Genomic DNA, 57,671 nt, shown 5'->3' on the forward strand with positions numbered 1-57,671 from the left:
TTGTAATCTCTCGGATTAACCGTCTTGGCATTTATTTCTTTTTCCATTTTCTGTATGAATTCTTCTGACGCATCCGTAAGCAATCTTGTGTATTTTACGATGAGTTCGTCAGGAATAGACATCACTTTGCCATACATGTCCTTAGGCTCATCTGTAAAGCCTATGTAATTTCCATAGCTTTTACTCATTTTGAGCTTTCCATCCGTGCCTTCTATTATCGGCATTGTCATGACTATCTGTGGTTTAAAACCATATTCTTCTTGTATTTTTCTTCCAACCATCAAGTTGAATAATTGATCCGTTCCGCCAAGCTCGACATCTGCTTGAATCGCAACCGAATCGTACGCTTGTGCCAGCGGATATAAAAATTCAGCAACGCTGATCGGCGAACCTTCCGCATACCTTTTTGCAAAATCTTCCCTTTCGAGCATGCGAGCGACCGTGTATTTACCGGCAAGCTTGACGACATCAGCAAATGTCATGCTCCCGAGCCATTCGTTGTTGTATCTTATCTCGGTTTTTTCTTTATCCAAAATCATGAAAGCCTGTTCTGCGTAGCTTTTTGCATTCTCTACAACTTCTTCCCTTGAAAGCATAGGACGAGTCGTGTTTCGGCCGGATGGGTCACCAATCATGGCAGTAAAATCACCAATGATTAACACAACTTGGTGACCTAAGTCCTGAAATTCTTTGAGTTTTTTCAAAACAACAGCATGACCAAGATGAAGGTCTGGTCTTGAAGGGTCAACACCAAGCTTAACTCTCAACGGCTTGCCAGATTTGAGCCGTTCAAGAAGTTCTTCTTCCGAGACTAAATCCACGCAATTTCTTTTGAGTATTCTGAGTTGTTCTTCGGTTGGCAGGTTCACTGTAGACAAATGATACACCCCACTTCGAAATTTCTAAGAGTACTCTAAAACCACTAAACGTTAATATGCACTAATTACCTGGAAAGCACCCAAGATGTCAGGAAGCACATCACAAAGAACGCAACCGCCAAAGCGACGGTAATTTTTCCCTGAGTGTCGAGGCCTTTTTTTCTACCAAACATCGTATATGCTGCACCACTTCCGAAAGCTCCTCCGAGCTCTGCAAATTTGCTCATTTCAAGAAGTACCATCCAGATCAGAGCACCTGCAATGATAGTGTGGACAATCAATAGTATGACTGCTAACATCTAATACACCTCCAGTAATGTCCTAATTAGTCTCTTAACTGCATATCCCCATAATCCTATAAATTCAAAGCTTATTATACCACAAGAATTTTATGTTTTGCAATAGTTCTACATTTCTTTATTTTGTTTTTGATGGACTAATATTTACCAAAAGTATCCATCTTGTAATTTTTTCTCTAAGAAAGAATAAAAATACACGCTCTTGATAGTTTTTTCTACCGTTAGTATCAACTTTTTAAACGCACTTTCATCTTTAGAACAGTGTTACTTGGTCAGTCTCCGGAAGTTCTTCCAAAACTCCGAGTCTCTTTAGCATTTCAATTTGTGCTTTTGTCACCTTTCCACGGTTCATTAGGTCTTCCACCGATGTAAACATCTTTATATCCCTTTGCTCAACTATCGATTTTGCAACATTGTCACCTATGCCGTGAATTTTGTTGAACGGGATTATCAAGCTCTTACCTTCGATTATAAATCTTGAGTGGTGGCTCTTCTTTAAATCCGGTTTTTTGAATTCAAATCCCCTCAGTAACATTTCAAGGGCTGCTTGGAGCACTTTTTCTTCGTTTTTCTCTTTTACGTCTTTCTTCATCATATTGTTTAGTTCTCTCAAACGTTCTTTTATGGCTCCCTTCCCTCTAAGTATGAATTCGGCGTCGAACTCATCTCCCTTTGTTGAGAAGAATGCTGCATAAAACGCAAGCGGATAGTGGACTTTAAAGTAGGCAATTCTGAACGCCATGCTCACATAAGCAACCGCATGTGCCTTCGGGAACAGGTACTTAATCTTTTTACAAGACTCAATGAACCAATCAGGTACGTCAAATTCTTTCATCAACTGGACTTCTTCATCTTTTAATCCTTTACCTTTTCTTACATTTTCCATTATCTTGAACGCGTTTGAAGGTGGTAACCCTTTATGAATCAAATAAATCATTATATCATCTCTACAAGATATGACTTCTGAAAGCGTCGCTGTTTTCTTTTCTATCAACGTTTGAGCATTGCCGAGCCAAACGTCAGTACCGTGAGAAAGCCCAGATATTCTCACAAGCTCGGCAAATGTCTTGGGTCTGGTATCTCTCAACATTCCCATGACGAAGTCCGTACCGAACTCAGGTATTCCGATTGTTCCAACGTCCGTTCCAAGCTCTTGAGCGTCTATCTTCAAAGCCTTAAGCGATGAGAATATGCTCATCGTCTGTTTGTCGTCCATTGGAATTTTCATTGGATCTACACCGCTGTATTCGTACAGGAGTCTTATCATCGTCGGATCATCATGTCCGAGTGCATCGAGTTTCACGAGGTCATCATGGATAGATTCGTAGGCGAAGTGCGTCGTGTAAACGCCTGATTTCTTATCGTTCGCTGGATGCTGGTAAGGGGTGAAGTCGTGAATATCATAGTCGCTCGGGACTATCATCAGACCACCGGGATGCTGCCCTGTCGTTCTCTTAACACCGCTAACGTACATGGCCAGTCTTTCCTGTTCGGCTGGGTTTAATGAATTTACTACGTTTCCATTCTTGTCTTCCATGTACGATTTCACGTATCCAATTGCACTTCTGTCTGCTATCGTGCTTATCGTACCGGCGCGGAAGACGTGTGATTTTCCAAAGAGTTGTTCAATGAACTTGTGAGCACGTTCTTGATATTCGCCGGAGAAATTTAAGTCGATATCAGGGACTTTGTCTCCTTCAAATCCCATGAATACTTCAAATGGTATATCTTGACCAGCTTTTTCAAGTTTTGCACCACATTTCGGACATCTTTTGTCCGGCAAATCGTATCCAGAGCCCACTTCTTCGTGCAGCTCGAAATGTTTGCAGTCTGGACATCTGTAATGTGCTGGCAATGGGTTGACTTCCGTGATTCCAACCAAATGCGCAACTAAGGAAGAACCAACTGAACCACGGGACCCAACGACGTATCCGTCTTCGCCCGCCTTCTTAACTATCAAGTGCGCAATCATGTAAAGAACAGCGTAACCATGCCCTATGATGCTGTTCAGTTCTCTTTCTATTCTTTTTTCAACTAATTCTGGCAGTGGATTTCCATACAGCTCATATGCCCGCTCGTATGTCATAGAGCGCAATTTCTCCTCCGCACCTTCGATCTTTGGCGGATGGAGTTTCTTCTCGAGCGGCTTTATCTCTTCAACCATTTGAACTATTTTCTTCGGATATTTAATGACTACTTCTTGAGCGATTGTCTCATCTTCGAATATCTCCATCGCAGCTTGCAACATTTCGTCAGTTGTGCGTAAGAAATAGTTCGCACCTGCGTCTTCCACATTGCTCTGGGGTGCGAGTAATACCTTTCGGGCTTTTATGTCTTCCGGATCTAAGAAATGCGCATTTGAAACCATGACCACTGGAATGTTCAGTTCTTTACCCGCTTCATATAACAATCTGTAAGCTTCTTTCGCCTCTTCCTTCGTGAATTCTTCCGAAGATATAGTATCAAGAGGCATTATTTCGATGTAATCGTAGAATTTGAGAGCTTCTTGAAGCGAGGATTTGTCCTTTGACAGTGCAAGTTCAAAGACTTCCGAATTCGCACATCCGGTACCTATTAGCAAACCCTCTCTGTTCTTTTCAAGATCAGACCTCAAGACCTGAGGTACTGTGAAGAATGTCTCTGTATGTGCTTTAGAGACCAATCTGTAAAGGTTCTTCAGACCCGTCTTGTTCTGGACAAGCACCGTAATATGTCGTGGGTGTTTTGAAAGTGGGTTGATGTGCTCTATCAACTTATTCAGCCTGTCAAATGAATTTACAGATTTTTTCCTAAGCAGTTCTACCAATTTCCAAAAAACTTTAACCGTTACCCTCGCGTCATCAAGTGCTCGGTGGTGTTGGAACTTTCCGAGCTCGAAGTAGTCTACGAGTCTGTCCAAAGAAAACGATTTAAGTTTACTTCTCAAAAGAGCTTGCGAGAGTCTTAGTGTGTCAATGTATGGAGGATTGAACTGTCTTTGAAATTTAGAAAATGTATTTTTGAGAAATCCGACGTCAAAATCTGCGTTGTGCGCCACAATTACTGCACCATTGAGAAATTCAGAAAGTCTATCGATAACTTGAGAAATATCTGGTGCGTTTTCGAGCATTTCTTCCGTTATACCTGTTATTTGTAAACTTTTTTCCTTCAACTTAGAAGGCTTGACAAATGTATGGAATTCATCGATTATCTGGCCATTCGCCGTCTTCACTGCGCCGATTTCCATTATTTCATCAAGCCTTGGGTTCAAGCCTGTTGTTTCAAGGTCAAGCACGACGTACGTTGCCTCGTCGATGTTCCCTTCGATTTCGTTAATCATTATCTTCTTCGGATCGTTTGCTATGTAAACTTCACAACCGAATATAGGTTTTATTCCGTTGCTTTTTGCAAGTTCGTACAGTTCTGGGATGCTTTGAACGTTTCCGTGGTCTGTAACGGCAACAGCCTCCCATCCCCATTTCTTTGCCGTCTTTATGTATTCGCTTATATCCAAGACGCTGTCCAGATCGCTCATCTTTGTGTGTGCGTGTAGTTCCACCCTCTTTTCTAAAGCGTTGTCGATTCTGTCAAGAGATGGAATTTCCGTAACGCTGTCGATTTTGAAGAATGTCGTTCCAAATTTATCTGTTGTGAGCATTCCGCTGAAGATGTACCATTCACCAACCGAAAGCTTGTTTTCAATCTCTTGTGATTTAGAGTTGAACACTTTTCCAAGTAGCGAGTCCTTCTTATCGGTGATATATACATTTAGAACCTCGGGGTTTGGCCTGTCGATTTTGAAGACTTTTCCATAAAGTTTGAATTTCTTCTTATTTGAAGGAGGCATATTGGAGGGTGAGTACAGACCGCCGAGCAGGTTTTTATCAAATTGTTCAATCATGTCTGACTCGTCACTCTGAGTTGGACCAGTCTTAACAGTTGCATGGGTAATCTGTTTTTGAACACTTGAAAATCCATCTGTTTTCACGCCAAGCTGTTGACTATCCGGGTCATAACCGACTTTCATATCGTTAATCGCTTGGTCATTCTGCTGATTTTCATGAGCGGTGACATCGATGACGTAGTTTTCAAATGGAAGAGAAGATTTTACCCTCGTCAATCGTTTTGAAATATGCGCCTTGGCGAATTCTCCAAGCGCGTATATTTTTAAAGTCTTATCTTCGATTTCTATGTGCTCTACGTATTTACCTGAACCATTTAGTTGTTGTAGCACGTAGCTCTTTAAACTCTCAACTTCATTTTGAACATCCTTTTCCTCGTCGACGACTACTTCAACAGCAATTTGTAAGAATTCTTCAAGAGAATCCTTGAAACTTTCTATATCTCCTTGAAAATTAGAAACAAAAAACGAAACTATTTCACGTTTTTTGTCGTAAGCTATTCGCTTTATAACCCCTGAAGCGTTTATTCCTATCTTTTCGGCTATATCTCTTATATTTTTTGAAACATCGAAGGAATAGTACATCTAACCCACCCCGAGTCTAACTCTGCTTGAAAAAAAATATCATTTTTCGATTTTCGGTATATTTTGTGTATTAGTGTGACTAACAGCCGCGCACCATGCTATCGCAAGCGCGTCTGCTGCGTCATCTGGTTTTGGGATTTCTTGAAGCTTTAGCAAAATTTTCATAACCTTCTGAATTTGAGATTTTTCAGCTCTTCCATAGCCGGTCACGGTTTGCTTGACTTGATGAGGAGTAAATTCTATAAAAGGCAAATTCGAATGCCTTATTGCAAGGAGTATAACCCCACGGGCTTCCCCAACGAATATAGCAGTTTTGACGTTCTTGTAAAAATACAAACTTTCGACAGCAACAAGTTCTGGCTTATAATCTGATATTATCCTTCGGACTTCCGAGTATATGTATTCAAGACGTTCTTCAAAATGTTCTTCTTTGCCAGTTGTTATCGCTCCGTGTGACACGTATGTTATTCTATTTCCCGTCTTCTCAACAACTCCGTATCCAACAATTCCGTATCCTGGGTCTATTCCTAAGATTCTAAATGGCTTTGTCTGTTCTTTCAACATGTTATTCCCCACCAGTATTTTTATATTATTATACAGCAGTAGCCTAACAATTTAATGTTAAGATTATAAACATGATTTGTGTTAACTCAAAATATGAACATCGCATCACCAAAAGAGAAAAATCTGTACTTTTCTTCGACTGCTATTTTGTAAGCTTGCATTGTCAGTTCATACCCGGCAAACGCACTGACAAGCATGATTAAAGAAGATTTTGGAAGATGAAAATTGGTAATTAACGCATCGACAATTTTGAATTCAAACGGCGGATAAATGAATATATCTGTTTTTCCTGAATAAGACCCGCTCTTTGGTTGCCTTGCTATTGTTTCAAGTGTCCTAACCGATGTTGTGCCTACCGCAATTACTCTACCGTTAGTGCTTTTAACCTCATCGATTAAGTTTACTGTTTCTTCGGGCACGATGTAGTATTCTTCGTGCATTTTGTGATGGCGAATATCTTCGGCTTTAACAGGTCTGAACGTCCCGATGCCAACGTGTAATATGACTTCTGCAGTACGCACACCTTTGCTTTTTATTTTCTCAAGCAGTTCATTTGTAAAGTGCAAGCCCGCAGTTGGTGCCGCAACGCTACCTTCGTGCTTCGCATATACCGTTTGGTAGCGCTCGAATTCAATGTTTTCATTTTTTATATAATGTGGAAGTGGGATCTTGCCAAGAGAAAAGATTATGTGGTCATCGCTCACTGAGAATTCTATTATCCTTGTACCTTCCTCAGCTCTTCCGACACACTTTCCAATTATGTTTCCATCAGGCTTATGAAAAACAATCTCCGTTCCCTCTTTGACCGCCTTTCCTGGCTTGACAAGACACTTCCACACTCCTAGGCTCATCTTCTCCAATAGGAGCAACTCAACAGTAGCGCCCGTTGTTTTCTTGCCGTAAATCCTTGCGGGGATGACCTTTGAAGTGTTAAAAACAAGGATGTCCTTTGGAGAAAGGTACTCCAATATGTCTTTGAACATCCTGTGTTGGATATTCCCAGTTGTCCTATCCAATACCATTAACCGCGAATGATCTCTTGGTTCTATCGGTTGTTGTGCTATCAATTCTTCAGGCAGGAAGTAATCGTACGCATCGAGTTTGTAAAGTTTGGAATTTTCCATCTTGTCCATATAGAATCTCCCCGTTTCAGCGATTTTGCAAAATTAAAGGGCGGAATTCCGCCCCTCAATGACTGTGTTCCAATTGAGTATCGATATTTTTTTACTTTCTCAAAGAAAGCTTTTCAAGGAGTTCTTTGTAAAGCTCTGGGTCCTTTTTCATGAGGTACTTGAGCATTTTTCTTCTGCGCCCGACCATCTTCATGAGTCCACGTCTTGAGTGGTAATCTTTAGGATGATTCTTGAGGTGTTCCGTTAAGTGTCTGATGCGGGTTGTCAGCAATGCAATCTGAACTGCTGTGCTGCCAGTGTCTGCATCGTGGATCTGAAATTCCTTGATGATGTCCTCTTTGTTCATCTTTCTGCACCTCCATCTAATGTCCTCTTGCCAAGTATGGGAAAGATCCCTATACCGAGCAAGGGCATAGATATGATATAATGAAAGCTGATGCATGTCAAGTATTACGATTTAATTTTAAAATTGTTCCCACAAAGCAGTAAATTCGCATAAATAATGTTAAAACCCACTTATAGGTTAATTTTTGACGTTAAATACTCATTTTTAGAAGCGTTCTTTTGGAAACACTATAAAAAAGGCTTTACAAAATTCTTGTTTTTGGTGCTATAATATAAATCGGATAGCTTTATTAATTAGTTTGTTCATATTGCTCAGTACGCTCACCGCGGAATTCGGCTAAACATACGGTTGTTTCTCGGAATTATTACACTTTACTAAAGGAGGGAGTACTTATGAGAAAACTGGGGATTCTCATTGCGGTTGTCTTTTTCGGGATATTTGTATTCGCCGAAGGTGTAGACATTGAAGCACTTTCAAACAGATTAGACCTTTTGGAAGAATACACAAATATGATCTATGACACTCTCAACACAAAGCTTTCTGCCGAAGATCTTGATTTAGCCCTTGCGGAAATTAACGACAAACTTTTGGAACTTGACGCACTTACGAATAGGATAGATTTGCTCGAAGAGTACACAAACATGATTTATGACACACTTGGTACAAAAGTATCCGCCGAAGAACTTGAAATGATGCTTGCAGAGTTTGATTCAAGACTTTCTGAGCTTGAAACTCAATTGTTGAACGTATCAAGCACGGTTGAAACCGGATTACCAGCACTCAGGGATATGCTTTATGAACTTTCAGCAAATCTTGCAGCTATGGAAGACAGGATTACATCATATGTTGAGGTCTCCCTTGCAAGTATAAAAGAAGAAATGTTCGAAGAATTACAACCAATGTTTGACGATATCAAAGTAACGCTCGATATTCACGACAGTGACATTCTCAAGATTTACGACACACTCGGCATGCTTTCTGAACAAATCGCAGCAATTGAAGAGAAACTTGCAGGTTTGGAAGAAGCAAATATCGAATCACTTGCACTCAGACTCGACATGCATGACCAAGACATAGTTAACATCTATGACAACCTTTCAGCGAAGGCGGATAGAGAACAAGTAGACGCTCTTGAAGAAAAAGTAGCAACTCTTGAAGAAGATCTCGCTGGTTTGAGCGATGTAGTCACGGGGCTTGCAGCTCAGATTGGCGACACGGATTACCTACTTAGAAAATCTATAGAAAATGTTCAAAAAGATTTGCAAGGTCAGATTGATACAACAAATAAAAACGTTGAAGGGCTCAAAGCTAGCATAGAAGAACTCAAAGCTAACAAAGCAGACACAAAAGCTGTTGAAGAAAAGGTTAACATGCTCAACATAATAGCGTGGCTTGGTCTCATAATTGGTGTAGCTGGTTTATTCCTTCCAATCCAATAATAAAAGAACGGGGCGAAAGCCCCGTTTTATTCTTATACTCTTCAATTGCACTCTCCTAAAACTGCATCCTCATAATCTCTCTATAAGCATCAACGATTCTGTTCCTAACTTCAACTGTAAGTCTGAGCGATATCGACGCCTTTTCAGCCTCGACAATCAGCTCGTGAATGTTGCTCACTTTTCCAGTAGCAAAATCATCAGATAATTTTTCAACGTTCTTTTGCTGATCGTTGACCGACTTCAAAGCATCTGAAAGAATTTTTCCAAATTCACTGTTCTCACTTGTTTTTTGATTTCCCACATTAGTAGTTATATTCGGCCTTAACGGATTCAACCCACCAATCTTATCTACCACTTACTTCACCTCCCTATCTGAAGGGCAGATGTTATCATTGCTTTCGTTGTGTTTATAGCTGTTGCGTTCGCTTCGTACGCTCTTTGTGCGTTAATCATGTCTACCATCTCGCGTATGATATTAACGTTCGGCAATCTCACGTACCCGTTTTCGTCTGCGTCTGGATGTGTTGGATCATAAACTATTCGAAATTGAGAAGGGTCTTCGTAAATTTCTTTGACGATAACACCACTATTTTCTTGTCGCCCCTGGATATTTCTCAAAAGTTCCTGAAAAACTGGAACTTTCCTCCTATAGGGCTCTCCGTTCTCAGTTCTTGTAGTCTCTGAGTTTGCAATGTTTGTCGAAATTAACTCTATTCTAAACCTTTGCGCAGATAATCCTGTTGATGAGATGTTCATTATATTGAATTCGCTCTGCATCGTATCACCTCATTGATATTTTACCACACTACTATCTTGTATTCCTAATGACAGTGTTGTACCTGTCGATATTTGCACTCATCAATCTTGATAATACTTGATATCTCAGTGCGTCTTTAACCATTTCTGTGACTTCCATGTCTATGTCCACGTTGTTGCCATCGTTTGTCAGAGATGTACTTTTTTGAGTTATCTGCTTAGCCGTTACTGTTTTTGGAAACGTTGGTCTGTGCTTTTCGTTTGTTGTTGTAAGTTTGAGTTTCATCTTCGATTCTTGGAGGTATTCTTCGAAAGCGATGTACTTTTTCTTGTACCCAGGCGTTTCAGCATTGGCTATGTTTTGGGCGTGTAACTCTTGCCTTTTCATCTGGACATCAAGTGCCGTTTTCAGCGTATCAAAATTCGAATTGAATATTCCCGCCATAAAGATACCTCCGTCAAATCGTAATACCACAGACTCTCCATACATTTATAGTATTCTACCATAACTTCTCAAATTCCTACAAGTTTTATTAAACGAAATCGTATATTGAATAGTCAAAATACGTATAAGGAGTTGTATTATAGAAGAGGGAACAAAAATAAATGGATAACTATATAACACTGGGAGGTGGTTCATGTGAAAAGGCTGTATCTGATTTTTTCGGTCGTGATCGTTGCACTTGTCATTTTCTCATGCGGTATAAAGATTCCAGAAAAGGCCCCTGAAAAGGTTAAATTGCAGTATACCAAACACTTAGAGTTTCCAATAACTACACTTGACTTCAAAATCAAAGACTTAGTAGACGATTTCGAGGGTCAGCTCGGTGCAGATATGACACTTGTAAAAACGGATCCTGTTGAGATTAAGTACGCAACTGAAGTTGTATTCAGCCCGGGCACTTTTTTGAAAGGCATCGAAAATGAGCTTCAGAATAAGCTCAGCGAATTTGGTGGAAGGTTTGATTTGAGTATCGATACAAACTACCTTGCCACGCAATTTCACGGCTCTATAGACCTTCCAGAATTGCAGCCAGTTGAACAAACTATAAGCAACCCAGAGATTGAAATTCCTGACCTTACAATCATTAGTGGTCAAGATCTGCCTGTGAGTTCTGGTCAGAACAATTTCAGCATTCCAACAAGTTTCTTGTCCACGTTGATTTTCGATGAAGCTAATTTAAAGAGTGTCGATGTGTATTTACAAATATCAAATGTCACTGCATCTAATCCTGTACTTATCGTCGATGGTGTTTCGTATTCAATAACCCTTGGAACGAAGACTTTATCAAATATCCTGCTGAAAAAATCTTCAAGCGTCATTCTAAGATTCAACTCAGCAAGCGCAGGAATAGCAAAAATAACCCTGGAATTTAGAAATCAAAAACTCAACTATTTCAAGAACCTTGATGCTTCGCAACTTGATGAAGAAAAGATATCTTTAGATATAAGTCAATCAATCTCTGTTGTTTCGGGAACATGGAAATTGGCACTTGATGGAAACGTAGGTATCCAAATTATAGTAGCAGGTTTCTCTGGAAATATAACTCAGACCTACACGGCAAAGTCTGGTTCATCAACGATAGGCTCCGGATCATCCTATTCCCTTAACGCATCAATTGCTCTTGATGAAACAAAGAAATTCACAGTGGGTGATGGTATACAGATTTCCGGAACGATTGAATTAACAGGAACAGTAAGTGCTGACTTCAGAATCGCTCCTAAAGTCAAATTCACTCCAAATGTTCAGGTTAAGAAAATAGAAGATTACCCAGTATCGTTAACAGTACCTCTACCAGAGAATGTAACTGCCCTGTCGTTTACCTCAGGCAGCGGATACATGCTTCTGAGTTTCGAAGGAATTAATATAACAGGTGTTTCTGGAACATTCGGCTCTAACGCTCTTGAAATGCTCTCCGGTCACATAAAAGTACCATTCGGTGGAATCTCTCTACCTGCTGTCCTTAATGCAAACATAAGCGGCGATGTAGGTTCTGGTGGGATTTTCTATTCATTATCTCTGCCGAATGACCAAAACATAATAATTGCCTCTGCTACAATATCTGGTGTAAGTGCTGATCCTGTGGTTATAAACCAACCTGTTCCGGCAGCTGTAAGTCAACTCGCAGACAGCGCAACAGCAACGATTATTGTTAAGTTGAATTATGATGTATCGAACATAACCGGCTTGAATTTAAATATTACATATTACTTCTAATTTCTTTGATGTTGGTAACGGCACGCATCCTTTATCTGGACCAGGAATAATAGAGCTTAAATCAGAAAACAAGAACTTTGATTTTTCGACTTTTACAAATTTCTCACTTACTTTGACACCTAACATTCCAAGTGCGATTACTGTGAACAACGTAAATATCCGTGACGGCGTAAGGCTCTCGATCGAACCTGTTCTTGAAAAATTTGAAATATCATCTGTTGATATAAAACCGCAGACTTATTCTGAGGATTTCGGAACAGTTGTTGACTTTGGCGATGTTTTCAGTGGAGATTTCGGGTTCTTGAAAGAACTTGATTTTGCATTAAATGCTTTACTTGGATTTGAGATCACTGAGTCAACGATTCCAGCAACGATGACTCTCTATATCTCAGGCGATCCTGTAAACCTAACAAAGGGAGAAACGGCAAATATTGGTGATATGATAAAACAACTTATAAAAGATGGAAGTGCTCTAGAGCTAAGCATAACTTTGCAAACTGGTTCAGGAGAACTTACGAAGGACAGTGAAATCAGAGCGTGGCTTGATTTAACTATCCCATTGCAAGCGAATACACCGAATACAGATGTAGTTATCAATGAAGGAACAATCGATTTGAGCACTCTCAATCAAGTGAAGGATATCGTTGAACTTGCTCAACTTAAATTCGGAACTTATTCGAACACGACAGGACTAAAAGCAAAACTGAAACTCGGAGATGATGTAACGATTACTTTGACAGATACTCAACCAACAATAGAATTAAATAAGGCACAAATAGAAACCTTGGCAGATACTGCCGTGCCATACAAGATAATGCTTCCTGCGAATTCTACAATCGCGTTAAATTACAACGGTCAACTCAACGTTGCGCCTTACTTATCTGTAGATTTGAAAGTCGCAACTGAAGTAAGCCTTAAATAAGGTAGGTGATTGCGATGAGAAAGAATATAAAGAATATCCTATTCTTAATCGTTCTAATTTCATGTGTTTCTATATTCTCAATGACAGTACAACCATTCGGGCTATTCGGTAATGCCGCACTGGTTAGGGAAGATTTTACAGCCTTGTTGAAACTCGTTCCATTTGTAGAGATTGAATTTGGGCAGAACATACTTACTTTAAGCAACATAAATGCCTTACTCAACGAGGAAGATTTTATAATCAATGAACAAACCCTTTCCGCGGCGCTCCAAGATGGTTTTAAGTTCGGCTTACCAGTCAGCCTTGGCGCTTACGTACACTTGAACCTTGGAGGGTTTAGAATCATACCTTACACAAGAATTGACGGAAATATATTCTTGAACATCCCCAAAACAATCCCACAATTACTTGTTGGTGATACAAACATTAATGAAACATATTCCGACAGCTTGAAAGGATTCCTTGTTGGAGATGTAATGACTAATGGCGGAGTTGCTATTGTTCTTGGAAGCATTTACGTTGCGGGAAATGTGTTCGCACCTGTATTCTACACTGATTACGACTTGACAAGGTTGGATGTCAGCTATACATCAACTGCAACGCCCGCTTACGCAGAATTCAATGCAGATGCACATATACGTGCTTACAGCAGGATACCACTCAACGATTTGATCAATCAAAACATCAACAACGTCATAGAACAATTGAGCAATGTTGATGATTACGGAATGTCCTTGGAATTCGGTTTTGGAACTCAAAACTTTGGCATAGCTGTTAGAAACATTGTTATAAGGCCTGCAAAAGCATACTACTCTGTAGACTTTAATGCAAACGCCAATTTTACGTACACAGCTGAAGGTACCGATGTGACTGCGGAGGCGACATACTCTACAACTGAGCCGATTGTTTCGCGGCTATTTGCACCGATCGAAATCAAACCTGAAATTCAAATAACGGGATACTTAAAAAATGATGGATTCATCATGTGGGGTATTATGGGCAGTTATTGGTTAGACGGAAAGTGGGCGGCAAAAGGGTATGCAGGTTTGAATTTAGCAATCGCAAGACTCTATTACATGCTCGGATTTAACCAAGTTTCGTATTCTCACACTATTGGTGTTAACGCGAATTTATTCTTCTTGAATGCTGACTTGAAATTGACTGCAACTTCAAATTCTCTGACACCTTCTGAAAATACGACTCCAGGTATTGGCTTCTCGCTAATGATATCAGCTGGGTTGTAGTCTTATGTAATAGTCAAAATGTCAACAAAGCGAGTACCTGCCAGTTAAGGCAGGTACTCTTTTTATTTGGTGGTATAATATACTTGAAAACTTATAAGTACTATGAAAGGATGTGATGGTTACGCCTATCAAAAAGCTCCCTGATGAAGTTGTATCAAAGATAGCAGCAGGAGAAGTTGTCGTCAATCCTGCATCTGTTGTTAAAGAATTGGTGGAAAACTCCATCGATGCTGGTGCAACACAGCTTGAAATCGTTATTAAGAATGGTGGAAAAACGTACATAAAGGTTTCTGACAATGGCAATGGAATGTCAAAAGACGATTTACTCCTCGCTGTTGAGCGATACACCACAAGCAAGATCTCAGATTTGGAAGATATCTACAACATCACAAGCTACGGTTTCAGAGGAGAGGCGTTAGCTTCAATAGGTGAGGTTTCGAGACTCGTAATTACAACTTCCGATGGGGAGAGTTCTCATAAGTTAGAGATGATAGGCGGGAAGGTTGTTAAGGTTTCAGAGACATTCAGAGAGAGAGGGACAACAGTTGAGGTATTCGACCTATTTTACAATATACCTGCAAGGCGAAAGTTTCTATCCTCTGAGCGTGTTGAGAAGAGAATGGTCACCGAGGTCGTTGAAAGGTTTTTGATAACAAAACCGTCCGTAGCTTTTCTTTTCAAAGATGAGGAAAGTGTCATCTACAACGCACCTTCATCTTCACTGGAAAGCAGATTCTCGCTAATTTTTCCGGAAGTTAAGGATTTCCAGACTATAGAAAATTTTGTACAAAACGACATCGAAATAAATGGTATCATCTCTTCCCCTCAGTTCTTTAGAAAGAACCGAACTGGGCAAGTATTTTTCGTCAACGGACGGTTTGTTCTGGATAACATGCTGCACCTTTCACTTGAGAGAGGCTATGGAGAGGCTTTGATAGAGGGAACTCATCCTTATGCGGTTATATTCATAAACCTTCCGCCAAAAGAAATCGATGTCAACATACATCCGCAAAAATTGCAGATTAAATTCTCAGATCCAAGAATCGTTTACGACACTTTGGCTCGATGTGTAAGAGAAAGGCTGAGAAGTGTCCAAGGATACCAGATATTTATAAGAAACGAAGAAGGTACAGAATGTACAGAGAAAACCTCTGACTTCTCTCAGGGAAATACTAATAATCTGATTTTCGAAAAGCAAACCGAAACATATCCAAAGTACTTTGAGAAAACCTTCGATATTCACGAACCAAATTCAAGAACTGTAAGCCAGAAAGACTTTGAAAGAAATTCAAGCTACAAAGGAAGCGAATTAAATAATCGAAAAGTCCTTGGAGCTGAGAATTACAAGAGTTCAACTCTTGAAAACATATTCCAGCCCGTTGTCAGCTCAAGCTTTGAAAATGTGAGTAGTTTTACTATTGTGCGGAACAGGTATATAATCTTCGAAGATAGAGACGGCATAGTGATCATGGACTTTCACGCTGCACATGAAAGGATAATATACGAAGAACTGAAATCGAAAGACTTTGAACGTGTCCCACTTCTAATACCGGTTGAATTGAAGTTCGGTAAAAGCATGGTCTACACCTTAGATAGCCTTTCCAAAGATCTAAACGACAATGGATTTGAATTTGAAAAAGTAAGTAATGAAGACGGTGCAAAGATGATTGTCAAATCCGTTCCATCGGTAATAAAGCTTTCTCAAATTCAGGACGTGATTATGGAAGTCTTGGAAGAATACAGAGTACCATTTAACAAACCAAAGAGCCTCGCTCACGTGCTCGCTTCTAAAGCCTGTAAGAGTGCAGTGAAGACTGGCGACAATTTGAGTGAAGAAGAAGTCAAGGTCTTGGTAAAAACAGTGCTCGAGAAAAATCTCCTCACCTGCCCGCACGGAAGACCAATAATGATGAAAATCTCGTTCAATCAACTCGATTCTTATTTTGGTAGAAGATAGGTGATTTTTGTTTTTTTGACTTTTAATTTTAAACATGGTATAATTTATATATAGTTCGTATCACGAACTATTATAAATGTTTTTTATTGAAAAGGGGTGAGACTGTGTTGGAACTGTTTGATAAGCTCTTTGTTGAAGAGATTTTGGCAACGGTTATCAGATACGGCGGAGATTTCGCTGAAGTATTCGTAGAAGATAGGTATTCAACAAACATCGATTTGAAAAACGGAAAAGTCGAAAGTGCACAGACCGGTCGTATGTTCGGAGTTGGAATCAGGGGATTTCTTGGTGATAAGGCAATATACGCTTACACAAACGACATATCAAGAGAGAATATTCTGAACGTGGCAAAACGCGTCGGTGAAGCTCTCGGAGAGGTAAAGGTTAAGGATTTTTCTATTGATTTGAGAAAACAGGAACTAAGTAACAAGCATGTCGTTATTTTACAGCCAGAAGAAGTAAAGAAAGAAGCAAAGGTAGGGTATATGAAAAAAGCTTACGAAGCGGCGAAGAAGTATTCACCGATAATTGCACAAGTTGTCGTTCGCTACTGGGATTACAATCAGAACATCTTGGTTGCGAATACGGAAGGCGTTTACGTAACAGACAACAGAGTAAGAACAAGGCTAATGATAAACGCCGTCGCAATGAAAGACGGTCAGATGGAATCTGGTTTCTACGGACCGGGTGCTGGGATGGGACCGGAATTTTTGGAGAGAATAGATGTTGAGCAAGCAGGTGTGAGAGCCGCAAGGATAGCCGTTCGAATGGTCGATGCACAACCCGCACCGGCAGGCAAGATGACAGTTGTCATCTCAAACGAATTCGGTGGGGTTATATTCCACGAAGCAGTTGGACATGCTCTCGAGGCTTCGTCTGTTGCAAGAGGCATGTCGGTCTTTGCCGGAAAACTTGGCCAGCAGGTTGCAGCTGAATGTGTCAGCGCTGTTGACGACGCAACGATTCCTAATGCTTGGGGCAGTGCGAATATTGACGACGAGGGAACGCCGACTCAGAGAACTACACTCATTGAAAACGGCGTACTGAAAAGCTACATGATTGACAAGCTCGGTTCAAGAAGAATGGGTATGCCGTCAACGGGGAGCGGGAGAAGGCAAGATTACACATTTGCACCAACATCGAGAATGAGCAACACATTCATCCTTCCAGGAGATCACCATCCAGAAGAGATCATAGCATCCGTTGAATATGGTCTGTACGCAAAGACGATGGGTGGTGGCTCCGTGAACCCAGCAACGGGCGAATTCAACTTCGCAGTTAACGAAGGATACTTGATAGAGAATGGAAAGATTTCGAAACCAGTTAAAGGCGCAACGCTTATAGGGAAAGGATACGAGATAATTCAAAAGATAGAGATGGTAGGAAACGACGTGGCAAGAGGTCAAGGAATGTGCGGTTCTTACAGCGGCTCCATACCAGCAGACGTTGGGCAACCGACCATAAAGGTTAGGGAAATAATCGTTGGGGGGCGAAACGCATGACGTTCAACGAATTCAAAGATAAGATATTCGCACTTGCAAAGAAGAATAGCGTAGACGTGCAGATTAATTATTCAAAAAATAGAAATTTCCAAGTGAGATATCAAAACGGTACGATGGATCAATACACCGACGCAGGAAAGTTCAAGATTACTGTTCAAGTCTTAAAAGACGGAAAGCTCGGAACTTCGTACACTGAAACATTCGATGCACCGGAAAAGGTTTTCGAAGACGCACTTGAGAACATTTCGATAGTCGACAGTGAAGATACTGAATACTTCTACGATGGCTCCGGAAAGTATCCAGACATAAAACCATACGATGGGGCATTCGAAAACCTTCCTGTCAAACAGAGGCTTTCATACGTTGAAAGAGCACATGAAGAAGTAAGAAAAAGCCCAGAAATACTAAACGACATGGCTGTTTACGGAGATCAGATGAGCGAAGTGAAACTCGTAAACACACTTGGACTCGATTTGTCACATACGTACGGCGGAGGTTTCATGTATGCTATGGCTGTAGCAAAAGATGCATCGCCACGTTCGGCAGTAGAGTTCGCACTGAGTAAAAGACCAGAAGAAATTGATCCAGTACATGTCGGAAGAAAAGCACGAGAAGAGGCACTTGCACTCGTTGGCTCAAAGTCAGTCAAGAGCGGTAAGTACCGCGTTATCCTGAGAAATGATGTATTTTCAGATATTTTGTCGTTACTAATCTCCATGGTCAGCGCAGAAAACGCGCAGAAGAATCTCTCACCACTCAAAGGAAAGCTTAACGAAGTGATAGCAAGTGAAAACTTCACTGTAAAGGATTTACCATACCATCCGCTGAGTATCAATTACACTCCGTTTGATTCCCAAGGAGTGCCGACAAGAGAAAAGGTTGTAATAGATAGAGGAACTTTCAAGACTTTTCTGCACAACTTGAAGACAGCGAAGAAGGATGGCGTTGAGCCAACTGGAAATGCCGTTGGTTCTTCTATCCAGCCTATAAACCTTTGTGTCGAACCCGGAAATCTTGATTTCAACGGCCTGCTGGAAAGACTCTCGGATGGTCTTGTGATAATCGAAGTGGAAGGCATGCACTCAGGTGCAAATCCAATCTCAGGTAATTTCTCGCTCGGTGCAAAGGCGTTCAGAGTTGAGAATGGAAAAATTACCCACGGTGTTGAGCAGATTACAATTTCTGGCAATTTCTTAGAAATGCTTAATAAGATAGAAGCAGTCGGTAATGATCTTAGAGCCTTTATGGGAATAGTAACGCCATCTGTTTTGATAAGCGAACTTGATATAGCCGGAAACGTGTGATTAGTCGATAAATGGATGTAATAAATCAGAAGAGGGCATGAGAACCGCCCTCTTCTATTATTTTATTAATTATTAATAAGAATAAGAACGGCGGTGTTTTAGACACCGCCGTTTCTTATCCGTCAATAGCGTATTACTTCACTTTGAATATCCAAATGTCGCTGCCGCCTAAGTTGGTGCCTACATCGATGTTCTTGGAGAATGTTGTACCAAGAACAATAACTGAACCATCTTCGTCTATGAACACATCATATGCATAATCAGATAGGCTTCCTCCATATGTCTTAGACCATCTCAGATTTCCTTCATTGTCTATGTCGATCAACCAAGCGTCCGCCGCTCCTTTTGTACCATCTAACTTCGACACTGTGTAACCAACTACTATGAATCCTCCATCTTCAAATTCTGCAGCAGAATATGCTATATCTTCGTCCTGACCGCCTAACGTCTTTATCCAGAGAATTTCACCTGCTGGGTTGACTTTTGCAATCAGAACGTCCCAGTATCCTTCGTTTTTCTGCACATCTCCATCAACTGATGTTGTGTAACCTACGAGCAAGAAGTTTCCATCTCTTGTTGGAAGCAACTTAGCGATCTCATCTTGATCAGTTCCTCCATATGCTTTGTTAACTGTAATCTCTTTGAAGTCCTTAGTCACTTTGAATATCCAAATATCTGAACTGCCGTGGTTGTATGGGATGTTACCTTCAAGTGAGTATGTCACATTTGCAATCAGGTAACCATCCTCAAGTTCAACAGCATCAACAGCTTTATCTCTGTCAAGACCTCCAAATGTCTTACTTGCAAGTATGTTACCTTGTCCATCAAGTTTCAGCAACCAGCTGTCCCAAGTACCGATGTTACCTCCAGTGTCACCGTTTACAGAGTTTGTTGTACCTACGACAAGCAAGCCATTATCAGATGTTGGTATAACTTTTGACGCAATATCGTTACCCGTACCGCCGTATAATTTTATCCACTTCGTTTTACCTTCTTTATCAAGCTTTGCAACCAAGTAGTCCCAACCACCCTTGTTGACATTGCCCGCCACTTCTTTCGAGAGTGTATAACCGAGCACTACATAGCCATCAGCTGTCTCTTTGATATCTGCTGCTTCATCCCAACCTTTGCCGCCGAGCAATTTAATCCACTCTACTTTTAAATCTTTTGTAAGCTTTGCAACCAATATGTCAGATTCTCCCATGAATCCTGGTACGCTATCAGATTGAGTGTTTCCAACAACTATATATCCGCCGTCGGAGGTTCTCAAAAGCTTTCTTCCAGTGTCTTGTGCCTTTCCGCCTATGCTGAGCTGTTTTTGCACAGTTGGGAGCTTAGTCCTGAATGTGAAGATATCGCTTTCTATTTGTCCAAACTCGTTACCAGCAACAATCTGCCACCTGTATTCTGTTCCGAAATGCAATTGTGGTAATGCGTATTCGTTGCTTTCAAATCTTCCAACAAGCTCAAGTGTGGTTGTACCAAAGTAGAGGTTGAAATCTTTTGCCCTTTCGCTTTCCCACTTGAGCGTTACGTCAACAGGAACTTCTTGCGCACCGTTTTCTGGATAGATAGCTTTTGGCTTTTCTGGGATCTGACCTGTTGTGAATTTCCAAACTGGTCCTTCGCTTTGACCAAATCGGTTCTTTGCAACGACTTTCCAGTAATACGTGGTTCCGAACAACAGATCAGTTATTTCAACTGCACTTTCTTTGAGGTCAGTTTGGAAGAGTTCCAGCATATCCTCTGTAAATCCAACGTATATGTCGTATGCCTCTGCTTTTGCACTTTCCCACTTCAGAACAAGTTTGTTAAATTGATCAACAGCACCATCTTCTGGGTCAGGATTGAATGGTACTGCTGGGACGTTACCTACCGTGAATTTGACGACCGGGCTTTCAGCTTCACCAAATCTGTTCTTTCCGACAACCTTCCAGTAGTAAGTTGTGCCAAGTTCTAAATCTTTCAACGCAAATACGTTCTCGGTGATATTTTCAGCTACCAATTCCAACGCTTCCGGTGATTTTCCTACATAAACATCATAAACATCTGCACATTCGAATTCCCAAGAAAGCTCCAGATCTTTCCAAACATCCTCTTCGCCATCCGATGGATATAGTATGTTCAAGAATTCCGGTGCTTTTCCTGTTTTAAACATTTCAACGTTGCTTTCACTTGCTCCGAAGTCATTCTTGGCAACAACTTTCCAGAAGTAAGTTGTATCCTGTGGCAATTCATACGGTAATGTGAATTCAGATTCTGTTGTAGTCGCTATAAGTTCAAGATTTTCATAGTCTTCACCAAAATACAGTTCATACTCGTTCGCATCTTCACTGGACCATCTGAACGTTGGTTGTATCCAAACTTTCTCACCAGTTGGTTCAATAAGCTCAGGTTTTGTTGGCACATCACCTGTTGAGAATATCCACACAGGACCTTCCGTTTCTCCATAAGCGTTCTTTGCAACCACTTTCCAATAATAAACAGTCCCGAGTTCGAGCTTTTCGGTATCATACATCGGTTCTTCAACGGTTGCAACAAGCTGTAATTCTTCAGGTGATTTTCCAAAGTACACATCAAACTCTGCTGCCTTTTCCGACTGCCACATGAGTCTTGGCTCGATCCATACTTTTTGAGCACCATCGTATGGGACTGGTTCATCTGGAATCGTTGGAGCATCACCTATTCTGAACTTGAAGACCTTGCTTTCAGTTTCACCGAATGCGTTCTTTGCAACTATCTTCCATTCGTAAGTCGTCGATGGTTTGAGTTTTTCGAGTTCATACTTGTTATCAAAGTAGTTTTTCTCAAGAATCTCTAAATTTCCTTCTTCGCCAAAATAGATATCGTAAAGCTTTGCTCTCTTGCTTTGCCAAGTCAAAGTGATGTTTGGAAGGACATCCACAGCTCCATCTTCTGGTTCAATCTCTCCAATCTCTCCCGGTATGAATTCAGTGTTTTGGAAATCGATAAGGGCATTTACGAGAACACCACCTGTGCCAATTAGTACGTTTAGAGGTATGTTAGCAAGCGATATCCTGTCCCTTACAACCTCAACGGCGTCTTTTCTACCGTATGCAACGATGCGTTCGTCCTTATTGTCAACCATACCAAGTACTTTGACTATAACGTTGTACTTGCCAGCTTTAAGTTTTGCGATAAGGCCTGTTGCTTGACCTGTTTCCCTATCATAGTTCAATTCATACGGTCCTTCAACCACATCCTGGTTGAAAATCTCAACCGTAGCCCGAGTTATCCATATGCCATTTTCAAGTAAGGCTTTATCGAGTTCTGAAAGTCCAAGAGAGTACTCCTCGTATTCACCAGGAGGTAGGATTGGCTCGACTATCGGAGCATACTTTTGCAGTATGTTCTGAAGCGCTTCGTTTAAATCAACGTTTGGATTTTCAAGAAGAGCTTTGAGTTCGTAGTACAACTTTGCAAGCGGTGTAGTTTGGGTGACCTGTGCGATTGAGAGAACTGAAACAAGAACAATAACTACCATGAACAGAAGTTTCCTCATATACTTCCCCCCTTTTGGATATTGAGTTTTTAGGAACTTATAAGCTGAAATGATTATACACCTTCTATATTATAACACCAAATATTTGAATCATTGCAACAATTTTTTATTTTTTCCTGAGTTAGACAATTTTCATAAAAACTCGGAGAAGAACTCAAGTATAAAATTTGAAGAAGATTTTTACAACGATAGCCGAGAACAGGTGTGATAAAATACAAAATTTCAATTTATGAATGTAAATATTTACGCAATAGAATATTGACGTATGCCCTTATGGGCAGATTATCTAAATAGGAGGGGTCGGTATGAAAAGGTTTTTCATAGCGGTTTTGGTGATTGTTGTCTTTGCTACAGCACTTTTTGCGGATGTGGTCTACAAAAGGGATGAAACTCTTTACGCTGGCGGTGGTATGTGGTCACCACCATCAAACTGGAACCCAATCACGCCATGGAATGCAGTAACAGGTACCGTTGGCTTGATCTATGAAACTCTTTTCGGTTATAACCCACTGACTGACGAGCTTATTCCGTGGCTTGCTGAGAGCGGAAAGTGGACATCGAAGAACACATACGAGCTCAAATTGAGAAAAGGAGTCACCTGGACCGATGGTACTCCATTTACCGCAAGAGATGTAAAGTTTACATTTGAGCTTGCAAAGAACATTCCAGAAGTGTCTTACAGCCCACTTTGGACTTGGATTGCAAAGATCGATACTCCAGACGACTACACCGTTGTATTTACATTCTCAACGCCAAGATACCACGAATGGGCATGGCAACTCTATCAGCTCCCGATAATCCCACAACACATTTGGTCAAAAAAGTCTAAGGACGATGTTTTATCAGGAGCGAATGAAAAACCAGTTGGAACAGGTCCGTATATAGCAGAAACCTGGGCAGACGACAGGATGGTGTACTTAAGAAATGAAAATTGGTGGGGGAATAAAGTGTACGGTCAACCAAAGCCGAAAAGAATTGTCTACTTGAGAGTTTTAAGCAACAATGTCGCCCTCGGAATGATAATGAAAGGCGAACTTGACATATCGAACTTCTTCCTACCAGGAGTTCCAACACTGAAGAAAACATATTCCGACATACACACGTGGTTTGAAAAAGAGCCATACATGCTTTCTGACAACACAGCATATCTGTTCATCAACACAACAAAGAAACCTCTCAACGATCCAAACCTCAGGCGAGCACTGGCATTTGCTATCGACCCATCGGTTATAGCAAAGACGGTTTTTGAAGGACAAGTTCTGCCAAGCAACTCCGTTGGTTTCCTTCCAATAAAGGGTTGGATGAAATACTACCCAGAGAACGCAGTGAAACAACTCGGGTTCAAGTACGATCCAAAGACAGCGAGAGATCTGCTTGACAAGGCTGGATATAAAGACGTGAACAAAGATGGATACAGAGAAGCACCGGATGGTAGCAAGTTCAAGATATCGATTATCGTTCCATTCGGCTGGACTGACTGGATGGAATCTATAAAGATCATAGCATCACAACTTAGAGCTGTTGGCATCAACGCAGAAGCACAGTTCCCGGATTACAGCAAGTACTGGGAAGATTTGACGGCTGGAAAGTTCGACATGGCTATCAACAACTTCAGTTCGCAGATGAGCGTTTCACCTTGGACAATGTTCAACTGGCTATTCAACTCGAATATCGATGAATACATGTACAACGGTAACTTCGGAAGGTACAAGAACCAAAAATTGTTTGACTTAATCACTCAACTTAATTCAACACCGATGGAAGATATCGCTGCAAACAAGAAAGTTGTCGAACAGATTGCTGAAATCTTCTTGAAAGAAATGCCTGCAATTCCACTCTGGTACAACGGTATGTGGTTCCAGGCAAGTACACAAGTTTGGAAAAACTGGCCAAGCGAAAAGTCACCGTACGCATATCCAGTCACATGGGGCGGAAGATGGCAGACTGGCGGAGTGCTGATGCTTATTGGAATAACGAATAAATAAGATCGTTGGGCTGAGGTGTGTTTGATGAAAAAATACCTTAGGACAAAAATCTTAGTCTACATACTTACTTTCATATTTGCTGTAACTATAGATTGGTTGATTCCCAGGCTCATGCCTGGGAATCCCATCCTTGTCTTAGTCTCAAGATTCTCAGGGCTTCCGGAGTCCGCAAGAGTCATGTACAGCTATTTAACAAAAGCATTTGGTCTTGACTTGCCAATGTGGAAGCAATACATAAACTTCTGGATAGCATTCTTTAAAGGAGACCTCGGCATAAGTATATACCTTTATCCGAAACCTGTCTTGGATGTTCTAAAGAGCGCTCTTCCATATTCATTGGGCGTGCTCTTGCCAGCGATTATTCTTAGCTGGATCGTTGGAAATTCTCTCGGCGCTATTGCGGCACGCAGAAAGAGATTAGACTCGATTATGCTACCAATTATGTACTTCATCACTGGGGCACCATACTTGTGGTTGGGTATATTGCTTGCCTATTATCTCGGTGTTGTCTTAAGGTGGTTCCCAATTGCTGGTGCTTACAGCTATGCTTTGAGACCTCATTGGTCGTGGCTATTTGTAAGCGATTTTCTGAAGCATTGGATATTACCATTCTTGTCTCTTTTCATCATCCAACTTGGCGGATGGGCAATTGGAATGAGGAATATGGTTATATACGAGCTTGAGCACAACTACGTAAGATATCTTGAAACATTGGGTGTGAAGAGAAAACTAATACGAAAATATGCGTTCAGAAACGCCATATTGCCACAAGTCACCGGATTGGCATTGCAACTGGGTACAATTATAGCTGGCCAGGTGACAACCGAAGTTGTCTTTTCTTATCCAGGAATTGGATACATCCTTACTCAAGCAATCTTGAACCAAGATTACTTCCTGATTCAAGGTTGTTTCTTGTTCATCATTATAGGTGTTCTTGTTGCGAACTTCACGGTTGATTTCGTTTACATCGCACTCGACCCAAGAATTAGGTATTCGTACGGTGGTGAGGTATAATGGGAGAAATAATGTTCTTTGCGTTCAGAAATAGAAAACTTCGAGCAGGACTTTCCATCGTTCTTTTCTTTTTAGTATTAGCACTCATCGGTCCATACATATCAAAATACAAAGATCCCTTAGAATATGTAGGGGCTGGTTATCAGCCACCAAGCAAAGATTACTGGCTCGGAACAACGACTTTTGGTCAGGATGTGTTCACTCAGCTTGTGTTTGGACTCCGTTCGTCTTTCTTTGTTGGATTGTTAGGCGGAGGGCTTGCCACACTGATAGGGCTTATTATCGGTTTCTTCGCCGGATACGAGGGTGGATGGATAGACGAGTTGTTGATGATGCTCACGAACATTTTGTTGGTCGTACCAACGTTGGCTTTGCTCATAATCATAGCGGCTTACTTGCCTTACAGAGGCGTTTTTATACAGAGCATCATAATCGGCTTCACAGCATGGCCTTGGACAGCCAGAGCGGTAAGGGCACAGACGCTTTCTCTAAAAGCGAGAGAATTCGTCAACTTAGCTCGAATAAGTGGCCGGAGCCATTTGAAGATAATCATGTACGAGATCATGCCAAACATGTTGTCTTACGTTTTCATGGTCTTTATCCTTCAATTTGGTGGTGCTATTCTGGCAGCTGTTGGTCTTGATTTCATTGGTCTTGGACCAACAAAAGGAATATCCGTCGGCTTGATGCTCCAGAATGCTGTGCTTTGGAACGCGATTCAGCTCGGAATGTGGTGGTGGGCAATACCACCGGGATTAGTCATAACACTCATCGTTGGTGCACTGTACTTCATGAACGTAGGGCTCGACGAGGTCTTCAATCCAAAACTTAGAGAGATGTAGCTTATGGATAATTGGAAAAAGGAGCCGTGATAATAGATGCTTGAAGTAAAGAATTTGAAAGTTTATTATAGAACCCTTAGAGGTTACGTGAAGGCTGTTGACGATGTTACTTTCCATGTTGCAGATAATGAACTCCTCGGACTTGCAGGTGAATCCGGCTGCGGGAAGTCAACTCTTGGAAATGGATTGATACTTCTTAAACCTCCTATGAATTACTTTGGTGGCGATGTATTGCTCGATGGTGAGAGGCTTCCAATAGAGAATTTCGAAGAGATGAACAAGTATAGGTATCATAAAATATCAATCATACCGCAGTACGCGATGGATGCGTTAAATCCAACAAGAAAGATAGGTGTTTACATTCGAGAAGTTCTACAAAGCAAAGGGATCGATCCAGAGAGTATCATGGATAGATTAATTGAAAGGCTCAAATACGTTAATCTCTCAGAGAGAGTATTGAAGATGTACCCAATTGAACTATCTGGAGGTATGAAACAAAGATTAGTCATGGTGATTTCTACCTTGCTCAATCCTTCACTCCTGATAGCAGATGAAATCACATCAGCGTTGGATGTCTCATCTCAAAAGGCAGTTTGCTTGATGATCAAGGGTTTTAAAGAAGCAGGGATTGTCAAATCATTGATATTCGTAACTCACGACTTATCTGTGCTCTACCAAATTGCTGATAGGATAATGATCATGTACGCCGGAAAAGTTGCAGAGATAGGCACAACTAAGCAATTGATTGAGAACCCCGTGCACCCATACACTAAGTTGCTCCTTTCATCGTTACCAGAAGTTGGCATTAGGTATACCGAAAAGCTGCTTTCTGGAATTCCCGGACAACCTCCTCATCTTCTGAATCCGCCACAAGGATGCAGGTTCAAAGATAGGTGTCCACTTCGAGGAAAAGAGTGTGATGAAGAACCACCGTTAGTTCAGGTTGAAGAAGGACACGTCGCTTACTGCTGGAAGGTGAAGTCCAATGCTTGAAGTCAAAAATCTCACAAAAGCATATTCTGTCGGTTCTTTCGGGAAAGAGAAATTCTACGCTGTTGATAATGTTAGCTTTACAATATCAGACAATGAAATCTTGTCTTTAATAGGCGAGAGTGGGAGCGGAAAAACGACTATTGGAAAGCTCATTCTTAGGCTTTTAAAACCCACGAGTGGTACCATACTTTACAACGGAATAGACATCGCTTCATTTAAGAACTTAAAGGAATACTACAAACATGTGCAGGGTGTCTTCCAAGACCCGTTCAGCTCTTATAATCCTATATTTAAGATAGACCGTGTTTTCGATATGATACGGGAAGAGTTCTATCCTTCTGTGAACGGCACAGAGTGGTTAGAAAGAGTGAAGAGCGTGATTGAAGATATCGGACTTAACCCAAAGGAGATCCTCGGAAAATTCCCACACCAACTGAGCGGTGGGCAACTCCAAAGACTTCTTATAGCAAGGGCTTTACTTATGGATACCAAGTTTTTGGTTGCGGATGAAATCATAAGCATGTTGGACGCTTCAACAAGGATAGATGTTCTGAATACGTTAATAAAACTCAAAGAAAAAGGACTCTCAGTTCTATTTATAACACATGACCTTTCTCTTGGATATTATACAAGTGATAAGACGATCATCCTTTACCGAGGATCAATCATGGAAGTTGGCGATACAGTAAAAGTTTTCAACAACCCACTCCATCCATATACAAAGATGCTGCTCAACTCAGTGCCGACAGTTCACAAAAAGTGGGAAAAAGACACCATAGCCCTCGAAGGAAAGAACGTACCAGCGGGTTTTTGTAAATTCTACGACAGATGCCCATTTGGAGATTCAATGTGCAAGAACGTGGAACTAGGAGAAGTTGAATCAAATCACAGTGTTGCCTGCGTGAGAGCAACAAAATAAATCTTTGATTCTGAAGTAGGAGGGATTTATATGTTTCCAAAAGACTTTATGTTCGGAGCTTCGCTTTCAGGTTTTCAGTTCGAGATGGGAAATCCAAACGATCCAAAGGAAGTTGATCCAAACACTGACTGGTTTGTCTGGGTGAGAGAACCAGAAAACCTTGTCAATGGAATAGTGAGCGGGGATCTACCAGAATACGGCGCTGGGTACTGGAAAAACTACGAGAAGGTTCACCAACTTGCAGTCGATTTCGGCATGGACACTCTTAGGATAGGCATTGAATGGTCGAGGGTTTTTCCAACATCGACAAGAGAAGTACCGACAGGCGACGGAATGCTTGAAGCGTTAGACAAGATAGCAAACAAGGAAGCAGTTGAGCATTACAGGAAGATTATGGAAGATATGAAATCTAAAGGGTTAAAGGTTTTCGTGAACCTCAACCATTTCACGTTACCTTTATGGATACATGATCCAATATCTGTGCACAAAGGCATTCCAACAGACAAACTTGGGTGGGTTAGCGACGATACTCCTATTGAATTTGCAAAGTACGCAGAATACATAGCTTGGAAATTCTCGGATATTGTTGACTATTGGTCAAGCATGAACGAACCGCACGTCGTTGCTCAGCTTGGCTATTTCCAAATACTTGCGGGATTCCCGCCAAGTTATTTCAGACCAGAGTGGTACATCAAAAGTCTTGTAAACGAAGCAAAAGCACACAATTTAGCTTACGATGCAATTAAGAAATACACCAGCAGACCTGTCGGAATTATTTATTCTTTCATCTGGTACGATACAGTAAATCCTCAAGACAGGGACATATTCGAAAATGCAATGTGGTTAACAAATTGGTACTATATAGACATGGTGAAAGACAAAGCAGACTACATAGGAATCAACTACTATACAAGGTCTTTAATCGATAGGCTTCCAGCTTCCGGAATGAAATTCGGTGATTTTGAGTTGAACTGGTATCCACTCCGTGGATACGGGTACGCTTGTCCAGAAGGCGGCATGTCGCTGTCTGGTAGGCCAGCAAGTGAATTTGGTTGGGAAGTTTATCCGGAGGGATTGTACAATTTAATCAAGGCTATATATGAAAGATACAAGAAGATTATCATCGTTACGGAAAATGGCATAGCTGATGAAAAGGATAAGTACAGATCGCACTATCTCATATCACACCTTTACGCTGTCGAAAAGGCTATGAACGAGGGTGCCAATGTGATAGGTTACCTACACTGGTCAATAGTTGATAACTACGAGTGGGCAAAGGGTTACAGCAAGAGATTTGGGCTCGCATACACAGATTTGGAAAAGAAAATATACGTACCGAGGCCATCGATGTACATATTCAGAGAAATCGCAAAAACAAAGAGCATAGAACAGTTCAAAGATTATGATCCATACAAACTTATGAAATTCTGAGCATAGAAGGTGTGTAGGAGTGCCAAATATTCACGATGTCGCAAAACTTGCAGGCGTCTCAATCGCAACTGTTTCGAGAGTGATCAATGGAGCTGAGAAGGTAAGCGAAGAGACGAGAAGAAAAGTAATCTCAGCAATTAAACAACTTGGATACAAACCGATGCCTTCCTTGAGGAAGGCATCGGAATTGCTTTACAACATTGGAGTGCTTGTACCAAGCCTTAAAGGATACCACTACACCGAGATTCTTATGGGAATAGAAGAGTTCGCAAACAAACACGATTTTGAGGTGATGGTGTCAGTTCCCAAACTCATCCCGGAAGAAGAAAAACATGTGCTTGACCAATATTTCAAAAGGAAAATAGATGGGATAATTCTTTGCGAACTGATGGGTGGAGTTAATTTTATCAAACCGTTTATAAAAAGCGGAATACCAATAGTTGTATTAGACTATGACATCGAAGAAATTCTTTGCGATTCGGTCAACATAGACAACTTCTCTGGTGCTATGTCCGCTCTTAAGTATCTATATTCGAATGGTCACAGAAAAATTTTGTACTTGAGAGGTCCCAAGTACTCACCTGCTGCGGTGAATAGAGAAAAGGCAGTAAGGAAATTTCAAGATAAACATAAGGATGTTGAAATCTTTCTGAGTGAAAATGAGGGATATAACCCAGAAGACGGGTACTTTGCAATCGTAAATCATCTGAAAAAACACGGTCTGAACTTCACAGCTGTCTTCGCAATCAATGATTGGGCTGCAATCGGTACGATGAGAGCCTTAAGAGAAGCTGGTCTGTCTATCCCAGAAGATGTATCGGTTATCGGTTACGATAACGCACCTTATTCTGAATTTCTCTATCCACCTTTGACAACAATCCACCAGCCAAGGTGGGAAATGGGTCAGACTGCTGCACAGTTGATAATAGAGAGGATTACAAAAACCGGTCCAAAGATTCCCAGAAATGTTATTTTACCAACAAAGTTGATAGAGAGAGCTTCTGTGAAAAAGATAGGAGCATAAATAGGTGTAAAGAGGTGTTCTCCATGCGGTTCAGAAAGAATTTCGCAGTTCTCATGTTAATCGTTTTGATTTCAACGCTGTTTCTATCAACTCAGTGTAAAGGTAACATAAAGAACGTAGAAAGCAAAAAGGAAGGGGAGACAGTTCACGTGTCAAAGTCTGCGTTTGATTACAACAAAATGATTGGGAGAGGCATAAATATGGGGAACGCGCTTGAAGCCCCATTTGAGGGAGCTTGGGGTGTAACAATTGAAGATGAGTACTTCAAATTAATAAAAGAACGCGGTTTTGATTCTGTGAGAATACCTGTCAGGTGGTCAGCACATGTTTCAGAAGAGCCACCTTACAAAATCAACGAAGATTTTCTAAATAGAGTGAAGCACGTTGTCGATGAAGCACTGAAGAATAACTTAACGGTAATTATTAACACTCATCACTTCGAAGAGCTGTATGCTGATCCGGACAAGAACGGTCCTATATTGATTGAAATATGGCGTCAGGTCGCAGAGTTTTTCAAAGATTATCCTGATAATCTGTTTTTCGAGATTTACAACGAACCTGCTCAAAATTTGACAGCGGAAAAATGGAACGAACTCTACCCAAAGGTTCTCGAAGTAATTAGAAAGACAAATCCTACAAGGATAGTAATAATCGACGTTCCAAACTGGGCTCATTACAGCGCTATAAGATCACTAAAACTTGTTGATGACAAGAATATAATCGTGTCGTTCCATTATTATGAACCCTTCAACTTCACCCATCAAGGTGCCGAATGGGTTACGCCAAGGCTCCCAGTTGGCGTTGAATGGAAAGGTGAAGAATGGGAAGTGAATACCATAAGAAACCATTTCAAATATGTAAGCGACTGGGCAAAGAAGAACAATGTTCCAGTTTTTCTTGGAGAATTCGGTGCTTATTCAAAAGCAGACATGAACTCAAGAGTGAGATGGACTGAAACTGTGAGAAAAATAGCTGAAGAATTCGGATTTTCTTATGCATATTGGGAATTCTGCGCAGGGTTTGGTATCTATGATCGCTGGTCGCAGAAATGGATCGAACCGCTCGCAACTTCTGTTGTTGGGAGGTAAAATACACAGACACTTCAAGGAGGGAAAAAGAGTGAAGATTATTGCACAGTCTCTACCAAACATTCCATGGGAAGACAGACCCTCAGGCTCAAGTGAACTGCTTTGGAGATATTCTAAAAACCCTATAATCAAACGTGACGAGGCAAAAGGTTCTAACAGTATATTCAACAGTGCAGTTGTGCCGTTTAATGAAAAATTTGCAGGTGTCTTCCGCGTAGACGATAGGCAAAGGCGGATGAACATAAGAAGGGGATTCAGCGAAGACGGAATAAATTGGAAGATAGATGATGAACCCATTAATTTTATCCAAGAAACGAAAGATCCTGTCGAGAGCGAGTACAAATACGATCCTCGGGTCGTATTCATAGAAGATAGATACTGGATCACTTGGTGCAATGGATACCATGGTCCTACGATAGGTGTGGGCTATACTTACGACTTTGAGAAATTTTACCAAATCGAGAACGCATTTTTACCGTTCAACAGAAACGGTGTTCTGTTTCCAAGAAAGATCAATGGTAAATATGCTATGCTCAGCAGACCTTCTGATAATGGACATACACCTTTTGGTGATATCTTTTACAGTGAGAGTCCGGACATGGTCCATTGGGGTGTGCACAGATACGTTATGGGTGCCGGCTACACACCATGGCAGTCTTTAAAAATAGGTGCGGGACCTGTACCGATTGAAACTGAAGAAGGATGGCTACTTTTCTATCACGGTGTTCTTTTGTCATGCAATGGTTATGTATACAGCTTTGGTGCGGCCTTGCTGGACTTAGATAAACCATGGAAGGTTATAAAACGCTCGAAAGAATACTTGTTGTCACCTCAGATGAACTATGAATGCGTTGGAGATGTGCCGAATGTCGTATTTCCAGTCGCAGCGTTGGTTGACGGAAGCACAGGCAAGCTTGCAATTTATTATGGCGGAGCAGATACAGTCGTTGCTTTGGCGTTTGGATACGTCCAAGAAATAGTTGACTGGTTAAAATATGAAAACTGAAACCACTCTACCCTTCCTTTCCATATAGATCTTCATTCATTGAACTTGAACAAAAAGTGGCGGTTACAACCGCCACTTTATTTTTCTCAATTGTTATTGCGATTACATATACTTATCCAAGAGCCCTCGGGTCGAACGCATCTCTCAAACCATCACCGATGAAGTTAAACGCAAGAACGACTATGAAGATGAATGCGCCAGGAATCAATAGCCATGGGGCTTTTTCGAGTATGTAAACATCCTGAGCTGCTGTCAACATGTTACCCCACGAAGCGGATGGTTCTCTTATACCCAAGCCAAGGTACGAAAGACCAGCTTCACCAAGGATGTATCCAGGAATCGACAGCGTTGAACTAACGATAATGTACGTCGCAAGGTTTGGAATTATATGACGCCACATTATCCTTGTGTCTGGGAAGCCGAGCGCGATTGCAGCTTCAACGTATTCCCTTTGTCTTTCAGCCAAAATCTGACCGCGTATAATCCTTGCTCTTCCGGGCCAACCGAGGAACGCGAGTATAAAGATCAAAAGCATGTAAGTTTGTGAACTCGGCAAGTCAACTGGCAACACCGCCCTAAGTAAGAGCAATAGGTAGAATCCTGGAATAGCCATAAGAATTTCACAGAACCTCATTATGACTTCGTCTACAACCCCGCCATAGTATCCAGCGAGCGCCCCGAAGAAGAGAGAGAGTATAAGTGTCACGAAAAGACCTATGAAACCTATTGTCAGCGATATTCTCGATGCAAAGATAATTCGGCTCCAAACATCCCTACCGAACCTATCAGCACCGAAGATGTTTAAAGACACGTACTGATTGTTATCGTAATTGTCCACTCCGAAGAGGTGATAGTGCAATGGTATTACCCAGAAAAGATACCCGACTCGTTCTGGATCAGTCTTATCAGGTCCCCATGATCTTATGAACCATTTTACTGGATAGAACTTGTAATCGTAAGACACAATCTGAGCTTCGTCTAAAGAAATCTCATATTCATTGAAGTCAGTATCGTAATATTTGATACCAACAAGTTCTTGCTCCAGCTTGACGGCTGTAAGTCTCTCCATAGCTTCTTGCTCGCTCATGGCAAAGAAACCAACCTTCCATCCTTCGTTCTGCGCCACAAATGACCTTGCAGTTCTTGAAGTTGTAACTCGTTCATTGCGGCCCTTTTCAAGAATCGCGTTATCAACACCAAAAACAAGAGCTTCGACATCCTCTGTGGAGTCGTTGTACTGCACCCACTGACCATCTATTTGCGCGTAGCTGATAGTTCTCACAACAAGTTTTATTCCTTCAGCAAGGACAAATTTATCGTCCAGTTTTCTACCTTTTGGCAGATACTTTGGCACAATCGTACCATCTTCTTTTTGTTCAACTACATGCTTGTCGATGATCGCAATCTCTCTCCCGTCGTTCAGCTTTACCTTAATTCTGCTTGGGAAGAGCATAGATCTGAAATTCTGGCTGTAGTCAAGCTTGTCTATGTAACTAACTTCTGGGAGCACATATGGTGCTAAAGTCGTTTTTAAATCTTCTACTTTGTATTTCATCATCACAGTCGTTGGTTTTTTCAATGAATGGTTGAGATTTTGAGTAAATGGATTATATGGGGCCAAGAAATCAGCAAAAATCATTGCGATGTACATTACAATCAATACCCACATACCGAACATGGCAAGCTTATTTTTCTTAAATGCACGCCACATCAGTTGCCCGCGTGTCAAAAATACCTCTTCGAAATCAACACTCTCAGGAGCGCCAGAAGCAGGTGCCTGGTGTTCTACACTTTCATTTTGATTGAGCTTTTTCTTATCTTCAGCCATATCTCTGAGCCTCCTTACTCGTACCTGATTCGCGGGTCAACCGCTGCCAAGAGAATGTCACCGACTAAGTTACCAAGGACAAGCAGTATAGTCCCGATAACCGTACTTGCCATAACAACATAGTAGTCCTTTTGGAGAAGAGCCTGATATGTTAACCTGCCAAGACCTGGCCAAGAGAATATAGTTTCGGTAATAACAGCACCGCTGAGCAAACCAGACAAGCTGTAACCGAACATCGTTATAAGTGGGTTTATCGCATTCCTTAATGCGTGCTTGTATATGACAACCCTTTCGGGCATTCCTTTCGCTCTTGCGAATTCAACGTAGTCTTCGTTCAAAACATCGAGTAATGAACCTCTTTGATACCTCATTAATCCTGCAAATCCACCAAATGTTAACGTGAATGCTGGAAGCTGTAAACGCCTGAAGATATCTTTAAATGCATTCCATACATCGAGTCTGACCGTTTCTGGGCTGTACATTCCACCTATAGGGAACCAGCCAGTCTTAGCTGCCATGTACAAAAGCACAAGTGCAAGGAAGAAACCCGGTAACGCAAGACCACTGAACGCTACAACAGTAAGTACTTTATCAGTAACTGTATACTTCTTTAAGGCAGAGATGATACCAAGTGCCACACCTATAATCCAAGAAAGTACGAATGAATACAAAGATAAAACGAAAGTACCGAGCAATCTCTCGCTGATAAGTGCAGCTACTGACCTTCTGTAGTAGAAGGAATAGCCAAAATCGAGTTTGGCAAGTTTCCCAAGCCAGTAGAAGTACTGAACAACGGCTGGTTTATCAAGCCCAAGCTCCTTTTCCATAGCTTTTAACGTCTCTTGTGAAATCGATGGGTCGAGTTTGTATTGATCCAAAAATGTTCCAGGCGACAGTTGAATGAGTGTAAAGACTATTATCGTAATTATCCACAACTCTGGCAAGAGGATGATAAGCCTACGCGCAATGTATTTTATCAACCCAGTTCACCTCTCCTTTAGCTCCGAATATTCTTCGATACCAAGAAACCGCAATCTGTTACTTACAGTCAAAAATGATAAAATCCTTAAAAAAATCAAAAAATCTAATAATGGGCGGGCGAATGCCCGCCCGATAGTTATTATGTTTTCAGATCATTCTTCTTTGTAGAGCCAGTCAAGGTTCCATGTCGTTCCGCCAAGGAGTGTGATCTTAACGTTCTTGACGCTGTTTCTCCATGCGAAGAGCCTTAGTGAGTTAACTGTGTAAATGAGTGGGATATTTTCAGAAGCAAGTTTCTGGTATTTTGCCCAGTAGTCCTTAACAACATTTTCATCGAGAATTCTTACGTTTTCAGCAAATATCTTGTCAATTTCCTTTTCGAAGTCTGGCAGCCAGTATGCCTTTTCATCAACCCAGTTTGCTACCTTTGGTGAGAGGTTCCAGAAGTGGAGCGAACCGTCTACTGCCCATACGTTTCTTCCACCTTGCGGTTCATCAGAACCTGTTAAACCAATGATTATTGCATCCCAATCACCGACGTTGAGCATTCTGTTAACAAGCGTGTTGAAGTCTCCAGGAACGAATGTAATATCCATACCGAGCTGTTTGAGAGCAGCTGTTATAATGTTACCCATACCTTCTCGGACCGTATTACCAGCGTTCGTTTCGATCATGAACTTAACTGGTCTGCCTTTGCTGTCAATGAGTCTTCCGTTTTTGTCCCAGCTGAAGCCACCAAGTTTGAGTTCTGCCTTTGCCTTGTTGAGGTCGTATGGGTACTTTACTGTAACTTTTTCGTTGTAGTATGGAGATGCCATGGATACTGGTGACCATTGTTCGACTGCAAGACCGTTGAAGAGCGTATCGATCATCTTTTTCTTATTCATTGCATATGCTACGGCTTTTCTGAAGTGGACATTTCTGAACCATTCTCTCTTTGCTTCGTCTTTGTTGTTCCAGTTGAACGTTATGAATTGTGTACCATATGCTGGACCATAAGCAAGAACTGTGATATTGAATTTCTTTTCATTTTCTTTGAAGTAGTTGAATTCAGTACCTCTTGGCGGGTAGATGTCAACTTCTCCCTTTTCGAATGCAAGTTTTTGAGCATCTTGCGAGGAGATTATCTTGTAAACTACTTCTTTAAGGAATGGAAGTTGTGTTCCGTCTTTTGTCTTTTTCCAGTAGTTCGGGTTTGCAACAAACCTTACGTATTGGTCTGGAACATATTCTACAGGGATGAATGGTCCCAACCCAACGAGTTCTTTCTTGTTTATCGCATCAACTGTCCAGAATTCTGCAAATTTCTTGTTCTTTACCCAGCTTTCTGCTTTGTGTTTCGGGAATATGTACATTCCGCCGAGGTATCTGAGAGCAAGCCTGAATGGTTCTGGATAGTACATTCTGACTGTGTAGTCGTTAATCTTCGTCGCTTTTGGCAAGTATCCATTTGTACTCTTTAAAATGTCTTTGAATGAACTTGGAATGTCTGGGTTTGTGTAAATGTCGTTAAGCGTGAAGACGACATCATCCGCTGTAAGTGGTTGCCCATCACTCCATTTTACACCTTTTCTGATGTACCAAATGATTTCCATACCACCATCTTTTGTTAGCCTTGGACCATCCCATTTTTCAGCTATTGCTGGATAAAAGTTTCCGTCAACAGCTGACCTTTCAACAAGTGTTCCACCCCAGCTCATGAACATGGCAATGACATCTGAAGAGCTCGTCTCTTTTGAAACCGTATCGTTACATGTTCTCGGACCGCTGAGTGCTGGGATGATGAGAGTACCGCCCTTTTTACCAACCGCATCGTAACCTATAAAGTTAGAAAATGCAAAAACGAAAAGAAGCGCAACCAAAAGTGTTACGAGAACCTTCCTCATACCTACACCTCCCTTTTATCTACCAGGTAACACGAAACCTGGTGGTTTGAAGAAACTGATTTCATCGCAGGATACTCTTTCTCGCATATGTCCATTTTGAACGGACACCTTGGATGGAAGAAACAACCGCTCGGTCTTGCTATCGGGCTTGGAACGTTACCTGTGAGTATTATTCTCTTTCTCTTCTTTTCTATCGCCGGGTCAGGAATTGGAGAAGCAGAAAGCAATGCTTTCGTATACGGGTGAACAGGATTGTCGAAAACCTCGTTAACGTCACCCATTTCCACAATCTTACCAAGATACATAACGGCAACATCGTTGCTGATGAACCTTACCAACGCAAGGTTGTGTGAAATGAAAACGTATGTTAAACCGAGTTCTTCTTGGAATTTGAGAAGCAAGTTGACTATTTGTGCTTGAACAGAAACGTCAAGTGCTGATGTTGGTTCGTCAAGATATATGATTTCTGGATCAACGCTTAGTGCCCTTGCAATAGCTATCCTCTGTTTTTGCCCACCACTGAACTGGTGAGGATACCTGTCCATGTGGAATGGCTTTAATCCAACCATTCTAAGAAGCTCTATAGCTTTTTGATTGGCTTCTTCCTGGTTATTCACCATTTTGTGAAACAACATCGGCTCAGTAAGAATTTGTCCTACCGTCATTCTTGGGTTTAAAGAACCAATTGGGTTTTGGAAAACGATCTGCATCTTCCTTCTGAAAGGTAGAAGTTCTTCTCGTGAAAGTGTTGATATATCTGTACCCATTATCTCAATTTTTCCGGATGTTGGGTCAATTAACCTAAGCATCGTCCTTGCTGTTGTCGTCTTACCACATCCTGATTCGCCAACAAGCGCAAATGTTTCTCCTTTTTTAACTTCAAACGATACGTCATCAACAGCTTTAACATCTGCAATGTGTTTCTTTACAAGGAAACCTTTGTATATGGGGAAATATTTTTTCAAATTTTGCACTCTTATGACAACGTCTTGTGTGTTCTTATTTGGCATTTACATCCCCTCCGAATTCTACTGGGTTGAAACATCTTACGTAGTGCCCTGGCTCGAGTTCTTTGAATTCTGGAAGCTCTTTTGCACATTTGTCAAGTCTTCTCGGACATCTTGGAGCAAACGGACAAACATCAGGAACATCAATCATCCTCGGCGGTTGTCCTGGTATCGATTCGAGCTTTTCCTGCTTTATGTCAACCCTCGGAATTGATTTTAACAACATATTCGTGTATGGGTGCATTGGCTTGTGGAAAAGTTCCTCGGCCGGTGCAAGTTCCATCTGCCTTCCACCGTACATGACCATAACTCTATCAGCCATAGCTGAGATAACACCGAGGTCATGTGTGATAAATAAAGTTCCTGTTTTCAATTCTTTTTGTAGGTCTTTCATCAGCTCAAGAACCTGTGCTTGGATGGTGACATCCAACGCGGTCGTCGGTTCGTCGGCAATGAGTATCTTCGGATTACACGAGAGAGCTATAGCTATGACAACCCTCTGCTTCATTCCACCACTGAACTCAAAAGGATAGGAGTTCATTCGCTTTTCCGGTTCTGGGATTTGAACTTTGTCGAGCATTTCAACGGCTAATTTCCAAGCAGTCGCTCTGTCAACGTCCTGGTGTTGCATTATCGTTTCGATAAGCTGGTCACCAATCGTGTAGAGTGGGTTTAGAGACGTAAGTGGATCTTGGAAAATCATCGAAATTTCCTTACCACGGATCTTCGTCAACTCATCTTCATCCATTTTTACGATATCTTCTTCTTTTCCACGTCCTCTGTAAATAACCTGGCCGTTCACTATCTTCCCAGGATGATGAATAAGCCTCATTATACTTCTTACAGTGATGCTTTTTCCAGATCCAGTTTCACCAACTATCCCAAGAACTTCGTTTTCTGAAAGTTCGAAAGATACATCGTTTACAGCCTTGAGTACCCCTTCTTCAAGATAGAACCATGTGCTTAAGTTCTTAACACTGAGTATGGAACCCAAATCTACCAGGCCTCCTTCAAGTTTGACGTTCAATGAGTTATTTATATAATTGCAGCATGAATGACTTATATTTCCCCCTTGGCGGAATGCTGTGCTCTTAGACAGAAAATGAGGCAAGATTTTAGACTATTAGGTATTATATCATAATCTCGTTTTAACTTGCAACTTTCTAAAATTTGACTCTATAAGTGAAAATGTAGAGAATATTTTTGTTCTTAACACTTTTCACGTGTATTTTTTAACAAAGTTAAGTATGCTATCTTTTTAGTTAACTAATGCTGTCCTGTGGAGTTTTCTGGAAGAAGGCTTTCAGATATATCCCAATCTTGTTGAAAAAATCGTTCCTTACGCTTGACATATCGCCAAAGCTTTCTGAAATCTCCTCTTCTAAGATAGGTATTCTCAAAGTTCCTCCCAATGTTCTTATCTCTAAAAAGTACGTTGTGGAGGCACTTTCACCAAATACTGAAGAGAACAGTACTCTATCTTGAGTAAATCCCTGAGAAATGATTGATTTTGAGGGAATCACCTGATATCCAACAGAATGGTGTGTCATTTTGTAAACATTGAGTCTGTACTCGCTGATATTGAGCATATTATCCTTTATCGATAAGATTACGTAGTAAATAGGGTAGAAATATTTCGGAATCCCGTTTTTCGCTTTCACGTAGTATTCGTCATCCATCCAAGGTCTAAAAGATATGAATTCGCCAAGGATGGTTTCACCACGTTTTTTAGTATCTTCCACTATCTGCGCTTTAAGTTTTTCAATGTTTTCGTCATACTTCGATATTGGAGCAAACGAGAACAAATAAACCATCATCTCAAAAAGCCCGGTAATAATAAAAACAATGCTAATTCCCATCTTGGCAAACTCAACAATCATGGAGTATCTTGAAAATAGTTGAATGTTTGAAAAGTCCATGAAAAGAAATATTATGCCTAATATCATTAATATAAGATATTTTACTGGAAATTTTAGAAAAAAGCTCTTATCAGATTTACTGAACATCGAGAGACACCCTCCTCATCTAACTGAAGCAAAGTTTAGTTACATATTACATAGTAATGGTTCACTAATGGTTCACTGCTCCTCAACATTTTTTAAAAACTCTTCGTATTTTCTGTCTATTTCTTCTTTTTCTTTCTTAATGGTTATTAATTTCTCACGAGCCTTTGTGAGAAGAGTTATCGCTTTTGAATAAAGGACTACTTGTTTTTCTATATCAAGTTCTGTTGAAATGAAATAGCCTTTGATGGTCTCTATTATATCCATAAGCTCTTTAAAAGTGAGTTTCTCAATATCTGCTTCTTTCAATTCCAAAACTTTGTCGACAGTGATCTCTTCAGATTTCATGATCAAACCTCCCTTTTAACTTCCTATTTATATACTCAACATAAGTAATTTCATATAATTTTCGCATCCACCCTACCATCGATGAAATTGATTCTAACTGTCTCTCCCGCTGTAGTCTCTTTCTTAGACTTTACGAGTTTACCATCTTTCGTGATAAGCACACCACCCATAGACAAAACAACCATAGAACCTGCAACATTATCGAGCTCGTTTTTTACAGATTGTACCTTGTCCAATAAGGACAGGTAAATCCTGTCTAAGTTCGCTGAAAGTGTGCCATATAACTCCATTTTCGCAGTTACATCTTTTAGTTTTAACGAAAGGTTGCTATCAAAAAAACTCACTGAATTTTCGATGTTTTGGTTCATTTCTGACATTTTCAAATTCAAATTCCTCGAAACGCTTCTTGTAAAATCGAAAGAAAATTTCTTTTCAAATGCTTCAAGGTTAATAAGTCGAGTGAAATTCTTAGCACTGTCACTAATATTCTTTGCGTTCCTAAGGATATTACTCCTCAGCGTATCCCGGAGCGTATTGTAAGTATTGGATTGCAATTCATTCTCAGTAATCCTTATGACATTCAAAATATTTTGTTGAAGTTCTCTATAACCATTATCAACCTCGTCGAGGTAGTTCTTTATCTGTAGCGATATCTCCTTGGCAACAGCGGTCGGTGTCGGAAATCTTCTCCAAGCAACGTAGTCTATAACCGTTTCGTCTTTTTCGTGACCAATGCCTGTGAGTACCGGTATGAAATCGTTCATCCGCGCTACTTTCACTGCGAGTTCATAATCGTCAAAGTACATCAGATCGCTTGGTCCTCCACCACCGCGGATGATTACGACCACATCATACTTCTTATTTGACACACTACAAAACTCTACAATTCTGTTCAGAGCCGCAGTGACTTCTTGTGCTGTCGACACACCCTGCATCGAAGACTCGTAGAGGTGTATTACGGGCTTGTAGGCATCCGGAACCAAAAGATTTGAGAGGAAATCGAAATATCCCTGTGCAGTTCTGGACGTAACCACGGCTATGAGTTTTATAGGCTCAAGTTCCGACAGATTGTGAACCTCCTGCATCAACAAACCTTGTTTAAGAAGGTCTTCTTTTATCTTCTGTCTTCTTTTGAGAATGTCTGATTCACCTTGTGGTGCTATTGAATCAGCCCAGAAGCTGAACTGGAACCTATCAGGGTAAAAAGATAACTTGCCCTGAAACTCCCATTTCTTATGTTCTAAATCATAGATGCTTTTGACACCAAAAGCTGAGAGGTACTTGAGAATGCTACTTGCCACACCTTGCCAGACGTAAACAGTAAGTTCTGTCTTTTTATTTCCAGGACTTTCTTGCGAAACAGTGATGTAAAGCGAACCGTTGTACGGCTTTACTTTCACAACATCCGCACTGAATTTGTATCTTTGATTCAGTATATCCGTTTCCTTCAGCCTTGCATGGATATATTCGACAAATTCCCTTAAAGTTGGAAAATCAAGCAAATCACTTTGCCTTAAATTCTCCACTGCTTCCCACCACTGCCTTCAGAATTTTTATGTTACCTCGTGCATCAACGACTTCGAACTCCCACTCTCGCTCCATAGTCTTATATCCGTCGTTCAAAGTCTCTATTGTTACTGTATCATCCTCAATAGTAACTTTCTTGAGGTTGTAATCACCTTTCAAATAATCGAGCGTTTTTCCATCGTCTTCGTAGAAATATCCATAAACCTTCGATTTCTGGTTTGTTCTGAACACTCTCCAACTGATCTTTTTAACTTTCGGCATATCAACGTATTCTGTTGGTTCCATCGTTGGAACAGCAGTATTTACAATTTGGAAGGCGGGTATGTGTTCAATCGGTGTTTCAACAATGTTCCAACCAGCTTTGTGAACATTTCCATTGAAAATATTAATCGCCTTTTTTGGAAGCCATACTAATCTCTTCTGTGTGTTTGGTCTATAAATTGGTGCAACTATAATGCTGTCGCCGAAGATAAACTGGTCCTCTAAATTAAACGCTTCCTCTCTGGCATAATCAAGGAACATAGGCCTAATGAGTGGCTTTCTGTTCAGAATGCCGAGCATGTACTGAGTGTATATGTATGGCAAGAGTTTGTATCTCCACCTTATAACATTTTTGAGCAATTCTTCAACTTCTGGCCCAAATTGCCACGGCTCTTGTCTTGCTGTTCCAATAGCCGAATGGTTTCTGAACATCGGTGTGAACAAGCCCAATTGCATGAATCTTATAAGCAACTCGGCATTGACATCTCCACCGAATCCTCCAACATCGCATCCGCTGTAAAACACTCCGCATAAACTAAGTGAATTCAGTCTCACTGTCTCTTGGAGTATGTGTTCCCACCAGCTATGATTATCGCCAGTCCAGACACCACCGTATCTCTGGATTCCAGAATATGCCGACCTCGTAATCAAGAATGGTCTTCTATTTTCCTGTTGCAACATCTCCGAAGTTGCGCGTTGCATGTTGAAACCGTAGGTGTTTTTAACCTTCCAGTGCTCAATTCCATCGAGGTGTACTATATCGTCCCCATGTCCCCTTCTGCCTATTTCACCTATGCTTCCAAGCGTTCCGGCAAGATTTATTCCATCTTCAAGTTTAGCATTCCTCAACCGTTCCCTTGCCTCTTCTAAATCACCCTCGGTAGCAAATATAGCAATTTCGTTCATATCGTTCCAAAAGCCGTCTATTCCATCGTCTAAATATTTCTTTGCATTCTTAGCCCACCATCTTCGCACTTCCGCATTCCTGAAATCCGGGAATCTAACTCTACCGGGCCAAACAGCCCCTTCCAAATCTTTTCTATCTTTTCCCTTCAAAAAGTACTTATCTTTACCTTCTTCGAAGGCGAAGTAATCTTTCTCAACCTTCACACCCGGGTCAAGTATAGAAACTACCTTGAAGCCATCTTTATGAAGCTTTTCCAACATGTTCTTGTAATTTGGAAAATTCTCCTTGCTCCAAGTGAACACTTTGTATTTTTCCATATAATCTATGTCAAGATATATAACATCACACGGTATTTTCTTCTCTCTAAAATTTTTCGCTATATCGAACACTTCGTTTTCGTTGAAATAGCTCCATCGTGATTGCTGATATCCAAACGCCCAGATTGGGAACGCTATATTGTCGCCTGTTAGTTCCAGATACTCTTTGACGATTTCATGAATTGATTTCCCCTCTATTATATATTGATTGAAACCTTCTCCGAGGACTTTGAACGTCAATATCCCGTCGTTTTTTGAATTTAAATCTATCTCCATGTAGCCTGGATAATCAGTGAAACAACCGTACATCTTCTTCAAGTCCTTTGAGACAAAGATAAAAAATGGAAAACTCTTATAAAGAGGGTCGGAAGTGGGGTGGTGTGTAAAGTTGTCCGTATTCCAGAATATGTATTTTCTACCCTTTCTGTCCATCGGTCCAACCTTATCGCCGAATCCAAAGAAATATCCATCCATTATGTGCTTGCGTTTAAGAACAAGAAGAGGCTTTCCATTGTCTTGGGCCTTTTCAATGGCCACATCTTGAAATAGATCAGAATAGTCAGAAGACACTGACTTCCTTACTCTCTGCTTAATCACTGCTTCGCTATTCACCTTCGGAATTCCGTAGACTAATTTCTTTATCAATTTAAACTCCCTCCATTTTTCTGAATTATCATACATCAAATATCATATTATCTATCAATCTCGCTTTTCCAACAAATACTGCGAGCGCTATCAACACCTTTCCGTCGATTGATTCAACAGGTGTAAGCGTCTTTTCATCGGCAATTTCGACATAGTCAATTCTAAGAAGTGGATGGTCCAATATTTTAAGCATTTCCTCTTTTATTTTATTCACGTTTCTTTCCCCAGATTCAATCATTTCTTTAGCTTTCAGAAGAGACTTATATAACCTCGTTGCTTCTTTTCTTTCCTCTTCGTTCAGGTAGACATTCCTCGACGACATTGCCAATCCATCTTCTTCCCTAACTATTGGCATTTCTATCATCTCAACGTCCATATTCAAGTTCTCAACCATTCTCTTAAGTACCCTAAACTGCTGTGCATCCTTTTGACCGAAGTATGCTCTTGTCGGCTTCACTATGTTGAATAACTTCGCAACAACCGTGCAGACGCCTCTAAAATGACCCGGCCTGCTTGCACCGCACAGATACTTTGAAAGCTCGATTTCATCGACGTAAACTGAGTAGAATTGTGGATACATCTCCTCAACAGGAGGGTTGAAGACATAATCGACTCCGAGAGGTTCAAGTAACCTCAAATCTCTTTCCAAATCCCGAGGATATCTGCTGTAATCTTCATTTGGACCGAACTGTGTTGGATTAACAAAGATACTGACTACAACAACATCATTTTCTTTGCGTGCCTGCTCAACTAAACTGAGATGTCCCTTATGAAGGTAACCCATCGTTGGTACGAAACCTATCGTCTTATTTTTCTCTCTGAGCTCTTTTGTTATTCTCTTCATTTCTGATACCGTGTGAACAAGGCGCATACTTTTCTACCCTCCCTTCAGACAAAAAAAGAACTGCCATCAAGTAATCTTCAAATAATCCCCGTTACTTCGAGACCGCGAAAGTATGGGATATTTACTCACGATTTATTTCAAACGTATGTAATTTCCTCGCTCTGTTCTGGACACAACTCCTTTAAGCTCAAGAGTTGTCAGAAGCAACATCACGTGGGAAAACGCCCTTCCTGTGCGACTTACGATGCTGTCTATCGTCGATTCTTCTACTATTGATTCCAGAAGCTCCTTTTCTTCCTCAGATAACTCGATCAATTTGCGATGGTTCTTGAAACCGTAATAATCCAATATGTCTTGCGGTTCGGTAACCAAAAACGCTCCACTCTTAATCAGGTAATTAGGACCAGTCGACGTCTGTCTAAGGATATCGCCTGGTACTGCAAATATATCTTTTCCTTGTTCGAGTCCAAATTTGGCAGTAATGAGCGCACCGCTATCAATACTCGCCTCGGTTACGAGGACACCTTTTGAAAGACCAGATATTATACGATTTCTCTCAACAAACGTGTACTTTTTCGGTTCCTCCCAAGGTAAGTATTCACTAACAACGCAACCATTCTTTATTATTTCTTCGTAAAGTGATTTGTTGGATTTAGGATAAACGTAGTCTATGCCACTACCAAGCACCGCTATTGTCGACCTCTTTACTTTCAATGCTGAGTAATGCGCAACTGTGTCAACTCCGTAAGCCATGCCGCTTACGATCACAAAATGCTTTGCCAATTCTGTGGCAAACATTTCCGTTACAACCTTTCCGTAGCTCGTTATCTTCCTCGTACCAACGATCGCAAACATGCTTGAAGCTAAGAATTCTGAATTTCCTCTAACGAATAAACAAACCGGAGGATGAGTGATATGCTTCAAATCCTCCGGATATTGTTCATCCCAGTAAGTTATTAAAGATGTATCTCGATTCTTCGAGAGGTATTCCACAACCCTCGCTCTAACCATGCGATAGTCTTCTGAATTTTCAAGAATACTTTGAAGAGCTTGACTACCGTATTGAATATACTCATCAATCTCTTCTACGCCCTTCTTGAAAACTCTCGAAAGCACTGCAATAGTGACAGAATCGTATTGTTTCATCCTCGCTCCTTCATCTGCTATCAATGAGAATGAACAGAGTTCGCATTCTTATTTGCAAGAATCTCTTTTATCCTTTCTTCAACTCCATTCTTCTTGCCAGGCAAACACTTGTCGTATTTGTCACCTTTGGCAATTGCTTTCGCGTATCCTTCACATCCAGGATATCCGCAGGCACCACAATTTATACCAGGCAAAGCCTCAAGAATCAATTGAACAGTTGGATCCTCTTCAACTTTGAACTTCTCGCTCACATATGAGAGAAAAAGTCCAAACGCAAAACCGAGTCCTCCAAGTAGGACTGCTGAGTAAATGACCACCACACCGTCCACCTCCGAAATATGAGAAGAATAAATTGAAGTTGAATGAGAGTCACAATTATTATACCACAACAAAAAGAAAATCAAGGCAATGAATTGCGTAAAAAGAATGCTGTTATTTTCACATCGTCTAAGAAAAACCATTTTGAATTCATCGTTGCAGAGTGTTAACAATCCAAGCCTTGAAACTTTACTTTTGCCAAGGTATAAATGAAGAGCAGCGACCCCCCTATCCCCCCTTGGAAGAGTTGAAGAAACTTTTTCAAGAGACCCCCGGAATGTATCCGGGGGATTTGTTTTTTTGTATTAATCGCAATGGAATGTGTTATAATACACATGTGAAAATATAGATGTGGGGGATTTAATGGCCGGGATTGGGTTCGAACTGAACAAATTCCTCAAAAGGAATTCATTTTTCTCTGACATTTTCAGTTTCTTTTACTCTGCGAACGTAAGTGCGGGACCTTGGATAATGTCCTCGACTACACTTGTCATTATCCAGCTTCTTTTGCCACAGTCGCAGATTCCATTTTTCATTTCAGGGGTTATATACACTTTCATATTCTCCACAATACTCTTCGGTAGTGTGTCCACATCTATTACAAGATACTTGGCTGATTTAATATACAAAAAGGAGTTTCGAAAAATATACAGTCTATACACGTCTTCTATATTCTACGCAATTCTCTCTTCTGGAATATTCTTGACTTCCTTTTTCATTTTAAACAAAATAACTGATTGGAGACAGATATTACTCTTCTCATACTCCTTAATGGTTCTTACAATCATTTGGGTTCAGGTAATATTTATCACGGCAATAATGATATTTCTTCCTGTGGTACTGAGCTTTCTTTTTGGAAGTTTGATAAGTCTGCTATCGACGTTTTATTTTTTCAAGATTGGTGGAGAGTACCTTGCCTATTTGGGCTACAATCTGGGCTTTATGTTCATCATGTCTTTTCTGCAGCTTTTCATAAGAAGATACCTGTACATTGGTGAAGAGCAAAGTACTCAAAGCTTTAAAGACAAATATCTGCTGTTCTTTGATGCGGTAAAGGCCTATAAACCCCAAGCTATCTCTGGTTTTTTTTCATATATGGCGGCATGGGTCGATGACTTTATCGCATGGGCTTATTTTAAATACTCAGTTTCCAGAGGCTTCATTTTCGCACCGCAGTACGATATTCCCATGTTTATTTCATATCTCTTCATCATTCCAACTTTAACTTTATTTGTTCTTAACTTAGAAACCGTTTTCTACACGAAATACAGGGGTTTCTACCGCGCGATAGAGGAAAACAGAACGCTGAATTATATAAGGATAAGTAAAGATTCGCTTGACACTTCGGTCTATTCAACTACAAGACTTATTTTCTCTGTCCAGTTTGCTTTTGCACTTTCAGGAATAATACTTTCCAAATACCTTGCCGACGTTCTCTCGCTCTCAAATTATGGCTTAATGGCGCTTCGATTTGGTATCGTAGGTGCTGCTGCAAACGGGCTTTTTCTGTACACATCTCTTCTTTCTCATTATTTTGATCTTCCTAAAATTCCAATGCATGCTTCAATAATGGCATTCTCCATTAACTTCATCATTTCGTTATTCACAATCTCACGCTTTCCTGGTATAGGATTTGCAATAGGTTTCTTAGTAGCCATCCCTTACAGTATGCTAAAATTCAGAAAGGTATACTCCGAACTCTTGCGGTTTGAATTCTTGCGAAACGCTCCTAAGATGACTCCGAGAAAGGTGATAATCCATGAAAATATCCAAAGTGACTCGTACAGATAAGTCTGCCAAGAAAATTTCTGTCGATAGAAACAGATTTAGTGGATTCAAATTCAGAATTCCACATAATTTTGCCCCAAAATTAAAAGACATATTTAAAAAGAACTATTTGTACGTGTTGGAATTCATCGTTGGGTTCTTCATTATCTGGTTTTTTCATAGACTTGGCATACTGAGCTTTGAAATATCACTTGCTTTATTGTTTTCATTCGTTCTCGTATGGTCCGCAAGGTATGGTTTGATAACGTTTGTAATTGCAATATCTCTTTTTCAAACTTTTCTAATCCTGGATTATCCTGATTCTCCTGGTGGTATTATCAATTACTTAGGGGAAAGCGTAATATCGGTATCAACTATAATCTTAGGCTTGATAATTGGTGTCATAGGCGAGATTCTCAACAATCGAATAAGTGACTTGAAAGACGAGAATCGTAAACTCGAAATTGAAAAGAACAAGCTAATAGAGGCTTTAGAAAACATGAGGTTCGCGTTATCGCAACTTCAGATGAGAATCTACTTTGAAGGCGAAGGTTTAATTGTCCTGCTTGAAAGGTTAAGGGAATTAGAAATATTGGACGTAGATGAAATATTCACACGCGCAGTAGAAATCATAGCTGACTTTTTTGAACTCGAATCATTGCATTTTTACAGAATCGAAGATAATTTCTTAAGGTACGTAGCAGGCGTTGGTAAGAAACAACTCCCGAATGCGTTCGAATTAAAACATTCGAAAGTAGTTGAAGATGCAATTAACAATGGTTACTCTACGTTGCCTAAAATAGTGCTTAGAGAAGAAATATCATCATTCGAACCATGGTTCGCAGTCTCGGTTGGTGAGAAAGAGAACGCTTTTGGAGTTTTTATTGTGGAGGAAATCTCAGTCGAAAAATTTTCTGAGACATTTGTAAAATATGTATCATCGGTGGCTGGGTGGCTCTATGCTAACGCAAGGGTGGTAATGGAGCAGGAGAAGATTGCAGAGCAAAATTACAAGAAAGAAGATGGAACATGGGAAGAAACGTACTATTTGAAAAAGAAAAGCGTATTTCAAAAGAGAAAAGAAAAGTTCGGGATACCATACGAAGAACTCTGCATAATTTACAGAAAGGAATTACACGAAATCATAGCTAAAGTCTTCAGAAAGTCAGATATACTCTACGCAACAGCACGAGGAGAATATATCGTCTTGAAGGCACTCTTGCCTGTATGCGATGAACAAGGAAGAAAACGCGTAATGGAAAGGATAGCGAGCAAACATGAAGTCGAAATTTGTTAATGAAAATTGGTTTGTACGATTCTCAAGAACTAAAAATCAAAATACATCTTCGGTGCTAACAACGACAAACTTAGTACTAATAGGATTGAATATATTTTCCATCCTTACCGATGGTCTAAGACTTGAGAACTTCATAGTTATAGGAATATCAGCAGTACTTTTTTACTTGCAAAGGAAAAACATTTCCGAGACCTTCGTTTTCGTCCTCGCTTATCCCTTTTCTTGGCTCTTCTTCATCCCACTAAAAAACGAAGAGATAGAAGATTTCTTCAATATCCCAATCCCTCTGGAGATTAGACTGAATATTGAAGAGAAAATTCTCACAGCAATGCCTGTCAAAACTTTATTAGTTATTGGAAATCCCGACGAAAAAAAGGAAATCGCAAGGAACATATACAAATACGTCGTTAAAGGTATAGATATAGAGGAAAACATGAAATACCTACGCATGTTATTAAGAGACTCTCATATGGATGTTACGCTGATAGCAGGTCAAGTGCTTGAAGATATAGAAAACTACTTTGAGAGCAGGATATCGAAGACCAAAGACATCAATAATTTTGAATCATGCTTGAACATCTACTACTATCTCAGAACTGAAATTCCAAAAGGCATCTTGAGAGAAGAACTTAAAGAACTCCTGTCAAAAAAGCTAAACAATCTTGAAAGTAAGATCCCGGTGTACTTTGAGATGCTCTGTTACTTAACAGGCGATGAGAATTACTATTTGATAGGTTATGAAAAGACTCGAGAGCCTGTACTTTTAAGAAACTTTCTGTTGTCGAAACTTAGTAAGCGAGAGTACGACATAGTAAAATCACACCTGAGTCCAGAAACAAAGAGTTTGATTTGCAAATCTGAATCAGCTTGGTAAAGATGAGATGAAAGTTGAGGTGATAATATGAAGAATTTTCTTGATAGACACTTTATTTTAGAAACATTACCACCAAGAAGTAGTAATGCGGAAAAGTATATAGAATTCTGCCGAGAAGCAGTAGAATCAGGTGTGGAAATAATCGCTGTAACAGATCTTCCGATGGGAAGTGCGCGTGTGTCGCCGGTCGCCCCGGCTCACATGCTTGTTGAAAATAGCATAGAAGTACTTATGCACTTTTCCAGAACAACTCGAAACGCCATAAGGATCGAAGGTGACCTCATTGCAACACACATGCTCGGAATAAAGAATTTGTTAATCCTCTCTGGAGATGACCCGAGGGTGGGAACTTATCCATTCTCTTCAAGCATCGAAGATTTTAGCATCTATGATGTCTTCAAACTGGTAAATTTGCTCAACGAAAAGGGTGAAGATATAGCGGGCGTAAAGATATACGGCAAATTCTCTTTCAATCCTGGCGGAGTTTTTAGCCCATTCGAAAAAGATGTTAGCCAGACTCTCGAACGAATGGTTAAAAAGATTGAAAATGGGTGCAGATTTTTTGTTTCGCAGCCGGTTTTTTCACAAGAGACAATGGTAAATTTTTTACAAGAGACTGAAATTCATAAGCGCACGAAAATATACGTTGCTCTAATGGTATTTGAATCAGTTCAGCAACTCCAGTATTTTTCAAAGGTCCCAGGAGTATTTGTTCCTAAAGAATACTTCCACCAGAGGGACGATGAGCATTTGAAATGGTATTCTGTCAAAAGGACTATCTCTATAGTTGAATCACTCTCTAAGTACGTAACTGGTTTTTACCTCACATCTACAACAAAAGACTTAGATGTCATTAAGCAAATTGCCGAAGCAGTTTCAGCACAGTGTGAATGAATAATAAATAGAAATCACACAATGTGAAAAGGGTGTATTTAGAATGATATATACCGTTGCAATTTCTGAACTGTCGGAAAATAAACTTTTTCTATACACAAGTCAGGAGAATATAGACTTGGGCGAGCGGGTAATAGTGAATTTTAGAAAAAAGAAAACGGCTGGATACGTAGTTGCTAAGAGCGAAACCCTTAGGCGGTTGCTTGAAGATGAATTAATCAGTACATTCTTAGAAGGCCAAGAAATCTTATCGTCTGGTCAGTTAGACAAAATTTTAGAGCGAACTGATTTTGTTTCTTTCATAGACCAAGCTCGCATACGTGGCTACCTGAATGCTTCCAAAAATTATCAATATCCGATAGGAAGGCTCTTCGACATCTCCTTTCCGCAGAGTTTTGATAAGTATTTTACATTGTACGTTGAAAGTACGAGTCCATTGTTCAAATTCGAAAAGATGAAATTCGAGGACTTCAAGAAGATCAGCAAGTATAAAGAGTACATAGCAAATGGGCTCGTAAAGGTCTACCGTGATTTTGAATCGAAGGCACCTCGTCCCCGAAAGGACAAAGATGAGTACATCTCCCTCTCTCTTTCCCCATCTGAAATTGTGAAATTTAAACTAACGGGAAAGCAAAGTACGGTTGTGAATTATCTTTTAATACGCAGGAACGCATCCATCGATGAGATCTTAAAAGACTTGGAAGATTCTGGAATCGATAGGAATGTTATCATTCAACTGAAGAACAAAGGCATCGTGAAAATATCTGAAGGTTTAGAAGAAGCAGAAACCACAGAAGAGTTTGAAATTCAGAAGAAGTTGACTACTGAACAATTGGAAATTTCAAGAAAAGTTGTAGGGAATTCGAAGCATGAAAAGCACCTTGTGTTCGGTCCTACAGGCAGTGGGAAGACAGAAGTCTATTTGGAAGTTATGAGAACCGCTTTGAACCTTGGAAGTGTGCTTTACTTAGTACCTGAAATATCACTTACCGAACAGACTATCGCAAGGATAAAGGAAAAATTCCCCGAAATAAGGTTAGCGGTTTACCATAGTTACCAAACCGATTCAAAAAAAGTCGAAATATGGGCTAAGGCCGTTAAAGGCGAAATAGATGTGCTTGTCGGTCCGAGAAGTGCTCTTTTCGTTCCCTTAAAAAATCTAAAATTGGTAATCGTTGATGAAGAGCACGATGATGGCTACTACAACAACTCAGAACCATATTATGACATCCACAAAATACTCCAGCATATGCCTGTTACAGTTATATATGGTTCTGCGACACCACATCTTGAAACGTATAAGTTTGCAAAAGAAGGGATGTACAATTTTCACATGTTGAGCAAACGATTCAACGTTGAGCTACCTGACGTAGAAATAGTCGACTTGAGAAAAGAAAAGATGGCAACAACTTCGATTTCAGCTAAACTGCACGATGAGATATTGGAGACAATTAATAACGGTAGAATATCGCTCATCTTCACAAGGAGAAAGGGATTTTCGAGGGTTCAATGTGCTGTGTGCGGCTATTTTGTAAAATGCGACAACTGTGACGTAGCGCTGACATACCATGCCGACAAAGAAAAGCTAAAGTGCCATATTTGTGGCGTTGAAAAAGAATTAACAAATACATGCCCGGTATGCAGTTCTTCAATGTTCGTAGATAAGGGAACTGGAACAGAGAAAGTTGAACGAGAGCTAAGAACCTTGTTCCCAGGAAAAAGTGTCGGAAGAATAGATGCTGAGATAATTGATACTCCAGCAAAAATGAAAGAAATACTCGAAGCTCTAAGGGAAGGTAGATTTGATATAGTAGCTGGCACAAAGATGATAACAAAAGGGCTCGACATATACAGAATAGGGCTTATTGGAATTGCTGATATTGACGCGTTGATAAATTATCCAGACGTTAATGCTCCGCTCCGAACATTTCAAACGCTTGTACAAGTTATAGGCAGGGCCGGCAGAAAAGAGAAAGGCAAGGCTTTAATTCAAACTTACAATCCTGAAAATCCAGTCATTGTGTATGCGAGTGCTCAAGACGTTGTAGGGTATTACGAAAGAGAATTACTACTACGCAAAGAGTTGAATTATCCACCATTTGCAGATGTGGTCCATGTGATGTACGCAAACCAATCTGCTGAGATAGCAGGTGAGACAATAGATGCTGTAGTCGAAGAAATATACAAGACTGATGAATTTATAGAGATACTCGGACCATCAGAACACCCGATATTTAAGGCGCAAAACAAGTTCAGATATCAATTCTTTGTGAAAACGCACAAACCTGAAAAGATATTGCGGATAATTTCTCAAGAAAAGACAAAATATCCAGGCGACTGGATCGTACGCGTGAATCCCCCAGAAATTTAGAACTTTTGTGCGCAACACAAACTCGGAGCCTTTAAAAGCTCCGAGTTTGTATTTTTAAAAATTCAGTGTTTCCTTGAATGCCTTAAGATTGTCGAAATTGAAAGCGCTGATAACAACACGATTAATCCCCAACTCCAAAGCATGAATACTAAAGCCTCTTGGCTCATTGTTCATCCTCCTTTAACCACAGCGATTTTGATCCGAGTGATTAGTTGTTTGTCTTCTTCTCATCAATACCTTTCAAGCTCTTAAACACGACAATGAAACTTATAACAAAAACAAGTATCAGCACTACCCTTGCTGCGAAAATCCAAGGCACAAGGTTCGGATAATTCTTCGCAAAGTCAGGAATGAGTTTTAAATAACCGTCCTGAGCATAAGTAACCGTAGAGAACACAAGCAGTACTATTATAAACACTGGTGTGATAAAGCGCATTACAACGTTGTAGAACCACTTTGGCACTTTCCAGTAGCTACCTTTGTTAATTTCTTCTAATCCCTTGTTTCCAAAGAGCCAAACTGCTGCAAGGATTTCAATCAAACCAAGGACAACCAACAGGTAAGAGCCAACCCAGTTATCGAGTTCTGTCAGGTAGAAAAGTTCAGCAGTTTTTGTTAGTATTGGCTCAAGAGCAACTGGCAATCCACCGAGAACATAAAGTATGAATATCAACAAAGATCCTGTCTTCCTGTTAACGTTGAACTGCTCTTCCAAAAATGCAACAAGATAGTTGAACATGGCGATAGAACTTGTTATACCTGCAAAGAAGAGCAGCAAGAACCAAAATGTTCCAAAAATTGAACCGCCTGTCATGGTTCTGAATACGTTTGGCAAGGCTATGAAAGATAGTCCAACCCCGCTCTTAAGTCCGTCTGTACCCAAGAATGTGAACGCTATAGGGATGACTATGGTACCGGCAAGAATAACCTCGGCAAATTCGTTCAAGGAAGCGGTTGCAACTGCTGAGGTTGTTATGTCATCCTTCTCGTTCAGATATGAAGCATAGTTCTGGATTATTCCCATACCCAACGACAGTGTGAAGAAGATCTGACCTGCTGCGGCCAAGGTTGCTGACCAGCTCAATTCGTTCCACCTTGGCTGCCATAAAAAGTCCAGACCTTTGATTGGCGTCCATTCAGGTTTAACTGGAGAGCCCAACGTCAACGTCCTTATCAGAAGGATTATCGCAAAGATGTATATCATCGGCATTGCTATTTTTGCAAGTCTTTCCAAACCTTTCTGGATACCACCTCTTGTTATGTAGAAGAGAAGCCCCAACGTTATCAACCAAAAAATAAAAACAGTATACGGATTTTGAATATAGCTCACGAAATAACCCGCTGTATCAACAGATGGATCCATGTAATTTCCCGTAGCGGTCAGCCATGCATAACCAAGTGTCCAGCCGATTACGTGGTTGTAGTACGAATTTAGTAAAACAACTATGGATAGCGCGAGTGCACCAGCAAAAGCCCCAAGGAATCTCGCAAACTTCTTCGACGAACCGTGCTCTGCTTGCAAATAGACCATAGGACCAATCGTACCGAACCCGTACCGACCACCATATCTTCCCTGTGCCCACTCTATAATGAGTAGTGGAATACCCATGAAAATTAGTGCGGTGAAATAAGGAATCATGAACGCACCGCCACCGTTCTTCGCTGCTTGATATGGGAAGCGCCAGAAATTCCCAAGTCCTATAGCGTTTCCCGCCATCGCTAAGATCAAACCAAGCTTGCTACCCCAGTGCTCTCTCTTCAAGGCCCACACCTCCTAAATAAAAAGTCAGGAAAATAAGCGGATACTAAGAACATAATAATAACATAAAGCCGAGGAGTTATCAATAAAATACTTATAAAAAATATCACACTAATTGTGCCTTAGCTTTCTAAAGTTTTCAATCACCAATAAAGTTAATCATTACTAATTTTCTCGCGTGTTGTTAACAAAGAGAGAAAAATCTCTTAGTTAATTGAATCATATTGAAACCTGTAAAAATTGAAAAAAATCCCTTTGCCACTTAGAGCAAAGGGATTTGATTATTTTTAATTTATTATTAAATTCTGTGGAAACTATCATTTGAACATCTCATCAAAGTAAGCTATAATAAACTTCCGCCTTTCGTACATAAAGTTCTTAAGCCACCCAACTTCTTCTTTCCAAAAACTCGGTTCTGGTGTGCCATACCTTTTAGCATGAAGCTCTATTTCAGGCTCCAACATGTTTTCGTATCTTGAGATTATGTTTTCGACTCGTTCTGGTTTGAAAACTTCGTTTAAAATATATTCGAATCTCTGAACGAACTTATTCTTGAAAGATTCATTCTCAAGTAGTTTTCGTAGCAGCAGTGTTGCCTCTTCTCGCATCGTCCACGGCACGTTCGGATCTCCATACAGAGCTACTTTCAAGGTGTTGTGCGACGGTTCCCAGAAAGCCAAGTCCATATCGTACATCATGTACCTCCACTTTCCATCGCCGAACGGACTATTCTCTTTTTCGAGTACTCGCCACATCCGCTCGTTGTTGCCCGGCCAATCCGTGTTTGCCGATATAATTTCGGTAATCTTAAAGTCTATAAAATTATCTATATCGAGCATACTGGAAACTACACGATAATTTTCATCTTTGCGCATATCATTGTTCCTTACAAATTCCAATAAGTCCAAGAAACTTTGTTGATCCCCTTCTTTGCCATCCTGAATAGAAAGATCATAGTTGATTATAACGGTGTTCTTCTCATTCACCTTGTGTTTAACCTGCAGAAACCTCTGGTCATAATATTCTGAGAGATATAGTATTCCCCAGTACTCACCATTTATATAATGTACAACAGGATAACTATCTTGGGTGTCAAACCCTAATCCCTTCACTACTTCCTGAACGACAGGATCTCTCATATATGTATACTCATAATCATTTCCTGAGTTTCTCAACAACAACTTTTTGTACCCTACACGCCCGAAAAACGGATATGTAAATTCCTTTTCCTTGTTACGAGCGTACAGTCTTATCGACTTTATTGGAAAGCTCCGTGTGAACTCTCCGTGTATCCTAATACCAATATCTGTTCTGTATAGCAACTTACTATTTTCGAAATACTCCAACACGCCTGTACGTTCCCATTCACTACCTCTCTGGTGGTAATTCCCCGTCCAGTATGGATTGTTCGGGTCAAACAATTTTCCTGGAACGTAATTTCCTCTCTCATAATCAAACATATCGTCGGGATTGACTATTATAGATACCACTGGCAATGTATGCCTAATCCCCACGAAATACGTCCGTGATGTAGAGTCAACAACTTTACCGTCGACAACTTCAATAATCCTTAAAACAGTACCTTTCTTGAGTTCTCCGGAAGGCTCTTTCCAGATAGGAGACGTTGGAATGTACATCAGTTTGTTGTCTTTTCTCTCAGTAATATGTATAGGTTTCGTGTAGGTATATGTGTTGGGATTTCCCAGAACTGGCTCACTTCCATCCAATGTGTAGTAAACACTCCCACTCAGGGTGGAATTAATACTCACATAGAATTCTGAATCGTAAAACCCAGCGTCATGTGAAACAACTAACTTTGGAAACACAAGCGTTGAGAAC

General features: G+C 40.6%; 45 protein-coding genes (2 of these 45 running past the window's edge). 21 read left to right on the forward strand and 24 right to left on the reverse strand.

The genetic code is table 11. The features are described from left to right. The 6 genes from tyrS to rpsO all read right to left on the reverse strand — a co-directional run. On the reverse strand, positions 1-863 hold the 5' portion of the coding sequence (gene tyrS, locus IB67_RS00805; RefSeq protein ID WP_072757901.1) for a tyrosine--tRNA ligase. Its footprint begins 331 nt before the window's first position; only the first 863 of its 1,194 coding nucleotides appear in the window; its start codon is at positions 861-863; its stop codon lies off the left edge, out of view. Positions 864-943: 80 nt separating this feature from the next. After that, entirely contained in the window at positions 944-1,177 is a 234-nt protein-coding gene (gene secG / locus IB67_RS00810; protein WP_072757723.1) for a preprotein translocase subunit SecG, read from the reverse strand. Between the two features lie 253 nt (positions 1,178-1,430). After that, the gene (locus IB67_RS00815; protein ID WP_072757725.1) at positions 1,431-5,642 is read right to left on the reverse strand and encodes a PolC-type DNA polymerase III; all 4,212 of its coding nucleotides are present in this window, start codon (positions 5,640-5,642) and stop codon (positions 1,431-1,433) included. A 39-nt stretch (positions 5,643-5,681) separates the two neighbouring features. Further along, positions 5,682-6,206, reverse strand: coding sequence for a crossover junction endodeoxyribonuclease RuvC (ruvC, locus tag IB67_RS00820; RefSeq protein WP_072757727.1), 525 nt, complete (start codon positions 6,204-6,206; stop codon positions 5,682-5,684). Between the two features lie 86 nt (positions 6,207-6,292). Continuing rightward, complete coding sequence (gene queA, locus IB67_RS00825; RefSeq protein ID WP_072757903.1) at positions 6,293-7,330, reverse strand: tRNA preQ1(34) S-adenosylmethionine ribosyltransferase-isomerase QueA; 1,038 nt, start codon at positions 7,328-7,330, stop codon at positions 6,293-6,295. 100 nt (positions 7,331-7,430) lie between these two features. Continuing rightward, positions 7,431-7,685: a 30S ribosomal protein S15 gene (gene rpsO, locus IB67_RS00830; protein WP_072757729.1), complete on the reverse strand. Its 255-nt coding sequence runs from the start codon at positions 7,683-7,685 to the stop codon at positions 7,431-7,433. A gap of 392 nt (positions 7,686-8,077) precedes the next feature. On the opposite strand from rpsO, the gene IB67_RS00835 reads away from it, so the two are divergent. Beyond that, positions 8,078-9,124 carry a coiled-coil domain-containing protein gene (locus IB67_RS00835; protein ID WP_424695141.1) on the forward strand — a complete coding sequence of 349 codons (1,047 nt, stop codon included), beginning with the start codon at positions 8,078-8,080 and terminating at the stop codon, positions 9,122-9,124. A gap of 55 nt (positions 9,125-9,179) precedes the next feature. On the opposite strand, the gene fliE is transcribed toward IB67_RS00835, so the two are convergent. From fliE to flgB, 3 genes are read right to left on the reverse strand one after another with little or no spacing between them, the layout of a single operon-like run. After that, positions 9,180-9,479, reverse strand: coding sequence for a flagellar hook-basal body complex protein FliE (gene fliE / locus IB67_RS00840; RefSeq protein WP_072757733.1), 300 nt, complete (start codon positions 9,477-9,479; stop codon positions 9,180-9,182). Between the two features lie 5 nt (positions 9,480-9,484). Beyond that, positions 9,485-9,901, reverse strand: coding sequence for a flagellar basal body rod protein FlgC (gene flgC / locus IB67_RS00845; protein WP_072757735.1), 417 nt, complete (start codon positions 9,899-9,901; stop codon positions 9,485-9,487). 31 nt (positions 9,902-9,932) lie between these two features. Next, the gene (gene flgB, locus IB67_RS00850; RefSeq protein ID WP_072757905.1) at positions 9,933-10,316 is read right to left on the reverse strand and encodes a flagellar basal body rod protein FlgB; all 384 of its coding nucleotides are present in this window, start codon (positions 10,314-10,316) and stop codon (positions 9,933-9,935) included. Positions 10,317-10,520: 204 nt separating this feature from the next. Between flgB and IB67_RS00855 the strand changes: the two genes are divergently transcribed. From IB67_RS00855 to IB67_RS00880, 6 genes are all read left to right on the forward strand, one after another. Then, positions 10,521-12,098 (forward strand): hypothetical protein, encoded by a 1,578-nt coding sequence (locus tag IB67_RS00855; protein WP_498875340.1) that lies wholly within the window; start codon positions 10,521-10,523, stop codon positions 12,096-12,098. A gap of 142 nt (positions 12,099-12,240) precedes the next feature. Further along, positions 12,241-13,020: a hypothetical protein gene (locus tag IB67_RS00860; protein WP_498875341.1), complete on the forward strand. Its 780-nt coding sequence runs from the start codon at positions 12,241-12,243 to the stop codon at positions 13,018-13,020. Positions 13,021-13,034: 14 nt separating this feature from the next. Next, the gene (locus tag IB67_RS00865) at positions 13,035-14,264 is read left to right on the forward strand and encodes a hypothetical protein (RefSeq protein WP_072757739.1); all 1,230 of its coding nucleotides are present in this window, start codon (positions 13,035-13,037) and stop codon (positions 14,262-14,264) included. A gap of 115 nt (positions 14,265-14,379) precedes the next feature. Next, on the forward strand, positions 14,380-16,221 hold the full coding sequence (gene mutL / locus IB67_RS00870) for a DNA mismatch repair endonuclease MutL (protein ID WP_339745892.1): 1,842 nt from the start codon (positions 14,380-14,382) through the stop codon (positions 16,219-16,221). Positions 16,222-16,325: 104 nt separating this feature from the next. Next, positions 16,326-17,723: a TldD/PmbA family protein gene (locus IB67_RS00875; RefSeq protein ID WP_143145238.1), complete on the forward strand. Its 1,398-nt coding sequence runs from the start codon at positions 16,326-16,328 to the stop codon at positions 17,721-17,723. Further along, the gene (locus IB67_RS00880) at positions 17,720-19,027 is read left to right on the forward strand and encodes a TldD/PmbA family protein (protein WP_072757743.1); all 1,308 of its coding nucleotides are present in this window, start codon (positions 17,720-17,722) and stop codon (positions 19,025-19,027) included. The genes IB67_RS00875 and IB67_RS00880 overlap by 4 nt, the downstream gene beginning before the upstream one ends. A 133-nt stretch (positions 19,028-19,160) precedes the next feature. On the opposite strand, the gene IB67_RS00885 is transcribed toward IB67_RS00880, so the two are convergent. Further along, the gene (locus IB67_RS00885) at positions 19,161-22,550 is read right to left on the reverse strand and encodes a fibronectin type III domain-containing protein (protein ID WP_072757745.1); all 3,390 of its coding nucleotides are present in this window, start codon (positions 22,548-22,550) and stop codon (positions 19,161-19,163) included. Between the two features lie 305 nt (positions 22,551-22,855). Here IB67_RS00885 and IB67_RS00890 point away from each other — a divergent pair, with 305 nt between their 5' ends. Genes IB67_RS00890 through IB67_RS00930 form a run of 9 tightly spaced genes read left to right on the forward strand, consistent with a single transcriptional unit; the run spans position 22,856 to position 32,852 of the window. Next, positions 22,856-24,535, forward strand: coding sequence for an ABC transporter substrate-binding protein (locus tag IB67_RS00890; RefSeq protein ID WP_072757747.1), 1,680 nt, complete (start codon positions 22,856-22,858; stop codon positions 24,533-24,535). A gap of 24 nt (positions 24,536-24,559) precedes the next feature. Then, positions 24,560-25,549 carry an ABC transporter permease gene (locus IB67_RS00895; protein ID WP_072757749.1) on the forward strand — a complete coding sequence of 330 codons (990 nt, stop codon included), beginning with the start codon at positions 24,560-24,562 and terminating at the stop codon, positions 25,547-25,549. Further along, positions 25,549-26,391, forward strand: a complete 843-nt coding sequence (locus IB67_RS00900; RefSeq protein WP_072757750.1) for an ABC transporter permease — start codon at positions 25,549-25,551, stop codon at positions 26,389-26,391. Before IB67_RS00895 ends, IB67_RS00900 begins: the two co-directional genes overlap by 1 nt. Positions 26,392-26,427: 36 nt before the next feature. Next, the gene (locus tag IB67_RS00905; protein ID WP_072757751.1) at positions 26,428-27,384 is read left to right on the forward strand and encodes an ABC transporter ATP-binding protein; all 957 of its coding nucleotides are present in this window, start codon (positions 26,428-26,430) and stop codon (positions 27,382-27,384) included. Further along, complete coding sequence (locus IB67_RS00910; protein WP_072757752.1) at positions 27,377-28,303, forward strand: ABC transporter ATP-binding protein; 927 nt, start codon at positions 27,377-27,379, stop codon at positions 28,301-28,303. Before IB67_RS00905 ends, IB67_RS00910 begins: the two co-directional genes overlap by 8 nt. 30 nt (positions 28,304-28,333) lie before the next feature. Beyond that, the gene (gene bgaS, locus IB67_RS00915) at positions 28,334-29,734 is read left to right on the forward strand and encodes a beta-galactosidase BgaS (protein ID WP_072757753.1); all 1,401 of its coding nucleotides are present in this window, start codon (positions 28,334-28,336) and stop codon (positions 29,732-29,734) included. Between the two features lie 19 nt (positions 29,735-29,753). Beyond that, positions 29,754-30,758, forward strand: a complete 1,005-nt coding sequence (locus IB67_RS00920) for a LacI family DNA-binding transcriptional regulator (RefSeq protein ID WP_072757754.1) — start codon at positions 29,754-29,756, stop codon at positions 30,756-30,758. A gap of 23 nt (positions 30,759-30,781) precedes the next feature. Further along, complete coding sequence (locus IB67_RS00925; RefSeq protein WP_072757755.1) at positions 30,782-31,846, forward strand: glycoside hydrolase family 5 protein; 1,065 nt, start codon at positions 30,782-30,784, stop codon at positions 31,844-31,846. Positions 31,847-31,877: 31 nt separating this feature from the next. Further along, positions 31,878-32,852: a glycoside hydrolase family 130 protein gene (locus IB67_RS00930; RefSeq protein ID WP_072757756.1), complete on the forward strand. Its 975-nt coding sequence runs from the start codon at positions 31,878-31,880 to the stop codon at positions 32,850-32,852. A gap of 112 nt (positions 32,853-32,964) precedes the next feature. Here IB67_RS00930 and IB67_RS00935 read toward each other — a convergent pair whose 3' ends face one another. The 12 genes from IB67_RS00935 to IB67_RS00990 all read right to left on the reverse strand — a co-directional run bounded on the left by IB67_RS00935 (position 32,965) and on the right by IB67_RS00990 (position 46,872). Next, positions 32,965-34,680, reverse strand: a complete 1,716-nt coding sequence (locus IB67_RS00935; protein ID WP_072757757.1) for an ABC transporter permease — start codon at positions 34,678-34,680, stop codon at positions 32,965-32,967. A 14-nt stretch (positions 34,681-34,694) separates the two neighbouring features. Then, entirely contained in the window at positions 34,695-35,660 is a 966-nt protein-coding gene (locus IB67_RS00940) for an ABC transporter permease (RefSeq protein WP_498875342.1), read from the reverse strand. A 153-nt stretch (positions 35,661-35,813) separates the two neighbouring features. After that, positions 35,814-37,547 (reverse strand): ABC transporter substrate-binding protein, encoded by a 1,734-nt coding sequence (locus IB67_RS00945; protein ID WP_498875343.1) that lies wholly within the window; start codon positions 37,545-37,547, stop codon positions 35,814-35,816. A 2-nt stretch (positions 37,548-37,549) separates the two neighbouring features. Continuing rightward, positions 37,550-38,557 (reverse strand): ABC transporter ATP-binding protein, encoded by a 1,008-nt coding sequence (locus IB67_RS00950; RefSeq protein ID WP_339745866.1) that lies wholly within the window; start codon positions 38,555-38,557, stop codon positions 37,550-37,552. Then, entirely contained in the window at positions 38,547-39,548 is a 1,002-nt protein-coding gene (locus IB67_RS00955; RefSeq protein ID WP_072757760.1) for an ABC transporter ATP-binding protein, read from the reverse strand. Before IB67_RS00955 ends, IB67_RS00950 begins: the two co-directional genes overlap by 11 nt. A gap of 268 nt (positions 39,549-39,816) precedes the next feature. Then, the gene (locus IB67_RS00960; RefSeq protein WP_072757761.1) at positions 39,817-40,560 is read right to left on the reverse strand and encodes a hypothetical protein; all 744 of its coding nucleotides are present in this window, start codon (positions 40,558-40,560) and stop codon (positions 39,817-39,819) included. 72 nt (positions 40,561-40,632) lie between these two features. Beyond that, the gene (locus IB67_RS00965; protein WP_072757762.1) at positions 40,633-40,905 is read right to left on the reverse strand and encodes an exodeoxyribonuclease VII; all 273 of its coding nucleotides are present in this window, start codon (positions 40,903-40,905) and stop codon (positions 40,633-40,635) included. A 50-nt stretch (positions 40,906-40,955) separates the two neighbouring features. Further along, positions 40,956-42,431, reverse strand: coding sequence for an exodeoxyribonuclease VII large subunit (xseA, locus tag IB67_RS00970; RefSeq protein ID WP_072757763.1), 1,476 nt, complete (start codon positions 42,429-42,431; stop codon positions 40,956-40,958). Continuing rightward, positions 42,409-44,562 (reverse strand): TIM-barrel domain-containing protein, encoded by a 2,154-nt coding sequence (locus IB67_RS00975; protein ID WP_072757764.1) that lies wholly within the window; start codon positions 44,560-44,562, stop codon positions 42,409-42,411. Before IB67_RS00975 ends, xseA begins: the two co-directional genes overlap by 23 nt. A 28-nt stretch (positions 44,563-44,590) precedes the next feature. Then, positions 44,591-45,433 (reverse strand): pantoate--beta-alanine ligase, encoded by an 843-nt coding sequence (panC, locus tag IB67_RS00980; protein WP_072757765.1) that lies wholly within the window; start codon positions 45,431-45,433, stop codon positions 44,591-44,593. 105 nt (positions 45,434-45,538) lie between these two features. After that, positions 45,539-46,552: a DNA-processing protein DprA gene (gene dprA / locus IB67_RS00985; protein ID WP_072757766.1), complete on the reverse strand. Its 1,014-nt coding sequence runs from the start codon at positions 46,550-46,552 to the stop codon at positions 45,539-45,541. Between the two features lie 20 nt (positions 46,553-46,572). Next, the gene (locus IB67_RS00990; protein WP_339745863.1) at positions 46,573-46,872 is read right to left on the reverse strand and encodes an RnfABCDGE type electron transport complex subunit B; all 300 of its coding nucleotides are present in this window, start codon (positions 46,870-46,872) and stop codon (positions 46,573-46,575) included. Positions 46,873-47,233: 361 nt separating this feature from the next. On the opposite strand from IB67_RS00990, the gene pelG reads away from it, so the two are divergent. From pelG to priA, 5 genes are read left to right on the forward strand one after another with little or no spacing between them, the layout of a single operon-like run. Further along, on the forward strand, positions 47,234-48,661 hold the full coding sequence (gene pelG, locus IB67_RS00995; RefSeq protein WP_072757768.1) for an exopolysaccharide Pel transporter PelG: 1,428 nt from the start codon (positions 47,234-47,236) through the stop codon (positions 48,659-48,661). After that, the gene (locus IB67_RS01000) at positions 48,630-49,934 is read left to right on the forward strand and encodes a hypothetical protein (protein ID WP_245789439.1); all 1,305 of its coding nucleotides are present in this window, start codon (positions 48,630-48,632) and stop codon (positions 49,932-49,934) included. The genes pelG and IB67_RS01000 overlap by 32 nt, the downstream gene beginning before the upstream one ends. Then, positions 49,915-50,808 (forward strand): hypothetical protein, encoded by an 894-nt coding sequence (locus IB67_RS01005; protein WP_072757770.1) that lies wholly within the window; start codon positions 49,915-49,917, stop codon positions 50,806-50,808. Before IB67_RS01000 ends, IB67_RS01005 begins: the two co-directional genes overlap by 20 nt. 27 nt (positions 50,809-50,835) lie before the next feature. Further along, the gene (locus tag IB67_RS01010) at positions 50,836-51,702 is read left to right on the forward strand and encodes a methylenetetrahydrofolate reductase (RefSeq protein WP_072757772.1); all 867 of its coding nucleotides are present in this window, start codon (positions 50,836-50,838) and stop codon (positions 51,700-51,702) included. A gap of 43 nt (positions 51,703-51,745) precedes the next feature. After that, a complete protein-coding gene (gene priA, locus IB67_RS01015; protein ID WP_084634297.1) occupies positions 51,746-54,073 on the forward strand; it encodes a replication restart helicase PriA in 2,328 nt (775 codons plus the stop codon). Positions 54,074-54,281: 208 nt separating this feature from the next. On the opposite strand, the gene IB67_RS01020 is transcribed toward priA, so the two are convergent. Together IB67_RS01020 and IB67_RS01025 are read right to left on the reverse strand one after the other, a co-directional pair. Next, complete coding sequence (locus tag IB67_RS01020; protein ID WP_245789441.1) at positions 54,282-55,835, reverse strand: sodium:neurotransmitter symporter family protein; 1,554 nt, start codon at positions 55,833-55,835, stop codon at positions 54,282-54,284. Positions 55,836-56,149: 314 nt separating this feature from the next. Continuing rightward, positions 56,150-57,671, reverse strand: the 3' portion of a protein-coding gene (locus tag IB67_RS01025; RefSeq protein WP_498875344.1) for a CotH kinase family protein. Its footprint extends 47 nt past the window's final position; the window shows 1,522 of its 1,569 coding nt (coding positions 48-1,569); its start codon lies off the right edge, out of view — the gene reads right to left on this strand; its stop codon occupies positions 56,150-56,152.

The sequence above is a fragment of the Fervidobacterium riparium genome (assembly GCF_025370035.1).
GTDB lineage: Bacteria > Thermotogota > Thermotogae > Thermotogales > Fervidobacteriaceae > Fervidobacterium > Fervidobacterium gondwanense.

Bases quoted from the DNA above. Each gene is read 5' to 3' on its own strand.
- IB67_RS00835 (WP_424695141.1), top strand. From the start codon at position 8,078: ATGAGAAAACTGGGGATTCTCATTGCGGTTGTCTTTTTCGGGATATTT.
- IB67_RS00965 (WP_072757762.1), bottom strand. From the start codon at position 40,905: ATGAAATCTGAAGAGATCACTGTCGACAAAGTTTTGGAATTGAAAGAA.
- secG (WP_072757723.1), bottom strand. From the start codon at position 1,177: ATGTTAGCAGTCATACTATTGATTGTCCACACTATCATTGCAGGTGCT.
- IB67_RS00890 (WP_072757747.1), top strand. From the start codon at position 22,856: ATGAAAAGGTTTTTCATAGCGGTTTTGGTGATTGTTGTCTTTGCTACA.
- panC (WP_072757765.1), bottom strand. From the start codon at position 45,433: ATGCGCCTTGTTCACACGGTATCAGAAATGAAGAGAATAACAAAAGAG.
- IB67_RS00960 (WP_072757761.1), bottom strand. From the start codon at position 40,560: ATGTTCAGTAAATCTGATAAGAGCTTTTTTCTAAAATTTCCAGTAAAA.
- priA (WP_084634297.1), top strand. From the start codon at position 51,746: ATGATATATACCGTTGCAATTTCTGAACTGTCGGAAAATAAACTTTTT.
- IB67_RS00925 (WP_072757755.1), top strand. From the start codon at position 30,782: ATGCGGTTCAGAAAGAATTTCGCAGTTCTCATGTTAATCGTTTTGATT.
- IB67_RS00905 (WP_072757751.1), top strand. From the start codon at position 26,428: ATGCTTGAAGTAAAGAATTTGAAAGTTTATTATAGAACCCTTAGAGGT.
- IB67_RS00950 (WP_339745866.1), bottom strand. From the start codon at position 38,557: ATGCCAAATAAGAACACACAAGACGTTGTCATAAGAGTGCAAAATTTG.
- mutL (WP_339745892.1), top strand. From the start codon at position 14,380: ATGGTTACGCCTATCAAAAAGCTCCCTGATGAAGTTGTATCAAAGATA.
- IB67_RS00900 (WP_072757750.1), top strand. From the start codon at position 25,549: ATGGGAGAAATAATGTTCTTTGCGTTCAGAAATAGAAAACTTCGAGCA.
- dprA (WP_072757766.1), bottom strand. From the start codon at position 46,552: ATGAAACAATACGATTCTGTCACTATTGCAGTGCTTTCGAGAGTTTTC.
- IB67_RS00945 (WP_498875343.1), bottom strand. From the start codon at position 37,547: ATGAGGAAGGTTCTCGTAACACTTTTGGTTGCGCTTCTTTTCGTTTTT.
- bgaS (WP_072757753.1), top strand. From the start codon at position 28,334: ATGTTTCCAAAAGACTTTATGTTCGGAGCTTCGCTTTCAGGTTTTCAG.
- queA (WP_072757903.1), bottom strand. From the start codon at position 7,330: ATGGAAAATTCCAAACTTTACAAACTCGATGCGTACGATTACTTCCTG.
- IB67_RS01010 (WP_072757772.1), top strand. From the start codon at position 50,836: ATGAAGAATTTTCTTGATAGACACTTTATTTTAGAAACATTACCACCA.
- IB67_RS00880 (WP_072757743.1), top strand. From the start codon at position 17,720: ATGACGTTCAACGAATTCAAAGATAAGATATTCGCACTTGCAAAGAAG.
- IB67_RS00865 (WP_072757739.1), top strand. From the start codon at position 13,035: ATGAGAAAGAATATAAAGAATATCCTATTCTTAATCGTTCTAATTTCA.
- ruvC (WP_072757727.1), bottom strand. From the start codon at position 6,206: ATGTTGAAAGAACAGACAAAGCCATTTAGAATCTTAGGAATAGACCCA.
- flgC (WP_072757735.1), bottom strand. From the start codon at position 9,901: ATGCAGAGCGAATTCAATATAATGAACATCTCATCAACAGGATTATCT.
- IB67_RS00895 (WP_072757749.1), top strand. From the start codon at position 24,560: ATGAAAAAATACCTTAGGACAAAAATCTTAGTCTACATACTTACTTTC.
- IB67_RS00935 (WP_072757757.1), bottom strand. From the start codon at position 34,680: ATGGCTGAAGATAAGAAAAAGCTCAATCAAAATGAAAGTGTAGAACAC.
- pelG (WP_072757768.1), top strand. From the start codon at position 47,234: ATGGCCGGGATTGGGTTCGAACTGAACAAATTCCTCAAAAGGAATTCA.
- IB67_RS00885 (WP_072757745.1), bottom strand. From the start codon at position 22,550: ATGAGGAAACTTCTGTTCATGGTAGTTATTGTTCTTGTTTCAGTTCTC.
- IB67_RS00815 (WP_072757725.1), bottom strand. From the start codon at position 5,642: ATGTACTATTCCTTCGATGTTTCAAAAAATATAAGAGATATAGCCGAA.
- IB67_RS00910 (WP_072757752.1), top strand. From the start codon at position 27,377: ATGCTTGAAGTCAAAAATCTCACAAAAGCATATTCTGTCGGTTCTTTC.
- IB67_RS01005 (WP_072757770.1), top strand. From the start codon at position 49,915: ATGAAGTCGAAATTTGTTAATGAAAATTGGTTTGTACGATTCTCAAGA.
- IB67_RS01000 (WP_245789439.1), top strand. From the start codon at position 48,630: ATGAAAATATCCAAAGTGACTCGTACAGATAAGTCTGCCAAGAAAATT.
- rpsO (WP_072757729.1), bottom strand. From the start codon at position 7,685: ATGAACAAAGAGGACATCATCAAGGAATTTCAGATCCACGATGCAGAC.